This window comes from Pseudomonas sp. TE12234 (assembly GCF_054061835.1).
Map to the genome: position 1 here is coordinate 1 of NZ_JBSSEP010000009.1, position 56120 is coordinate 56120.

A 56120-nucleotide genomic window follows, 5' to 3' on the forward strand; every position below is an offset into this window, starting at 1 on the left:
CTGGATGTAGGCCATAACGAAAAATGCTCCGTATCTTTCGATACGGAGCATTTTCTTTGAGCGCTGCGCAGATTGCTAGGTTTTCACACAGTCTGTTCGGGTGGCTTTTCATTTTCTGGCCCTATATCGATAGCAGTGCTTGCCCAACCCATGGCGGCGGGTATGCTGATGGCCTGCCGAGGAGATAGAAAATGGCCTACGATTTTGACCTTTATGTGATTGGTGCCGGTTCTGGTGGTGTGCGGGCGGCTCGATTTTCAGCCGGTTTCGGCGCGAAAGTGGCCGTGGCCGAGAGTCGCTATCTGGGCGGCACGTGTGTCAACGTCGGCTGCGTGCCGAAAAAATTGCTGGTCTACGGCGCGCACTTCGCCGAAGACTTCGAGCAGGCTTCGGGCTTTGGCTGGACTCTCGACGAGGCGCAGTTCGATTGGGAGACGCTGATCGCCAACAAGGATCGCGAGATCAATCGCCTGAACGGTATTTACCGCAATTTGCTGGTCAACAGTGGCGTGACCCTGCATGAAGGTCACGCCACGATCATCGATCCGCACACGGTCGAGATCAATGGCGAGCGCCACAGTGCCAAACACATCCTGATCGCCACCGGCGGCTGGCCGCAGATTCCACAGATTCCGGGGCATGAGCACGCGATCAGCTCCAATCAGGCGTTTTTCCTCAAGGAACTGCCCAAGCGAGTGCTGGTGGTTGGCGGTGGCTACATCGCCGTCGAGTTCGCCGGGATCTTCCACGGCCTGGGTGCGAAAACCACGCTGCTGTATCGCGGTGACCTGTTCCTGCGTGGCTTCGACGGTTCGGTGCGCAAGCATTTGCAGGAAGAGCTGACCAAGCGCGGCATGGACCTGCAATTCAATGCCGACATCGAGCGCATCGACAAACAAGCCGACGGCACTCTGAAGGTGACGCTCAAGGATGGCCGGCAACTGGAAGCCGACTGTGTGTTCTACGCCACCGGTCGTCGACCGATGCTGGACAACCTGGGGCTTGAAAACACCGGGGTGAAACTCGACGGGAAAGGCTTTGTTGAGGTGGACGAGCAGTATCAGACTGCTGAACCGTCGATTCTGGCGCTCGGGGATGTGATTGGCCGGGTGCAACTGACGCCGGTGGCACTGGCCGAAGGCATGGCGGTGGCCCGTCGCCTGTTCAAGCCTGAGCAGTATCGTCCGGTGGATTACAAAATGATTCCGACGGCGGTGTTCAGCTTGCCGAACATTGGCACCGTCGGTTTGAGCGAAGAAGAAGCGCGCGACGCTGGGCACGATGTGGTGATCTTCGAAAGCCGCTTCCGGCCGATGAAGCTGACCCTGACCGAATGCCAGGAGCGCACGTTGATGAAGCTGGTGGTGGATGCCGCGACCGATAAGGTGCTGGGCTGTCACATGGTCGGTCCGGAGGCGGGTGAGATCGTCCAGGGGTTGGCAATTGCCTTGAAGGCTGGCGCCACCAAGCGCCACTTCGACGAAACCATCGGGGTGCACCCGACGGCCGCCGAAGAGTTCGTCACCATGCGCACACCGGTCGCCGGTTAATCGTCCCCGGCGGTGTCTGGCGCTGTCACAACGGCAGCCGCCAGACGCTCGCTTTCTTCCCGTTCTGCCTGCGCCTTGATCAATTCGATTTCCAGCGACTTGTTGATCTGCAGCTGTTCATCGACGTTCTGTTTCAGCGACTGACTTTCCAGCAGGGCGACGCGCAAGCGTTCCTGGAGGAGGGTGCGTTCGCCGTCAACCCGATTGGCCTGTTCCAGTAACTGATCCTGACGACTGTTGCTCTGCTTGAGCTGTTCTTGCAGCAAGCTCAGTTCACGCAGGGTTCCCCGGTTCTCGGTCAACAGGCGCTCGTTGTCGCGGTGCAACTGGGTGATTTCATCCTGGCGTACCAGAGCGCTTTGCTGGGCCTGGCGCAACTCCATCTGCAACTGCTGCACCTGGCTTTCATGGCGGCTGTGTTCCTGTTCGCGCTGCTCCTTGACGGCACTGCGGTAGTGCTCGAGTGCGTCGCGGGCATGCAGGTGTTTCTCTTCGAGCGAGCGGATCTGCTCGTCCTTGTCTTGCAAGCGCAATTCGAAATCTGCCAGCGCCTGGTTCAGTCCGGCATTGCGGGTTTGTTCGGTCTGCAGCATGGATTGGGTGCTGTGCAGGGCCTCGGATTCCTGGGCCAGCGCCAGGCTCTGCAGTTCGTAGTGCTGCTGCAATTGCGTATTGGCCTGCTCGGCCTGTTGCAAGCGTGTTTCCAGCTCCTTGCGTCGCTGTTCGAACTGCTCGTGGGCCTGGTCGATAGGTTCCTGTGCCTGTTCCTTCAGGCGCTGCGCCAGCCGCGACACCAGGGCCAGCAACTCATCGTCGATAGGCGCCGGTGCGTCTGTCTCCTCAGGTTGAGTGCCTTCACCCAATTCTTTCAGGTAGCGATGGATCGTGGTTTTCGAGCCGGTGTTGCCCATCTCGATTCGTACTGCATCGATGCTCGGGTTTTCGCCACGGGCGAGGATCGCCAGACGCGCGGCTTGGACCACTGCTTTGTTAACGCCGCCACGGGCCATGATTTCTCCTGCGATTCTGATGTGTGGTACGTAATGCCGTAATACACAGTGTACCATCGAATAGAAAAAGATAAAAACAGTTACTAACTGACACGGGATATACTGGTATTACCCCGTGTGATAGGCAGAAATCCGCTTTTGCACCTGCAAAAGCAGTACGCATTCGAGAGTTGGAGCCATGAGTGAGCTGGACCGTTACCTGCAAGCGGCGACACGCGACAACACCCGTCGCAGCTATCGCGCCGCCATCGAACACTTCGAAGTCACTTGGGGCGGGTTCCTGCCGGCGACGGCCGACAGCGTGGCGCGCTATCTGGTGGCCCATGCCGGCGTGTTGTCGATCAATACCTTGAAGTTGCGGTTGTCGGCACTGGCGCAGTGGCACAACAGTCAGGGGTTTGCCGACCCGACCAAGGCGCCTGTGGTGCGCAAGGTGTTCAAGGGGATTCGCGCACTGCATCCGGCCCAGGAGAAACAGGCCGAGCCGCTGCAACTGCAGCATCTTGAGCAAGTGATCGGCTGGCTGGAGCAAGAGGCGCAAGCGGCCAGGGCTAATGGCGATCGTCCGGGGCTGCTGCGTGCCAGGCGCGATACCGCGCTGATTCTGCTCGGCTTCTGGCGTGGCTTCCGTAGCGACGAGTTGTGTCGCCTCCAGGTCGAGCACGTGCAGGCCAGTGCCGGTTCGGGTATCAGCCTGTACCTGCCGCGCAGCAAGAGTGACCGGGAAAACCTCGGTCGGACCTACCAGACACCGGCATTGCAGCGGTTATGTCCGGTGCAGGCCTACATCGACTGGATCACTGAAGCGGCACTGGTCCGTGGTCCGGTTTTTCGCGGCATCGATCGCTGGGGGCATCTGAGCGAAGAGGGCTTGCACGCCAACAGCGTCATTCCGCTGCTGCGTCAGGCGTTGGGGCGTGCGGGCATTGCGGCCGAGCTTTATACCAGTCATTCGTTACGCCGTGGTTTTGCTTCGTGGGCGCATCAGAGTGGCTGGGATTTGAAGTCGTTGATGAGTTATGTGGGGTGGAAGGACATGAAATCCGCCATGCGCTACATCGAAGCCAGTCCGTTCCTGGGCATGGCCCGCCTCTCGGAAAAGCCGCTGGAGCCGTAAATTCGGTTTTCTTCTATTAATAACGCTGGCTAATAGCGAAAGCCAATCAGCGGCATGAGGTTTGCCAATGAGCCAACCGTCCGTCGAGTGAGTAAAGTTCTCTCCATCAACTTCTTAACCCCTGACGGAGAGTCAACGATGCCTATCATCAACAGCCAAGTTAAACCGTTCAAAGCGACCGCTTACAAAAACGGCGATTTCGTACAAGTCTCGGACGCTGACCTGAAAGGCAAGTGGTCTGTCGTTTTCTTCTACCCGGCTGACTTCACCTTCGTTTGCCCAACCGAACTGGAAGACCTGGCCGACAACTACGACGCCTTCCAGAAGCTGGGCGTCGAGATCTACAGCGTTTCCACCGACACTCATTTTGCCCACGCGGCCTGGCACAACACCTCGCCAGCCATCGGCAAAATCCAGTACACCATGATCGGCGACCCGACCCACGCCATCTCCCGCAACTTCGACGTACTGATCGAAGAAGCCGGTCTGGCTGACCGTGGCACCTTCGTGATCAACCCTGAAGGCCAGATCAAGATCGTCGAGCTGAACGACGGTGGTGTAGGCCGTGACGCTTCCGAGCTGCTGCGCAAGATCAAGGCTGCCCAGTACGTCGCAGCTCACCCAGGCCAGGTTTGCCCGGCCAAGTGGAAAGAAGGCGAGGCTACTCTGGCTCCGTCCCTGGACCTGGTCGGCAAGATCTAAGTCTGTGATGCGCTTCATCAGGGCGGACTTCCGCACCTTCTAAGCAAGCTGCACCGCCCAATAAAAACGCCCGGGCGAGATTCGCTCGGGCGTTTTTTTATGTCTGTAAATACAAAGGAAATCGCCCGTATGTTGGACGCCAATCTTAAAGCCCAGTTGAAATCGTACCTGGAACGGGTCACCCAGCCGATCGAGATCGTTGCCTCCCTCGACGACGGTGCGAAATCCCGGGAAATGCTTGAACTGCTAAAAGACGTTGCCAGTCTTTCCACCCAGATTACCTTGCTCGACAACGGTGACGATGCACGCAAGCCATCGTTCTCGATCAATCGCCCGGGCGCCGATATCAGCCTGCGTTTCGCCGGCATCCCCATGGGCCATGAATTCACTTCGCTGGTATTGGCCTTGCTGCAAGTCGGCGGTCACCCGTCGAAGGCCAGTGTCGAAGTGATCGAACAGATCCGCTCGCTCAAAGGCGAGTTCAATTTCGAGACTTACTTTTCGCTGTCCTGCCAGAACTGCCCGGACGTGGTCCAGGCGCTGAACCTGATGGCGGTGTTGAACCCGAACATCCGCCATGTCGCCATCGACGGCGCGCTGTTCCAGGCTGAAGTCGATGAGCGCCAGATCATGGCGGTGCCCAGCATTTACCTAAACGGCGTGAACTTCGGCCAGGGCCGCATGGGCCTGGAAGAAATCCTCGCGAAGATCGACACCAGTGGCATTGAGCGGCAGGCCGAAAAAATCAGCGCCAGGCAAGCCTTTGACGTGCTGGTGGTTGGCGGTGGTCCGGCCGGTGCTTCGGCGGCGATCTACGCAGCCCGCAAAGGCATTCGTACCGGCGTGGCGGCGGAGCGTTTTGGCGGGCAGGTGCTGGACACCATGGCCATCGAAAACTTCATCTCGGTGCAGGAAACCGAAGGGCCGAAACTGGCGGTGGCGCTGGAAGAACACGTCAAGCAGTACGACGTGGACATCATGAACCTGCAGCGTGCAGACAAGTTGGTAGCGGGCAAGGACGGTGAGCTGCACGAGGTGCACTTCGCCAGCGGTGCGAAGCTCAGAGCCAAGACCGTGATTCTGGCGACCGGCGCGCGCTGGCGGGAAATGAACGTGCCGGGTGAGCAGCAGTATCGCAACAAAGGCGTGGCGTACTGCCCGCATTGCGATGGCCCGCTGTTCAAAGGCAAGCGTGTGGCGGTGATTGGTGGCGGTAACTCCGGTGTCGAAGCGGCTATCGACCTGGCGGGTATCGTCTCCCACGTGACGCTGCTGGAGTTCGACGTGCAGTTGCGCGCGGACGCAGTCTTGCAGCGCAAGTTGCACAGCCTGCCCAACGTCACCGTGATTACCAGCGCGCAAACCACTGAAGTCACCGGCGACGGGCAGAAAGTCAACGGCCTGCGCTACAAGGATCGTCAGACTGATGAGCTGCGGACGGTGGACCTGGAGGGGATCTTCGTGCAGATCGGTCTGCTGCCCAACACCGATTGGCTCAAGGGCACCATCGAGTTGTCGCCGCGCGGCGAGATCATCGTCGATGCCCGTGGCGAGACCTCGGCACCGGGCATATTCGCCGCTGGCGACGTGACGACCGTGCCGTACAAGCAGATCGTGATTGCCGTGGGTGAGGGCGCCAAGGCTTCCCTGAGTGCATTCGATCACCTGATCCGCACGTCCGCCCCGGCATAAACCGCGGCGCTGAAAACACAAAACCCCATGAGTGATCATGGGGTTTTTTATGCAGTCAGTTACAGCGGTGCTGGCTGAATGATCTCGACCCAATAGGCATCCGGGTCCTTGATGAAGGCCAGGCTCTTCATCCGGCCGTCATTCAGGCGCTTCTGGAAGTCGCAGCCCAGCGCTTCGAAGCGCTCGCACGCGGCAACGATGTCCGGCACCGAGATGCAGATGTGACCAAAGCCACGTGGGTCGGTATTGCCATTGTGATAGGCGAAATCCGGGTCGTTCTCGGTGCCATGGTTGTGGGTCAGTTCGAGAATGCCGGGAATCGATTTCATCCATTCGGTGCGCGCTGCAGCATCGGCCGGGATCTGGTTTTTATCGACCAGGGCGAGGAAGTACAGGCTGAATTCGGCTTCCGGGAAGTCGCGTTTTTCCACCAGCGAGAAACCCAGGATCCGGGTGTAGAAGTCCAGGGATTTGGTGATGTCCTTGACCCGCAGCATGGTGTGGTTGAAGACAAACTTCTGGGTCGCGGTATCGGGTTGCGCGGTCACGCCGGGGAAGGTGTTCAGTTCTTGCAGGCTCATGGGCCCTCCGGAAAACAAGTGGGGCTGAAGAATGGCAACAATGATACGCAAGGGCTGTGACATCACCAAACCAAAACCGTCGGCTATTGCCTGACGGCCGGTCGAAGCTCAGACTTCAGGGTTCCCCCAGTGAGTGTGCATTGTAATGATTCGATTCTGTAAAACCCTGTTCGTCTTGATCGGCGTGCTATCAGCGGTGGTCAGTGCACACGCCGATGCGCCGGTCATGACCTGGCCCGCCGGCTGGCAAGTCGAAGAGGTTCCGCAAGGGGATTCGACTTCCGGGGTCAGCCGCCAGCGTGCCGTGAAAAACGACCAGGGAGGCGTGCCGGTCATGGTGATGGAGCTGACCACGACCCGGGTGGAAGGCGGTCATCAGGTCAATCTGCAGGGCGTGTTGCTGGAAATGCGCAAGTCAGTGCAGAAGGACTTTTTCCAGAGCGGCTATCAAAGCGTCTGTAACCGGATTCACCCGGCAACCTTGAGCCGTTTATCGGCGCTGGAAACTACCTGCACCATCACGCAAAACGGACGTCATGTGCTTTCGCAAACTTTGGTCGCGGCGGTGGATGCCGATAAAGCCTATGTTCTTTCCTATGCAGGGCAGGCTGACGCTTATAAAGCGAGTCAGGATGAAATAGCGGTGGCGCGTAACGGCTTGAAACTTTAGTTGAGCGCTTCAGTGGCTGTGTTTTTTTTCGCGGGCGTTGAAATGTTTAGATATCCAAAGGGATTAAGCACAAAGTTGGCTGGCAAGTAGCAAGTTGATCGGCCCAGATCGTTGCAATTGGATGGTGTTCATGAAAAAGCCCTGCATTGGCAGGGCTTTGATTTTCAGCAGCGAGCGTTTAGCCACGCAGCCAGGACTCAACGGTGGCAGCACCGTATTGTTCCTTCCAGGCTTTCAAGCCGCGATGGTTGCCACCCTTGGTTTCAATCAGTTCACCGGTGTGCGGGTTCTGATAAACCTTGACCACGCGCGCGCGGCGGGTTTTAGGTGCTGCGACTTGCTGCAGGCCGGATTTGCCCGGGTTCGGATCGAGAATGGCGATGATGTCGCGCAGGCTCTTGCCGTAGGTTTTCATCAGTCCCTGGAGCTTTTCTTCGAACTCGATTTCTTTCTTGAGCCCGGCATCGTTCTTCAGGGATTCAAGCTGCTTGAGCTGTTCTTGAAGCGCTTTTTCAGCGGCACGAAATTCAGCGAGTCTGGACAATATCTTTACTCCAATAGTGTGTTTGGCTGATACCAACCGCAAACAAAGCTATAAGCCAAGAGCCTTGAAGCGACTCGGTGATAATGGCTCACCTGCCAAATTTCCGCAGGCAGGAAAAATTGTAGTAGTTAATTGACCAAGAGTAAATCATGTCTTTATGGTCATGTAACAAGATTAGTTTTTTGATTCAAATTGGTGCGCAAAAAAACGCGGCCCATCGCTAAGGCGGCTAGTTAATGATCGCTTAATGCACTAATGAACTCCGCGCCAGGCATCGGTCTGCCAAATAGATAGCCTTGCAGATAGTTAACGTTATGCGCGGTCAGGTAATCACTTTGTTCCTGAGTTTCCACACCTTCTGCAACCATTGCCAGGTCTAGCTTGTCCGCCAGTTCCATGATGCTGTCCAGAAGATGGCCAGACAGTGTGTCGACGCCGATCATGGCGACGAAGCTCTGGTCGATCTTCAGAAAATCCACATTGAACTGACGCAGGTAGCCGAGACTGGAATGACCGGTCCCGAAGTCGTCGATGGCGATTTTCACGCCAAGATCACGAATTTGTTCGAACAGCCTGTGGGTGAGGGCGGTAGGTTCGATCAGTTCGCGCTCGGTCAATTCCAGTACCAGGTGAACGGAGCCGGGGGCAAAAGCCTCGAGAAATTCGCGGCAATCCTTGACCAGTTCCAGGTCCTGGCAGTGACTGGCGGTAATGTTGATGCCGATATGAAAGGGTTCGGTGAACGTTGCCGACAGGGGCGCGAGCAGTCTGGCGGTCTGTTGCATCAAGGAGCGGGTCATGGGCACGATCAGCCCGGAATGTTCGGCAAATGGAATAAACAGGTCGGGGCGCACCAGACCTTCTTTCGGGTGATTCCAGCGCATCAGCACTTCGATGCCGGTGATCTTTTTAGTTGCGCCATGCACCACCGCCTGGAAATACGGAACGAACTCCGCCGCCTCCAGCGCACGACGCATTTCATGGGTCGGTGACGATGTCCGCTTTTGTAGAAAGTATCCGATCGACCCGGAAATCACGCCGAAAAAGATCAGCAAACTGAACAGCGGCGGATACTGACTGGTCATGTAAAGCCAGGTTTCACCCTTGGGAAAACCGGCGGTCACGCTGAACCCATAACGAGAAGAGGCGAGACTGGTTGGCGCCACCGGGACGTCGGGCAGCATGTCGACGTGAAACTTGCCGTCGACGGTCAACCAATTGGGCCCGATTTGCAGTAACAACAACGTCTGGCGCCCAATCAGCCGTAGCACGTTACTCAGGTGATATCCGTCCAGAGTACTCATGGCGCCCTGTTTGCCCATGCCGAGGCGATACACCAACAGAGCCGTATCAGGAGTGACCGGATTGCCCTTCATCAATTCCAACTGGCCTTGGCTGAAATCCCCGGACGCAATCTTCTCGTGATAATCGCCAAACAGTGAACTGCAATAAATGGTGTCGTCCCATACCAGATTGGTCGAACGCACAAAGGGGCGCCGCGTGACCTGTTCACGCAGGGCCAGATTGACATCGCTGCAACTTTGCCCGGCCAGCGGCAATAACTCACGGGCCGCTTGGGCGGTATTGTCGAGCATCAGCTCGAACTGGCGGATGGCTTCTTCGGCGGTCTGTTGAGCACTTTGCCTGAGTGCTCGTTCAGCCTGCATATAAAGGATGCCAGAGCCCAATAAAACCGGCAGCAACCCGCTCAACAGAGTCACGGCAATCCTGATACTGCGTCTGCGCGATTTGGCTTTGAGCGGCATTCGTGAAACCTGTAGCGATCAAGTTAGGCTCTCAAATGCTGGCGGGGCGAGGCGCCTCCCATTAAGAGTTCGGGTCCGAGCCATGATAGTTGGCCCTTGGCACATATGCCGCTCATTAGAAACGCATTCGCACGGCGAGTTCGATAAAGGCCCGCGTCGCCGGTGAGGCCTGACGCCGATCCAGCACTGCCAGGCCGACCTCCCGTATCACCGAGGGCGACAGCGGTTTTTTTACATAGCGCCGGTCGCTGTGTTCCGGCAGCGAGCTTTCTGCAACGACGGTCACCCCATCACCGCGCGCCACCGTATCCAGCGTGCTCAGCAGTTGCGAGCAGCGATAGCGGATGTTTGGGGTCAAGCGCGCGGCGCTGAACAGCCGTGAAACCAGTTCCGATGAGCCGGCCTCGGTCAGCACAAAGGGGGCGTGGCACAGCTCGGCCAGGCTCAAGTTGTCGCGGGTCGCCAGCGGATGATCTACCGGCAGCAACGCGACCATCTGGTCCTGGATCAGGGCAACCGTGTCGAAACGCTCTTCGGGCAGCACCACGAAGCCGATATCGATGCGTCGTTGTTCGAGCCACTGAATCACCTGCCGGTCCGGGCCTTCATCAATGTGCACTTCGATACCAGGGTGCGTGGCGCGGTAGTGCTGCAGGATTGTTGGCAACAATTTGATCGAGGACGTAGGGCCGAATGAGCCGATGCGCAAAGTCCCGCGCTTCATCCCGCGAGCGTCGGCCGCTTCCTGGCGCAAGGTGTCGGCCAGGCCCAGCATGGCGCGGGCACGCATCAGCAATTGCTGGCCGATATCGCTCAACTCGATGGGGGACTGATGGCGGCGCAACAGCTCGACCCCCAGTTCCTGTTCCAGGGATTTGAGGGCATGTGAAACCGCGGATTGGGAAATCCCCAGGCGATTGGCCGCCGCCGTAAAACCCTGCAGTTCGGCGACGAGGGAGAAGATCTCCAGTTGGGTGAGTGTCATGAGTATTTACTCATTTTACGATGATCAAGTATTAGTTGAATGATACGCCCCGCAATCCATCCTCCGTTGGGGTCCGTATGACGATTTTTGAGAAAAGCCTGTCCAGCCCCTCCGATGCGCCGGTTTACCTGAAACTGGCGGCCGTCACGATGATCTGGGGCGGCACCTTTGTGGCGGGGCGGTTTGTGGCCGACAGCCTCAGTCCATTGTTTGCCGCCAGCATGCGATTCCTGCTCGCCAGCGTGGCGTTGCGGGTGTTTTTATTCGTGGCGCGCATACCACTGGCGCGACCCAGTCCCAGGCAATGGTTGCAGTTGGCGCTACTGGGCTTTTTCGGGATCTTTTTTTACAACCTGTGCTTCTTCTATGGCCTGCACTACATCAACGCCTCGCGGGCATCGCTCATCGTGGCGCTGAACCCGGCCGTGATCGGACTGGCCTCATGGCTGCTGTTGAAGGAGCGCCTCAGCCGGGCAAAGGTGCTGGGTATCGCGGTCTGCATCGCCGGGGCGAGCCTGGTGATCGTCAGCCGCCATCCGCCAATATCGGTCAGCAACGACGATGCCTGGATCGGCGATCTGTTGATTTTCGGTTGCGTGCTCGGCTGGGGTATTTATTCGCTGTGCTCCAGAGAGCTGAATCAAAGCCTGGGCCCGGTGCAAACGGTGACCTGGTCGATTTTGCTCGGCACGGCGATGCTGTGGCTGACCTGCGCCGTCGGCGGGGAACTGAGCATGGCGGCGCTGATCCATCTCGGTCCTCGACAGTGGATGAGCCTGATGTACCTGGGCGTGCTGGGCTCGGCATTGGCCTATATCGGTTATTACGACGGCATCCGCAAAATCGGCGCGACCCGCTCCGGGGTGTTCATTGCCTTGAATCCACTGACGGCGGTGATCCTCGGTGCGCTGCTGTTGGGCGAGCCGCTGACGCCTGCGATGTGCCTGGGAGGAGGGCTGATCCTGGCGGGGATTTTCCTGTGCAATAAACCCCTTGCACACCCGGGGAAAAAGGGGATTTGATACAGAAGGCGGACAAACTGATTTACGCTGTGTAGAATCAGGTTACGCATACAAGAATAAACGACTTCTGGCAGCAGAAGCCTCGCCCGCAAAAGCCTTGGGTCGACAATGAAGATATTCGGGTTCCAATTGATCTACGGTGACTTTCTCGCCCGCAGCGTGCGGGGCATCTCCTGCGCGCCACCCTCCGGTCTCAGCATCGCTAGCAACTAACGTTTGTTAATTCCAAAAGCATGATGAGGCGCCAAAATGGCAGATTTATACGAAAACCCAATGGGCCTGATGGGCTTTGAGTTCATCGAATTCGCATCGCCAACCCCGAATACCCTGGAGCCGATCTTCGAGATCATGGGCTTCACCAAGGTCGCGACCCACCGCTCCAAAGACGTGCACCTGTATCGCCAGGGCGCGATCAACCTGATCCTCAATAACGAACCGCACAGCGTGGCCTCGTACTTTGCGGCCGAACATGGCCCGTCGGTGTGCGGCATGGCGTTCCGGGTCAAGGATTCGCAGAAAGCCTACAAGCGTGCCCTGGAGCTCGGTGCCCAGCCGATCCACATCGTAACCGGTCCGATGGAGCTGAACCTGCCGGCGATCAAAGGCATTGGCGGCGCGCCGCTGTACCTGATCGACCGCTTCGGCGAAGGCAGCTCGATCTACGACATCGACTTCGTGTTCATTGAAGGTGTTGACCGTCACCCGGTTGGCGCCGGCCTGAAGATCATCGATCACTTGACCCACAACGTGTATCGCGGGCGCATGGCCTACTGGGCCAGTTTCTACGAGAAGCTGTTTAACTTCCGTGAAATCCGTTACTTCGATATCAAGGGCGAATACACCGGCCTGACCTCCAAGGCCATGACCGCGCCGGACGGCATGATCCGCATCCCGTTGAACGAAGAGTCGTCCAAGGGCGCCGGGCAGATCGAAGAGTTCCTGATGCAGTTCAACGGCGAGGGCATCCAGCACGTGGCCTTCCTCAGTGATGACCTGATCAAGACCTGGGATCACCTGAAAAGCATCGGCATGCGCTTCATGACCGCGCCGCCGGACACCTACTACGAAATGCTTGAAGGCCGTTTGCCGAACCACGGCGAGCCGGTGGGCGAATTGCAAGCGCGGGGCATTTTGCTGGACGGTTCGTCCGAGTCGGGCGACAAGCGCCTGCTGTTGCAGATCTTCTCGGAAACCCTGATGGGGCCGGTGTTCTTCGAGTTCATTCAGCGTAAAGGCGACGATGGTTTCGGCGAAGGCAACTTCAAGGCGCTGTTCGAATCCATCGAGCGCGACCAGGTACGTCGTGGCGTGCTGTCCACCGACTAAGCCCTAACGCTGATGAACGGGTGGGAGCGAGCCTGCTCGCGATAGCGGTTGTGCATTCAACACCCATGTTGACTCACATACCGCCTTCGCGAGCAGGCTCGCTCCCACATTTGTTTCTGGGGGCGGTTAAGGTCTGCGCTGTCGCATTAGATGCTTGAACCCTTCGAACACCAGCACCAGCACCGCCATCCAGATCGGGATATAGGTCAGCCATTCGCCGGCCTTGATGCTTTCCCCCAGCAGCAACGCAACGCCCAGCAATAGCACTGGCTCGACGTAACTCAACAGTCCAAACAGGCTGAACGGCAGCAAGCGACTGGCGATGATATAGACCACCAGCGCCGACGCGCTGATCACGCCGAGCAACGGGATCAGCAGCGACAGCCAGGGATGCTGGTCGAACACGTTGAAGCCCTGTTCACCACTCTGCACGAACCAGAATGCCACCGGCAGGGTCAGGGTCATGTCCAGCCACAAGCCACCGAGGTTGTCCGTTGCCAGTCGCTTGCGCACGACGAAATAGGTGGGGTAGCCGATGCACACCAGCAAGGTCGCCCAGGAAAATCCGCCGACCTGATACACCTCGTTGATCACGCCGAGGCAGGCGAAAAACACGGCGATTTTTTGCAGGTAGGAGAGGCGTTCACCATAGGCCAGCCGGCCGGTCAGGACCATGGTCAGCGGCAACAGGAAATAGCCCAGCGAGACATCCAGGCTGTAGCCATTGAGCGGTGCCCACATGAACAGCCAGAGCTGTACGGCGAGCAAGGCCGAAGAGGCGATCAGGGCGAGCGACAGAACGGGCTGGCCCGCGACTCTCCGGAGAATGTCGATGACGCGTTTCCATTCCCCGGACACCACCATGAACACGGTCATGCACGGCACCGTGAGCAACATGCGCCAGCCGAAGATTTCCACGCCACTCAAGGGCGTGAGCAGCGACGTGTAGTAATACATGACGGCAAACAGCACCGAGGCTGAAACCGATAGAGCGATACCTTTAGACAAACTGTCCTCGCGTGATTGAAGGTGAAACGGGGCGCGCAGGATACGTGGTTTTTGTGCGGAATATTGGCCGTATGATCAATATTCACTACATTTTGGGCAAGACCCGAAACCCTGTGGGAGCGGGCAAGCCAGCTCCCACAAGTGAAATGTATCGTCAGTGGGTAAGCGGTTTACGACCCGACACGAAATGGCTCACGTCGTTGAACCCCGGCGTCGACGCATGCCCCGGCGTCACCAGCGAATCGATGAACGCTTCATCTTCAGCCGTAATCCGGACCGCCTGAGCCTTAGTGTAGGCATCCCATTGTGCTTCGGTACGCGGGCCGACGATGGCCGAAGTGACGGCGCTGTTGTTCAGCACCCAGGCGATGGCGAACTCGACCATACCGACGCCGCGTTCCCGGGTGTATTGCTGGATCTGTTGGGCAATGCGCAGGGACTCGACGCGCCATTCGGTTTCCAGGATGCGTTTGTCCTGGCGCCCGGCGCGGCTGTTGGCGTCCGGCGTGACATCCGGCGCGTACTTGCCACTGAGCACGCCGCGCGCCAACGGGCTGTAAGGCACCACGCCCAAACCGTAGTTTTGTGCGGCGGTGATCTGCTCGGTCTCGGCCTGGCGGTTGACGATGTTGTACAGCGGCTGGCTGATCACCGGCCGGTCGACGCCGAGTTTGTCGGCGACGCGAATCACCTCGGCGATGCGCCAGCCACGATAATTCGACAGGCCCCAATAACGGATCTTGCCCTGGCGGATCAAATCGCCGATAGCCGATACGGTGACCTCCAGCGGCGTGTTGTGATCCTCGCGATGCAGGTAATAGAGGTCGACGTAGTCGGTGCCCAGGCGCGTCAGGCTGGCCTCGATGCCATTGAAGATGTGCTTGCGGCTCAGACCGCTGCGGTTCGGTACGCCATCCACCGGGCCGAAACCGACCTTGGTGGCCAGCACCCATTCCTGGCGGCGACTGGCGATCGCTTCACCGACGATTTCTTCGGAGTGACCCTGGGTATAGACGTCGGCGGTGTCGATGAAATTGATGCCCTGGTCCCAGGCCTTGTCGATGATTCGCAGGGAATCTTCGGTGCTGGTCTGTTCGCCGAACATCATCGTGCCCAGGGTCAGGGTGGAGACCTGCAGGCCTGAATGGCCCAGCGTGCGGTAGCTCATGACGAAATCCTTTTACCGATGGGAAAGGCTCAATCAAATACCAGAACCCTGACTCTGAGCAAACGGAATATCCAACGGCGAGTGCCTGGAGTGTTGTCGATCGCGGTCATGAAATGGTTATCACTGGCAAGCCGATTCCTACAGCGGTAACGTTGCTCGGTCTTCACGAACAACGAACAGCTTTTGCCGCATGCGCAGCCGACTGGCGTCATCGCCAAGGCCGGCTGGCAGCATGGATGCATTGAATAAGGAGAATTCGCATGAAAATCGTCATCGCCCCGGACGCGTTCAAGGACTGCATCAGCGGTCAAGGGGTGGCCGATGCCATTGCCCTCGGTCTGGCTGAAGTGTGGCCTGACGCGGAACTGATCACATGCCCGATGACCGACGGTGGGGAGGGCACGGTCAAAGCGGTGCTCGCCGCACGTGAAAGCGAATTGTGCTGGGTTGAGGCGCACGGGCCATTCGGCTGGCCCGTCGATTCGAGGTGGTGCTGGTTGTCTGAGAGCCACACCGCGATCATCGAAATGGCTGAAGCCAGCGGTTTGCAATTGATTCCGCTGGATCACCGCGATGCTTGCAAAAGCAGCACCTTCGGTACCGGCGAGGTGATCCGCGCCGCCCTGGATGAGGGGGCGAAGCGGGTGATTCTGGCGATGGGCGGCAGCGCCACCAACGACGGTGGCGCCGGAGCCCTGCAAGCCCTGGGTGTGAAGTTTCTCGACGCCCGGGGGCGGCCTTTGCCTCCAGGTGGCCTGGCGCTGGGAAAACTGGCGAGCATCGATCTGTCGGGCATCGATCCGCGACTGGCGGACGTGAGCTTTGAGATCGCCGCGGATGTGGACAATCCATTGTGCGGCGCTCAAGGGGCCTCCGCGTTGTTCGGTCCGCAAAAAGGCGCCACGCCCGAACAGGTCGAACAGCTGGACCGCGCCCTTGGGCACTTTGCCGATCACTGCGCCAAAGCCCTGGGCAAGGACGTGCGCGACGAACCCGGCAGCGGTGCGGCGGGGGGGCTGGGGTTTGCCGCCAAGGCGTTTCTGGGCGCGCAGTTCAAAGTCGGAGTAGAGGTAGTGGCGGAGCTGGTGGGCCTGGCCGAACTGGTAGAGGGTGCCGATCTGGTGATCACCGGAGAAGGGGATATAGGCGTGCAAACCCTGCATGGCAAGGCCCCGTTTGGGGTGGCGCGCATTGCCCGCGAACGTGGCGTGCCGGTGATCGTCATCGCTGGCACCCTGGGCGAGGATTACCAGCAGCTGTATGACCATGGCGTCGACGCCGCGTTCTCGCTGTCGAGCGAACCGATGACGCTGGAACAGGCCTGTAACAATGCACCGCGCCTGTTACGTGAGCTGGCGACTGACATTGCCCGGGTCTGGAAGATCGCTGCCCGCCAGCGCTGACGCAACCTGTTGCGAGGAAAATTGCCCACCCCCGAAGTACGGGGGTTTCGGGGGGTACCTGTCAACTTTGACAGTATCGCGGTTGCGCAAAAAAGTGCTTACTTCGCCCAAGCGCAGAACGACGGGATGCGTTTGGGTAGTGCCCGGTAGTATTCGGTCTGCTTTTCGAGCTCAAGCGCCATAGGATTCATGGCGCTTGGTTATGAATACGGAGAGCGCCAACATGGCTGGTTCAGACAAGAAAGAGCAGCAACTCGAATCAAAGGAATCCGCAAGTGGCGGGGTTGAGCCGCTGAAGGTTCAGGACCCCGATGTATCGCATATTGTGATGCCCGGGAATCCCTTGGGGTTGATACCCAGGAGACTGCTCGATGCGGATCAAACATTAACGATCAGCACATGGAGTGGAAGCCTCCCGGGCAGTCCTGCATTTTCCGATCAATTCAGTCTTCAGATCGCACGCAGGGATAGCAACGAATGGACAACGATCGGTCCGACGAATATCCATCCTGGCCCCCCCAGCGGCAGCGACCATTCGGCCTCCAGCACCCTGCCATTGACCACGGCCTGCAATTGAATCTGGCCTGGCGGAAGATTCGGTTTTTCGACCGGTTTTACCGTCACGCCCGGGTCTATTTGCAGCACCAATACATGGGCGGACCGGGTATCGCCCTGACTGTTCGACACCTCGATTTCGTCAAGTACGTAGGTTTTGTTGGCAACCCTTGGGCCCGCAATGTAGGTGTGATCACCGCCAGGCTCGGTGCTTTTCACCAGTTGCCCACTTTCGCCTGGAACCGGATTCTTGATCGACCAGTTCAAGGCGCTGCCGTCCAGTTGCCCCGCCGACAGCTCCACCTTCTGGCCGTGATAGCACAACTGAATCAGCGGGTTGATGGTGATCGCACTGGCCTGGACGGTGACCAGCGACACACTGCGCTCGCCGCTGGCCGGATCGCTGGCGATCACCAGCAGGCGGTTAAAAGGCCCCGTCATGGCATGGGCGGGCGGTGCGCGATACACCACCACCGCGATACCGTTCAGCATCACGTTGAACGCTTGTGAAACCGATACCGGCGGTGGCTTTACCGCGACCGCCAATATCCAGCTCGACGGCGTGAAGGGGTCCGCCCCCATCGGCCCGGTGTCCAATGGTGTTTTCAGCCTGACGTCCGACTCTACGGCCAAAGGCATCGGTATTCAGATACTCAAGGCCGACGGCACCACCCCCCTGGAACTGCAGACTGAAGTGCCCCTTATCGCCATATCGCCCGGTAACACGGTGCTGAATTTCAATGCGCGTTTTTACCAGACCGAGCCCGCCAGCGCCGTTCAGCCGGGATTGGCCAAAGGTGCCTTGAACTTCACCATGACTTACAAGTAACGCTGAGGCCGACGACCTTGGTGTTATTCAACGTCAACTTTCCCAGGACGACTTGCCAGCGACGACCCACTGCAAGACCTCTTTTTCCCGGCTCGTGAGGGTGACTTCTTCGGGTGTGTCGGTCTCCTGAGGCAGAACACTGGCCGGAGCTGGCGATGAACAAACTGAAGTGGTGGCGGAACGGTGCATGGTTGAATCTCCCATTCATCATCAATGACGGCGTGGGCGCGGCAGAATCTTCCTACTTCTAAATGGCGTGGTTCGCGCGGCCGTCCTGCAGGCACCTTTACAAGGGCTTGAGGTACGGGGTTCTTATAGCGCGATTTTCATCGCTTGGAACCTGTCACAAATTACAGGTGGCGCCCTTTAATCAGGCATCGGGGACAAGGCTGTCAGTGAAAGCGCTTGGAGTTTGCAGGCGTTGTCGTTGAGCTTTTTCGTCCTGCAGACCGAGTGCTACATTCTTGAATGGAAAGGCGTTTTTTATCCGGCGAGTCACTGTCGAGTGGCAAAAAACAGCACCGTAAGGCATCGACGGTCGGACCGATTCTCGATTCGTCGCGCAACGCCCGTCCGTCGAATGGAATGCGGTACTGGCGTGTCTCATGATTTGAGATAGGGTTGTGGCTTGGAACCCGCGCGACAGGAGAACCACATGCGCTATTCAGCCTTGACCCATCGAATCGCCGGTGACGGTGCGGCGGCCTGGCAGATTCATTACCGAGCGCTGCAATTGCGCGAACAGGGTGCCGATGTACTGCTGTTATCGGTTGGCGATCCCGATTTCGATACCCCCGGACCCGTGGTGCAGGCGGCCATCGACAGCCTGCTGGCGGGCGATACCCATTACTCGGAAGTCCGTGGCCGTCGAGGCTTGCGCGACAGCATTGCCCGACGTCATCGGCGCACCAGCGGCCAGGTGGTGGACGCCGAGCATGTGGTGGTACTGCCCGGTGCCCAGAGCGCGGTGTATTCAGTGGCGCAATGCTTGCTCGATCCGGGCGATGAAGTGATTGTCGCCGAGCCGATGTACGTCACCTATGAAGGGGTCATGGGGGCGTGTGGCGCCAAAGTGCTGCCGGTGGCGGTACGTCCGGAGAATGGCTTTCGGGTCGACCCGGCGGATGTGGCGGCGCTGATCACCACAAGGACCCGTGCCATTTTGCTCAACAGTCCGAACAATCCTTCGGGCGCCAGTTTGCCGCTGATGGTCTGGCAGGAACTGGCTTTGCTGTGCATCCGGCATGATTTATGGCTGATCAGCGATGAGGTCTACAGCGAGCTGCTCTACGAAGGCGAGCACATCAGCCCGGCGAGCCTGCCGGGCATGGCCGAGCGCACCGTGACCATCAACAGCCTGTCCAAATCCCATGCCATGAGCGGTTGGCGGGTGGGGTGGGTGATCGGGCCCAAACCCCTGAACGACCATCTGGAGCATCTGTCGCTGTGCATGCTGTTTGGCATTCCGGAGTTCGTGCAGAAGGCTGCGCAGGTGGCGCTTGATGAAGATCTGCCGGAAGTGGCGTTGATGCGCGAGGAATATCGCCAGCGCCGTGACCTGGTCTGCGCGAGCCTGAACCATTGCCCGGGCCTTCGCGCGGTCAGGCCCGATGGCGGAATGTTCGTGATGATAGATGTACGCCAGACCGGATTGAGTGCCCAGCGCTTCGCCGAGCGGCTATTGGAAGGTTATGGCGTGTCGGTGCTGGCGGGCGAAGCGTTCGGGCCCAGCGCCGCGGGGCATATTCGCCTTGGCCTGGTGGTCGACCAGCAGAAACTGGCCGATGCATGCCGGCGAATTACCCTGTGTGCGGCGGACTTGATGCAACCGCGTGCGGTTTTCGGTTAAACCATCCAGTGTGTTGGACGGGGCCCTTAACGCCAGGCCAGTGGATTGACCAGATTCGCCGGCCGCTGACCCGCCAGCGCCGCCAACAGGTTGTCCACCGCACACCGGGCCATGGCTTCCCGCGTTTCATGGGTGGCCGAGCCCATGTGCGGCGTGGCCACCACATTGTCCAGTTGCAGCAAAGGCGAGTCGTGATTGAGCGGCTCGCGCTCGAACACGTCCAGCCCGGCGGCGCGAATCTGTCGTTCGCTCAGGGCCTGGATCAGCGCCGCTTCATCCACGACTTTGCCCCGTGAAATATTGATGAAGATGGTCTCTGGACGCATCAGCGCGAACTGCCGCGCACCGATCAGCCCTTCGGTTTCGGCGGTCAGCGGCAGGGTCAGGCAGACAAAGTCAGCCTGCTGCAAGAGCTCGTCGAGGCTGCCGTACCGGGCATTGAACCGCTGTTCGACCGCCGGTTTCGGTGAGTGGCTGTGGTAGATCACCGGCATGCCGAAACCGAAATGCCCGCGCTGGGCCAGGGCTTCGCCTATGCGCCCCATGCCGATGATGCCCAGGGTCTTGCCGTGCACATCACTGCCGAAATGCGCGGGGCCGATGTTGCGGGTCCACTGGCCGTCGCGAACCATGTTCGCCAGTTCCACCACACGCCGCGCGGTGGCCAGGATCAGGGCGAACCCGGTGTCGGCGGTGGTTTCGGTCAGCACATCCGGCGTGTTGCTGAGCAGGATGCGCCGTTCGGTCAGGTAGTCGATGTCGTAGTTGTCGACGCCCACCGAGACGCTGGCGATGGCTTTAAGTTTCGGCGCCAGGTCAAGCAGTTCGGCATCCAGCTTCAGGCTGGCGCCGAGGAGGCCCTGGGCACGGGGCAGGGCGTCGCGCAGCTTGGCCAGCCCCTGGGCATCGAGGCTTTCGATCAGTGTCACTTCAGCCTGCTCGTGCAAGCGAGCCATCAGCGATGGCGACAGTTTTTTGTATAGAACGACCTGCTTTTTCATCCGGGTTCTCTCGACATCAATTCATGGGTGGGCGGCGGTGCGACGGGTCAGCGCGACCGTGGGACGCTCCCGGTCGCTGGCGCCGGGCTTGAGGCACATCGTCAGCACCACCGAAAGCATCAGCGCGCCGCTCATCAGTAAATAAGATGCGCCGGGCGAGCCGGTGGAACTGTTCAGGTAGCCGACCAGGTAGGAGCCGCCGAACGATCCCAAGGCGCCCATGCTGTTGATCAGCGCCATGGCGCCGCCCGCGACGTTGGACGGGAGGATTTCCGGAATGATCGCGAAGAAAGGGCCGTAAGGCGCGTACATGCAGGCACCGGCAATCACCAGCAGGGTGTAGGACCACCAGAAATGTTCGGCGCCCAGGGCGTAGGAACCGTAGAAAGCGATGGAAGCAATCAGCAGCGGCGGCCAGACGAAGCGTTTGCGTTTTTGCAGCTTGTCCGAACCCCAGGACACCAGCAGCATGCCGATCACCGCCGCCAGGTAAGGCAGGGCCGAGAGCCAGCCGGCTTCGATCATGTCCATTTGCGCGCCGGCCTTGAGGATCGACGGCAACCACAGCACAAAGCCGTATACGCCGATGCTCCAACAGAAAAACTGCAGGGCCAGGAGGATGACTTTGCCGGAGCGGAACGCTTCAGCGTAGTTTTTCACCGCTTTGATGCCGACCTGCTCGGCCGCCAGGGCGCTTTCCAGATCAAGCTTTTCCTGGTCGTTGAGCCACTTGGCCTGGGAGGGACGATCATCGGCCAGACGCCACCAGATAAAGGCCCAGAGCACCGCCGGCAAACCTTCGATGATAAACATCCAGCGCCAGCTGAAATGCTGTACCAGATAGCCCGACACCACCGACATCCACAGCATGGTCACCGGGTTGCCGAGGATCAGGAAGGTGTTGGCCCGCGAGCGTTCGGCACGGGTGAACCAATGGCATAGATAGATCAGCATCGCCGGCATCACCGCGGCTTCGACCACGCCGAGCATGAAGCGGATGACCACCAGCCACCAGGCGTTGGAGACAATCCCGGTCAAGGTCGCCAGGCCTCCCCAGAGGATCAGGCTGACGAAAATCAGTTTCTTCACGCTGTGTTTCTGCGCGTAGATCGCCCCTGGCACCTGGAAGAAAAAGTAACCGAGGAAAAACAGCGCGCCGAGCATCGACGACAGGCCCGGGGTGATCATCAGGTCCGCGGCCATGCCAGAGGCGGCGGCGAACCCGTAGTTGGCGCGATCGAGGTACGCCAGGCTATAGGTGATGAACACGATGGGCATGATGTACCACCAGCGGCGGGTGGCGAGCGTTGCGGTTTTCATGGTGGTGCTCCTGAGCTTGTTGTTTTTGTCGCAGCAGGTAACGGTTTCAAATCTTCAGTGACTGGGCGGGCCTCATCGCGGGCAAGCCCGCTCCCACAGGATCGGTGGTGTTCCTTTTTATTTATGTTCGACACAAATCCCCTGTGGGAGCGAGCTCGCTCGCGATGGCGGCCTCAAATTCAACGGACATTTCAGCTCGGGTTGGCAACCCCTCCATGTCCCCGCGGCTCTGCACCGCGCGGCTGCCAATCCAGTTGGCACGCTTCACCGCCTCGGCAAAGCTGTGGTTTTCCAGGAGCGCGCTGATCATGCCCACGGCAAAGCCATCACCGGCACCCACGGTGTCGACCACGGTTTGCACCGGCACTCCGGCGACAAATCCGGCATCCAGTTGCGTGCGGTAATAAGCGCCGTGGGGGCCAAGCTTGATGGCGACCGCTTCGGCGCCCTGGTCGAGGTAGAACGCGGCGATGTCGGCCGGGTCTTCGAAGCCGGTGAGCAGGCGTCCTTCGCTCAACCCTGGCAGCACCCAGTGGGCGAGGGCGGCGAGGCGGTTGATCTCGCTGATCATCAGTTGCTCGCTGGCCCACAGGCCGGGGCGCAGGTTCGGGTCGAACGACACGCTACGGCCGGCATCGCGCATGCGGGTCATCAATTCGAAGGACATCTGCCGCGCCGTTTCCGACAGCGCCGGTGGAATGCCGGTGGCGTGCAGGTGCCGGGCGTTGAGCAATTCAGGCACGATCGAATGCGCCGACAAGTGACTGGCCGCCGAGCCACGGCGGAAGTATTCGACCACCGGGTCGCTGCCATCGTCAGTGCGCGACTTGAGCTGAAAACCGGTGGGGTGCGCGGGGTCGATGTCGACGTGGCGGCAATCCAGGCCTTCTTTCTCCAGGGTATCGATCACGAATCGGCCCAGCGAGTCGGCACCGACCCGGCTCAGCCAGGCCACCTTGAAGCCCAGTCGCGACAAACCGATGGCGACGTTGCTGTCGGCGCCGGCAATGCGTTTGTCGAAAGCGCTGACGCAGGCCAGGTCGCCGGCCTGCTCGGCGACGAACATCGCCATGGTTTCGCCGAACGACAGAATATCGATCTCAGACATGAGCGTTCTCCAGTTGCGCTTGGCCGAGTCGGGCGAGGGCGCTGACGTGTTCGTGGGTCAGTTGCACCAGGTCGTCGCCTTGCAGCGGGTATTCAACCGCTCGCATAACCCCTTGGGCCATGTGCCGCAGCAGGTGTTCCCACTGTTGCAAGTCAACGGCGGTGGGGGGGATGGCCACCTGCTTGCCGTCGGCACGACGCGTCACCGCTTTGCAGTGCACGTAACCGACGTGGCGACCGAGCAGCCGTGCGGCGCTGGCGGCCGACTGGTCTTGCCAGTGCCAGTTGCCGATGTCGAAGGTCATCTTGATCGGCAGGTGGTGTTGCTCGACTTGGGCGAAAAAGCGCTGGAACGGTTCGATTCGACCACCGTGCAAGGTCTGGTCGTTTTCCACCAGTAACTGCACGGTGCTGTCGCCGAGCACCCGGGTCAGGGCTTGCAGGTCACCGTTATCGGTGAAATAGCCGAGCGAGACTTTCAGCCATTTGGCGCCGAACGCGTGGGCGCGCTGCAGGGCGATGATCAGTTGCGGATTGGGTTTGGACTGCCCGGCCAACCACAGCTCCATGGGCGAGGAATACACGCTTTCGAGGCCTTGGGTCCGCGTCGCTTCGGCCAGTTGTACCGGGTCCTCGACCGTCAGCAATTCTTCGCGCCATTCAATGTGCGTGGCGCCAGCGGCGGCCAGGACGTCGATGAAACTGCCCTGGCCGCGCTGACGGACCAGATCGGCACCGTAGCTGGACAGGCTGATGGAAACGGCGGGTTTGTTCATTGTTTTTCTACCTCTGAAACCGGTTTCATTTTTGTTCAAAAAAATAGTGATCTTTAGGGCCCCATCGCGGGCGAGCCCGCTCCCACAGCGTTTTGTGTCGTCCACAAATGGTGTGTACCCCAGAGACTCCTGTGGGAGCGGGCTTGCCCGCGATGGGGCCAGAACATTCACCGCAAATTCCCAAGGGTGGACCCTCTAACAATCAGCCGCGCCGGAAAATCCAGCGTGCGCACCGCCCCATCATCCCCGCGCAACCGCTTGAGCAAACACTCGAACGCACTGGCGCCAATCGCCGTGGTCGGCTGGGCGAGGGCGGTGATGCCGCTGCCCACCAGCGGGTACCACTCCAGATCATCCAGGGCGATCAGGCCCACGTCTTCAAACAGGTTGCACTTGAGCTCACGCAGCGCATGGGTGCTGGCCAGTGCCGCAATCCCGTTGGCGCAGAACAGCGCTTTGGGACCCGGTCCGGGTGAGTCGAGAAAGGCTTTGAGTTGTGCGCTCAGATCGCTGCCGGTTTCGACCAGCGTGCCGCGCAGGGCCGGGCGTTGTTCGATGTGCGCCTTGAAGCTGGCGACCCGCTCGATGCGTGAACTGGTGCCGTCAAAGGGTTCGGTCACCAGCAACACATCGCGGTAGCCGCGTTCTTCAAGGTGGGCGAGGGCCATCTCGACCGCTGCGGGGTTGTCCAGGCCCACCATATCGCTCTCCAGGTGCTCGACCTTGCGGTCCACCAGCACCAGGGGCATTTCACGGTGCAGTTCGAGCAACTCGTCACGGTGATGGCCGAGGGTGTTCACGATCAGGCCTTCGATGTTGTAGGAGCGCAGCAGGGCCAGGTGCTGGCGTTCCTGCTCGTCGTCGCGGTCGGTGTTGCACACCACCAGGCTGTAGCCGTGCTGACGGCAGGCGGTTTCCACCCCGTGCATCACGGCAATTGAATAAGGGTTGCGGATATCGGCCACCAGCATGCCGATCAGGCGGGTGCGTCCGCGTTTGAGGCCACGGGCCATCTGGTTCGGGCGATAACCCAATTCGGCAATGGCTTGCTCGATGCGCTGGGCGATGGCATCGGAGAGCAGGGCGCGGTCGTCGCCGATGAACCGCGAAACGCTGGCCTTGGAGACCTTGGCGTGTTCGGCCACGTCGAGCATGGTCACGCGGCTGCGCTGGGCGGCGGAGAAATCGTTCACGGTCTGAAACCTTCTTATTGGATTTATCAGGTCGGGTGCGTGTGCTGCACCTCTGAAACCGGTTTCAGAAGACACCAAAAGCCAATTCGCCGTCAAGCCCCGGATGAACAATTGTCCGACAACCGGCGACGAGTGGCGCTTACCCCAGCACGCTCCACCACGCCGAACCCAGCAGCAACAGGGCCATGCCACGGTTGAAGCGTTGCACGGCCGTTGCCGAACGCAACCAGCGCGAGGACACGGCACCGAGCAGCGCCCACGCGCTCAGGCATGGCACCGCAATCACGAAGAACGCCAGGGAAAGGTAGAGCACATGGACCAGTCGATTTTCGTCTACTCCGGCAAACACACTGACCACCGCCAGCGCCATCAACCAGGTCTTCGGGTTGATCCATTGCAGGCCGGCAGCGCCCCACAGTCCAAGGCGTGCATCGGTTGCTTGAGCGCTGATGGCTTGGGCCGGAGCGCTAAAAATCTGCCAGGCCAGATAGGTCAGCCACCCTGCACCGACCCATTGCATGACGGTTTGCAACAACGGCCAGGCCGTCAACGCAGACCCGGCCCCGGTACCCACCAGCAGCACAAGGACTGCAGCGCTGGCGCAGGCACCGAGGATGATCGGAATGGCCGCCGCCACGCCGAACCGGGCAGTGTTGCTCAGCAGCAGAATATTGGTCGGGCCGGGCGTGATCGCAGCGACAAAGGCAAACAGCAGGAAGGGCAGTAACGTCGGAAAAGAGGCGAACATCGCGGGCAAACTCCGGTGAAGATCAGTGAAGCCGATCTTCACAATCCCGGCGTTACCTGTCTGGAAGATTTGAGCAGCGCTTGCGGTACAGCGCCGGTGTCAGGCCGTAGGCACGGACGAACCAGCGGCCGAGATGACTCTGGTCGGCGAAGCCCAGCGCCATGGCCACCGCCGCTGGTTGTTCGCCTTGGGCCAGCATTCGCCGAGCCTTGGCCAGACGCAATTGCACGAGATAGGCGTGGGGCGCGATGCCATAGGCGGCCTTGAACGCACGGGTCAGGCGGAAACGGTCGACGCCGGTAGCCGCAGCCAGTTGATCGAGGCCGATGTCGTACTGGGCGTTGGCGTGCAGGTATTCCCGGGCTTTCTGCGCCACACGGGGCAGGCGTGGGTCTTCGCCATAGCGGGTGCGCCAGTGCAAATGGCAGGTCAGGCGTTCGAGCAAACCATCCAGGGCGGTTTGCCGGACGATTTTCAGTTCGCCGCGATGCAGGGTTTCGAAGGCCAGGCTGGTGGCCTGAGCCAGGCGTGCGTCGGTTGCCAGGGTGTTGGCGAAGCTCAATTGGCCGTGGTCGGGGGCCTTGTCGAACACGGCGGCGAGTTCGCGCTGCAACCACTGTGGGTCGAGGTACAGCATGCGGTAGGTGAAACCGTCATCGGTCGGGGCTTCGCCGTCGTGAATGTCTCCCGGCTCGATCAAGAACACCTTACCCGGTGTGCTTTGGTGCCTGGCTCGCCGGCAGTTGAATTGCTGCACACCTTGCTCGGTCACGCCGACCAGATAGCTGTCATGCCAGTGCGGGTCGTAGGCGTGGCCTTCGAAATGCGCACGCAGGGTCTCGATGCCGGTGTCGGCATCCTGGGCCAGGTCGATCCAGTTGTGAGACGTCATGCTGCACCTGTGAGATGGATTTTTTTCGGCTCATTTAACGCTCGTATCGCGGGTGACGGCTAGAACGTTTGTGCACTGGATATCGATTGTCACCCCCCACAAGCCGACCCGCTTTAGCACAAACACACTGCATTGCCACTCACAGTTCTGATAGTGGTGCAGTTGACTCGGGTGTTTTTTACTAATGGGAATTTACTTGTGCAGAGGCTCCAAGACATGAACCAGTTTGACTCCGCTTCATCCGCCGTCGGCACTGCAACGGATGAGGTTCAAATTTGTGCTCCGGGTAATTTGAAAGGCGCACGAAATGCCCCGACAAGTGCCTTGTTGAGTTGGGACGAGCCCTATTCAACCTGCAAGCTGTGTCCGGATGCCATTGGTTATGAAGTGTTCGGAGAAGGTATTCAAACAAGAAGCGTGACCCGACCGCCTGTTGAGTTGACGGGGTTAAACCCAGATTCCGAGTACCTGCTTTACGTCAAGGCAATAGCTGCCAACAATAATATTTCGCAGCCTGGTCCGTTGCGCTTGTTCAAGTTCAAGTTGCTCGCGCCCACCAGACCGGGCCCTCTGGAACTGAGCGATTTAACCAGTACCTCTGTAAAAGTGAGCTGGACCCCTTCCACTGACAATGGCGGGGATATTCGCTATAGAGTTTTTCTGAACGACTTTCTCATCAAGCAGACCGCCCAGCCATATGTCCTGATTGCGCACCTGCAAAATCATAGCGACTATCGGGTCAAGGTACTGGCGATCAATGCAGCAGGCAGTTCGGAACCTGTTGCGATTGCTTTTAAAACCCGCCTGCGACCCCCAACCAATCTGAGGTTCAGCCACTTCAACGGGATCTGTAGGCTGGCGTGGGACCCACTATTCAAAAAACGCCCGACCCATGAAATATCCATCAACGGCAAAAATTTTACGGCTGCCCCTGGTCGCTGGGGCTACAACTTCAAGTTGTCGGATCTATCCTCGGGACCAGCTCCGCATCACTTCAAGTTTGCGGTACACGCCCGACTTGACGGAGACAGCTCTGAAGTGATGACTCTGGAGGCGACACTGGCCGACACAATCCCTCCAAGCCAGCCTGGAGCCCCCGTCGTCACTGATGTAACAGACACTTCCGCAAAAATATCCTGGGAGCCCTCGAGCGATAACGCGGCTGTCACCGGCTATCGGATTACCTTGAACGGATTTCTGGTGTTCAGTAGTCCGGACACTGAAATGACCTTCAATAGTTTGACCCCGGGTGCCTATCACTACGTTTTCGTGCGCGCCCGTGACAAGGAGGGAAACCTCTCCCAGCGCAGCCCGATAAGCGTCTTCAAAACAACAGGGCAGGCGCCTGCGCCTGGACCCAATGCACCGACTGTCAGTATCAGTGCACTGGGCTCCAGCTCAGCCAGCTTGGAGTGGGAATTCTCGGAGGGTGATTCGGCAACGGGCGTAAGAATCTTGAAGGATGACGAACACCTGAAAGACGTGTTGTTCATTCAAAGTATTCACCTCAATAACTTGATTCCGGACACGGAGTACAAGATCAGCGTCAGTGCTTTTGACATATACGGGCAGTTATCCGAACCCACTGTCATTGTTTATGAACCCCGGGACCTCATCCCACCCAGCACTCCGGGAAACCTGCGCAAGATGAGTTCGACCCTTGATTCCGTCACGCTCGCCTGGGATGAATCCACCGATGACGTCGGTATTTGTGATTACGTTATCTACAACAATCAGCAGTATTTCGATCGCACACCATTGACCCATTACACTGCCGTTGACCTGACTCCCGGTACATACTCATTTGAGGTGTGTGCGCTGGATCTCAGCGGTAATCACTCCGCGCCTGCGTCGGCAAGGGTTGAAATCGAGGGCGCACCTTAGTTCAACGCGCCCCGGAGATAACCACTGACCAATGACGAGTTACCCAAATAGCCCTGCGGCGATGTTGATCGAAAACCCGAGAATGGCCGTGTTGAACAAAAACCCGATCAGCGACTGCGCCAGCACGATCTTGCGCATCTCACGGGTCGCCACGCCCACATCGGACGTCTGCACCGCCACGCCGATGGTGAAGGAGAAGTACAGGAAGTCCCAGTAATTGGGGGTGGTCAAGCCCTCGGCAAAGCGCAGCGCCGGCTCCTTGCCTTGCCAGGTGTAATACAGCCGCGCGTAATGCACGCTGAAAATCACCCCGATCAACAGCCACGAACCGATGACCGTCAACGCGGTGAAACCGTAATGCAGAAGTTTGCGGGTGATTTCCAGGTCCTTGCTGCCGGCCAGTTCGAAGGTGATGGTCGCCAGGCTGGCAATCGCCGCAATGCACACCACGAACAGCACCAGCCCGGCGTTTTCGTCTTCGATGTCGGCAATGCGTTTCACATCCGCCGCTTTGGAGCGCACGACGAGCCAGGACATCAGGATCAGGTAAGTCCAGACCCCGGCATTCCAGCCGATGAGTATCTTGCTGATGACCGAATCGGCCGGAACCAGAATGCCCGCCGCGATGCCCAGTGCCAGGGCGGTGGACAGGCGAGGGTGGGTGTGGGTGAGGAAGGGCATGAGCGCTCGATGGGTCGGGGTAGTGCCAACACCTTAGCCCAGGGCGGTCGGTTGTGACCACAATCCTCACACCATGAAGCCCTTGTGGGACCGAGCAGGCTCCCACAAGTCATCGGTGGTATTGATCAGATGTTTTTGTGGCGTTTACGCACCAGCTTCATCACCACCACAAAAAACACCGGCACGAACACCACCGCCAGGGTCGCGGTGATCATTCCGCCAATCACCCCGGTGCCGATGGCTTGCTGGCTTGCCGAACTTGCGCCGGTGGCAATCGCCAACGGCACTACGCCAAGGATGAACGCCAACGAAGTCATGACAATCGGCCGCAACCGCAGGCGCGCGGCCTGCAACGTGGCATCGATCAAGTCATGGCCTTCGTCGTACAGGCTCTTGGCGAATTCGATGATCAGGATCGCGTTCTTCGCCGACAGACCGATGATGGTGATCAGCCCGACCTTGAAGAACACATCGTTGGGCATGCCGCGCAAGGTCACCGCCAGCACCGCGCCGAGCACGCCCAATGGCACCACCAGCAGCACCGAGGTCGGGATCGACCAACTCTCGTACAACGCCGCCAGGCACAGGAACACGATCAGCAGCGACAAGCCGAGCAGGATAGGTGCCTGGCTGCCGGACAAGCGTTCCTGCAACGACAACCCGGTCCATTCCTGACCCAATCCCGCCGGGCCCAACGCGACCAGTCGCTCGATCTCCGCCATGGCTTCGCCCGTGCTGTGACCGGGTTTCGGTTCGCCGGAAATGGCGATCGCCGGGTAGCCGTTGTAGCGGGTCAATTGCGCCGGGCCCTGGGTCCATCTGGCCTGGACGAACGCCGACAGTGGCACCATGTCGCCCGCGTTGTTGCGCACGTGAATCTTCAGCACATCCTCGACCTGACTGCGTTGATCGCCTTCGGCCTGCACCACCACCCGCTGCATCCGCCCCTGATTGGGGAAGTCGTTGATGTAGGTCGAGCCAACGGCGGTGGACAGCACGCCACCAATGCCGGCAAAGGACACCCCCAGCGCATTCGCCTGTTTGCGGTCGACGATCAGTTGCACTTGTGGCGCTTCGGCCAGGGCGCTTTCGCGCACGTTCATCAGGATCGGGCTTTTCTCGGCGGCGGCCAGCAACTCGGTGCGGGCGCGCATCAGCGTGGCGTGACCGAGGCCACCGCGATCCTGCAGGCGGAACTCGAAACCGCTGGAGGTGCCGAGGCCGTCGACCGGTGGCGGCAGCACCGCAAAGGCCATGGCGTCCTTGATCTGGCTGAGGGCGATGTTGGCGCGGTCGGCAATCGACCCCGCCGAGTCGTCGCTGCCTCGCTGCGACCAGTCCGTGAGCGTGGAGAACGCCAGCGCGGCATTCTGTCCACTGCCGGAAAAGCTGAAACCGAGAATCACCACACTGTCACCGATACCGGGTTCGCCGGCATTGTGCGCCTCGATCAGCTCAGCCACTTGCACCGTCCGATTCTTGGTCGCGCCCGGCGGTAATTGAATGTCGGTGATGGTATAGCCCTGGTCTTCCACCGGCAAAAACGAGGAGGGCAGGCGCACAAAGCACAGAGCCAAACCCACCAGCAGCACACCGTAGATCAACAGATAGCGGCCGGTACGCTTGAGTGCATAGGCGACCCAACCCTGATAACGCTCGGTGAGTCGTTCGAAACGACGGTTGAACCAGCCGAAGAATCCACCTTTCTCGTGATGCTCGCCCTTGGCAATTGGCTGCAACAGCGTCGCGCACAGTGCCGGGGTCAAGGTCAGGGCAAGGAACGCCGAGAACAGGATCGAGATCGCCATCGACAGCGAGAACTGGCGGTAAATCACCCCGACCGAGCCCTGCATGAACGCCATCGGAATGAACACCGCCACCAGCACCAGCGTGATGCCGATGATCGCGCCGGTGATCTGCTTCATCGCCTTGCGTGTCGCTTCCCTGGGCGACAGGCCTTCAGTGGCCATGATTCGCTCGACGTTCTCGACCACCACAATCGCGTCGTCCACCAGAATGCCGATGGCCAGCACCATGCCAAACATGGTCAGTACGTTGATCGAGAAACCCAGCGCGAGCATGGTCGCAAAGGTGCCCATCAGCGCCACCGGCACCACCAGGGTCGGGATCAGCGTGTAGCGGATGTTCTGCAGGAACAGGAACATCACCGCGAACACCAGCAGCATTGCTTCGCCGAGGGTGTAGACCACTTTAGTGATCGAGACTTTCACAAACGGCGACGTGTCGTACGGGATCTTGTATTGCACCCCGGCCGGGAAGTAGCGCGACAGTTCATCCATCTTCGCCCGCACCCGCGTCGCGGTGCTCAGGGCGTTGGCGCCGGGCGACAGTTGTACGCCGACGGCGGTCGAGGGCTTGCCGTTCAGGCGCGTGGAAAACTGATAGTCCTGGCTGCCGATCTCGACCCTGGCGACATCGCCGATGCGCACGGTGGAGCCATCGGGGTTGGCCTTGAGCACCACGTCGGCGAATTCCTCCGGCGTCGACAGCTGGCCCTTGACCAGGATGGTCGCGGTGATTTCCTGGGTGGTGCGGCTCGGCAAGTCGCCGATGCTGCCCGCCGAGACCTGGGCGTTTTGCGCCACGATGGCGGCATTGACATCGGCGGGCGTCAGGTTGAATCCGAGCAGTTTCTGCGGGTCGATCCAGATGCGCATCGCCCGTTCGGCGCCGTACAGCTGTGCCTTGCCGACGCCGTCCAGACGCTTGATCTCGTTCATCACGTTGCGCGCCAGGTAATCGCTGAGCGCCACATCGTCGAGCTTGCCGTCGCTGGAGGTCAGGGTGATCAACAGCAGGAACCCGGCGGAGACTTTCTCGACCTGCAAGCCTTGTTGGGTCACCGCTTGCGGCAGGCGCGATTCCACGACCTTCAAGCGGTTCTGCACATCGACCTGGGCCATTTCCGGATCGGTGCCGGGCTGGAAGGTCGCCTTGATCGTGGCACTGCCCAGACTGCTTTGAGATTCGAAATACAGCAGGTGATCGGCGCCATTGAGTTCTTCCTCGATCAGGCTGACCACGCTCTCGTCCACGGTCTGCGCCGAGGCGCCGGGGTACAGGGCATAGATTTCGATCTGCGGCGGCGCGACGTCGGGGTACTGCGCCACCGGCAACTGCGGTATGGCCAGGGCACCGGCCAGCAGGATGAACAACGCCACCACCCAGGCAAACACCGGGCGGTCGATAAAGAACTGCGGCATAAACAAGCGTCCTGCTTACTGGTCAGAAACCTGGGCGAGTGGAAGAGGGGAGTCGTCGATCTGCACTTTTTCACCGGGTCGGGCGTGTTGCAGGCCTTCGACGACAATGCGGTCGCCGGGCTTGAGACCGCCGGTGACGACCCAGCGATCGTTTTGCACCGGGCCCAGTTCGACCGGTTGCTGGCCGACCCGCTGCTGGTCATCGAGCAGCAGCACCTGCGCCACCCCGGCGCTGTCACGCTGGATGGCCCGTTGCGGCACGCTGATGCCTTGCTGATTGACCGCCTGCTCCAGGCGCACGCGCACGAAACTGCCCGGCAGCAGGTCGAGGTCCGGATTCGGGAATTCGCTGCGCAGGATGATCTGCCCGGTGCCTGGATCGACCGTGATGTCGGTGAACAGCAACTTGCCCGGCAACGGGTACAGGCTGCCATCGTCCTGGATCAGCGTGGCCCTGGCCTGTCCTTGACCGACTGCTTTCAACTGACCGGAGCGGAATGCCCGGCGCAGGTCGTTGAGTTCGCGGGTCGACTGGGTGAGGTCGGCGTGGATCGGGTTCAGTTGTTGTATCAGCGCCAGCGGCGTGGTTTCGTTCTGCCCCACCAGCGCGCCTTCGGTGACCAGCGCGCGACCGATGCGCCCGGAGATCGGCGCGGTAACGGTGGCGTACCCCAGGTTGAGGGTTGCCCGGTCCACCGCGGCCTTGTTGGCGGCGACGTCGGCCGCCGTTTGTCGCTCGGCAGCGCGCGCGTTGTCGTAGTCCTGGCCGCTGATGGCCTTGTCGTTGATCAACTGGGCGTAGCGTTGCGCTTGCAGTCTGGCTTGGTACGCATTGGCCTCGGCCTTGCGCAATGCCGCTTCGGCGCTTTCCAGGTCGGCCTTGAACGGGGCCGGGTCGATGCGAAACAGCACATCGCCTTTCTTCACGTCGCTGCCTTCGCGGAAGGTGCGCTGCAACACCACGCCGGCCACGCGGGCCCGCACTTCAGCGATGCGTGGCGCCACGATCCGCCCGCTCAGTTCACTGCTGATCGACAGCGGTCGGGCTTCGATGGTTTCGATGCGAACGGTGGCCAACGGTGCCTGTTCTTCGGCGTTGGAGGACTTGTCGCAGGCGCTCAGCGTCAACGCCAGCGCTACAAGACTGAGCCTGGCAAGCAGATTTTTAGACATGAATGACCCCAATAATGACCCCAGCATCCTACTGGGCGCCGGCGAGGGTAGCGGTGAAGCTTTGTAGGCGCTGTGTGAAATTGTGTAAGGGTTTTACTCAGGTGTGCGTGTGGGCGTATATCCTGCAGGCCTTGATTTCATTTGCGCTTGGTCGACTGCTATCGCGAGCAGGCTCGCTCCCACAGTGGTTCGGTGGTGTTCACAGAACTTGTGCCCACTTGAGGTCTCTTGTGGGAGCGAGCCTGCTCGCGATTGCGGTCTATCAGGCGCCACAGCACTTTCTGGAACACCCACATGCCCAACATCCTCCTGGTCGAAGACGACACCGCACTCGCCGAGCTGATTGCCAGCTACCTGGAACGCAATGGCTACTCCGTCAGCGTGATCAGCCGTGGTGATCATGTGCGCGAGCGGGCGCGGCTCAATCCGCCGGACCTGGTGATCCTCGACCTGATGCTGCCGGGGCTGGACGGCCTGCAAGTGTGTCGCCTGTTGCGCGCCGATTCGGCGAGCTTGCCGATCCTGATGCTCACCGCCCGCGACGACAGCCACGATCAGGTGCTGGGCCTGGAAATGGGTGCTGACGATTACGTCACCAAACCCTGCGAACCGCGCGTATTGCTGGCCCGGGTCCGCACCTTGCTGCGACGCAGCAGCCTCAGTGAACCGCAGACCGCCAACGACCGCATCCTCATGGGCAACCTGTGCATCGACCTGTCCGAACGGACCGTGACCTGGCGCGGACACTTGGTCGAACTGTCCAGCGGCGAATACAACCTGCTCGTGGTGCTGGCCCGGCATGCCGGCGAAGTGCTGAGCCGCGACCAGATTCTGCAACGCCTGCGCGGCATCGAGTTCAACGGCACCGACCGTTCGGTGGACGTGGCGATCTCCAAGCTGCGACGCAAGTTCGACGATCACGCCGGCGAAGCGCGCAAGATCAAGACCGTGTGGGGCAAGGGCTACCTCTTCAGCCGTTCCGAGTGGGAATGCTGAGCCGATGTTCAGAATCCTCTTTCGCCTGTACCTGGTGACCATCGTCTCGTTCAGCGCCGCCATTTACCTGGTGCCGGACCTGGTGATCAAGGTCTTCCACGAGCGTTTTGTCACCTACAACCTCGATTATTCCCGAGGGCTGCAAACCCTCATGGTCAAGCAGTTCAAGGCGGTTCCGGTCGAGCAGTGGCCAGCCCTGGCAGCCGAAATGGACGAGGATTTCCGGCCGCTGCACATTGTGCTCAGCAGTAATGACGACGCCAGTTTTTCCGTTGATGAACAACAACGTTTGCAACGCGGTGAAAACGTGGTGCGCATCGGCGACTGGGGTTGGCGCACCCTGGCGGTGGCGCCGCTGAATGAGCGCACCGTGGTGCAAATGGTCGTACCGCCGGACCCGCTGGACGTCAACCTGCTGTACTGGAGCATCAACGTGCTGATCGGCGCGACCATGCTCGCGTGCCTGTTACTGTGGCTGCGTCCGCACTGGCGCGATCTGGAGCGGCTCAAACGTGCCGCTGAGCGCTTCGGCAAGGGCCACTTGAGTGAGCGCACGCAGATTGCCCCCAGTTCCAACATCGGCAGCCTGGCGAACGTCTTCGACACCATGGCCGGCGATATCGAAAACCTGCTGAATCAGCAGCGTGATTTGCTCAACGCGGTTTCTCATGAACTGCGCACGCCGTTGACGCGCCTGGACTTCGGCCTGGCCCTGGCCCTGTCCGACGACTTGCCGGCCACCAGCCGCGAGCGCCTGCAAGGGCTGGTCGACCACATCCGTGAACTCGATGAGTTGGTGCTGGAACTGCTGTCCTACAGCCGCCTGCAGATCCCGGCGCGGGTGCCGGAGCAGATCGAGGTGTCGCTGGACGAATTCATCGACAGCATTCTGGGCAGTGTGGATGAAGAACAATCACCGGAGATTGTCATCGACGTGCTGCTCCATGGTCAGCTCGAACGCTTCAGCCTGGACCCGCGCCTGACCGCTCGCGCCTTGCAGAACCTGCTGCGCAACGCTATGCGTTACTGCGAAATGCGCATTCAGATTGGCGTGCAGGTGTGCCCCAAAGGTTGCGAAATCTGGGTGGACGATGACGGCATCGGCATTCCGGATGATCAGCGTGAGCGGATTTTCGAGCCGTTCTATCGGCTGGATCGCAGTCGTGATCGGGCCACGGGCGGGTTTGGCCTGGGGCTGGCGATCAGTCGTCGTGCACTGGAGGCGCAGGGCGGTACCTTGACCGTCGAAGCATCGCCGCTGGGTGGAGCGCGATTCCGGTTGTGGTTGCCGACGCCGGCCTGACACTGCATACCTGGCAAACGATCTGAAGGCCGCCGCCCTGTGGCGAGCGAGTTGGCCCCGGGCATTCTTTCAGATAGACCGCGTAAGCAGGATTTACGACGGCTGCGCCGCCGAGCGGGAGCAAGCTCCCTCGCCACAGAGATTCGTGCATAGCGGAAGATCAGGCGCTGAATCGACTGCGCAGCGTCGTGGCCATCGCCTCCAGTTCTGCCGGCGGGTTATGCCCGATCAGCATCCAGGCGTGGTGCATGTCCGACCAATAGATAATGTTCATGCCGTGCCGACGCTCCCGGGCGACATGTCGGCTGCCGCTGCTGGAAAGGGTGATGCACAGCGCCAGGGGGCCATGGACCGGGTCCAGGTAGGTGATCTGGGCGATCGGCACGTCATCGTATTCAAGAATTTGTGCACGCTTGAATTCGACCCGGGGCAAACTCAACTGCGCGGGTGCGAGTTTCAGGCCCAGATGCTCGTCGAGCGTCTGCAACTGCGCACGCTGAGTGGTTTCATCGCTGGGCAGGTGCTCCAGAGTCTGCGGTACGTAGAGCGCCATGTAGTCAGCCACCAGCCCGCGCCAGTTGCTGGTTTGCTGACTTTCCTGCCAGCCCAGGAACAGCCGGTCCGCCAGCACGCCACCGGCCACCAGCCCGGCGGCTGCCGCCAGGAACCAGCGACGGCTCAGCGGTGGGCGTGCCGGTGAGGGCAGGGTGTCGAGCATGGCTTGCAGGCGATCCACGGGGGCCTGTCGACTCAGTTGACTGAACGCATCCTTGAACGGCAGGCTGCTGCGATCCAGCCATTGCAGGCGCAGGCCGATCATCGGGTCTTCGGCAATGGCCGCGTCGATGCGTGCCCGCTGTTCGGTATCGAGCTGGTCATCCAGATAGGCCACCAGTTGCTCATCCGAGAGTTTCGCGTTCATCGACGTTCTCCGCTGGAAGGGTTCGGCACCGATTGCAATGGCGGGTACTCGGCCAGTTTTACCCGCGCCGCGGCGAGGCGACTCATGACGGTGCCAATCGGTACTTGCAGGACCTCGGCGACTTCGCGATAGGACAAACCCTCGACATACGCCAGAAATACCGTTTCCCGTTGGGCCTCGGGCAGCGCATCGACACGGCGAATGACCTGCGACGCCAGTACATGGGTCTGCGCCACGTGCTCGCCGTCAAACGACAAGGCATTGTCGGTATCGACTGTCCCTTGTCCCTGACGAACCCGCCGCGCGCGCACTTCGTTGATCCAGATCGAATGCAGGATGCTCATCAGCCAGCGGTCCATCCGTGTTCCCGGTTCATATTGCCCGGCCCGTTCCAGTGCGCGCACGCAAGTGGCTTGCACCAGGTCTTCGGCGACATGCCTTTGTCGGGACAACAGCAGGCCGTAGCGCCATAAACGCGCCAGGTGCTGGCTCAGTTCTGCCCGTATTGCCTGATCGCTGGCGATGGCGACCTCCGTCCGTTCGGGGTGTCAGGTTTTCGATGAGTCGTTGATGGCTTCTGCCAGGTCCTGGTATTCCTCGCAGGAGGTGTTGCCGCAAATCGATTTGATCCGCTGCAACTGTTCCTGGGCCAGGTCCAGGCGGCCTTTGACCACATAGGCTTCGCCGAGGTATTCGCGGACCTTCGCGTACTGCGGGTCGAGTTTGACCGATTGCAGGTAGTAACCGATGCCTTCGTCGGTGCGCCCCAGTTTACGCGTGGCGTAGCCGCGATAGTTTAACGCCTTGGCGGTGTTGGGGTCTTGGAGCGTATCCAGCAGCGCCAGGGCTTCTTCGTAACGACCGTCCTTGGCCAATTGATAAGCGTAATCGGTACGGTCGGCGTCAGACACCGCTTTACTGGTTTGCAGGACGCATTTTTGCGTTTTTTTATCCAGGACCTGGCCTCGAGGGCATTCGGGCTTGGCGGGGGCGTTGTCATCGCCGTGGGCCAGCGCCAGGGAACTGGCGAGCACGGTGGCAATCAACAACGGAACGGTGAAAACTGAAAAACGGCTATTCATGGACAATGCTCCACAGGGATCAGGGCCGGGACATCGAGCAAGCCGAAAACCTCGACATGTTCTGCAGGTACCCGTCTGGAGGTAAACACTGCAGCGTGAACAATTATTCATTCCGTTGTGGAGTTCTTGGCAAGGAAAGCACAAATCGAGGAGGGGCATGCTTGATCGCCGAGAAGTCCCGCTTTTGGCCGAACCGCTGCCTTACTGCCTGCCGCCGTGCCTTGTTATAGTTCGGGCCTAATTTTTTGCCCGCTAAAGGATCACTGGCATGTCCCAATACACAGCATTCAACGTCGAACTGGTCGATAAAATCGCCCATGTGCAGATCAATCGCCCGGAAAAGATCAATTCGATGAATGCTGCGTTCTGGAGCGAGATCGTCGAGATCTTCCAATGGATCGACGACACCGACGAAGTGCGGGTGGTGGTTCTCAGTGGCGCCGGCAAGCATTTTTCCTCTGGCATCGACCTGATGATGCTGGCCGCCGTGGCCAATGAAATGGGCAAGGATGTCGGGCGCAACGCGCGCCTGCTGCGACGCAAGATTCTCAATCTGCAAGCGTCGTTCAATGCCGTCGACAACTGCCGTAAACCGGTACTGGCCGCCATCCACGGCTACTGCCTGGGCGGTGCCATTGATCTGATCGCCGCTTGCGACATGCGTTACGCCGCCGAAGATGCCCAGTTCTCGATCAAGGAAATCGACATCGGCATGGCTGCCGACGTCGGCACGCTGCAACGCTTGCCGCGGATCATCGGTGACGGCATGCTGCGCGAACTGGCTTACACTGGTCGCACCTTTGGTGCCGAAGAGGCGCGGGGCATGGGCCTGGTCAATCGCGTTTACAGCGACAGCGCCAGCCTGCTTGATGGCGTCATGGGCATTGCCCGCGAGATCGCCAGCAAGTCGCCGATTGCCGTCATGGGTACCAAGGAGATGATCAGCTACATGCGCGATCATCGCATCGATGATGGCCTGGAATACGTCGCCACCTGGAACGCCGCCATGTTGCAATCCACCGACTTGCGCGTGGCCATGGCCGCCCATATGAGCAAACAGAAACCCGAATTTCTGGATTGATTGAAAAATGACTTCACGCTGGACCACTGCAGTACTGGACACCGATCAACCCGGCGGCTGGGCCGTGGCGCGTAGCCCCGAAGGCTTTTTGTTCGATGACAATGGCGCGCTGTTCCCCCGTGAATGGCTCAAGCGCCAGGACCTGGCGATTCTTGCCGAGCATGGCATCGGTCATCTCGATGGCGAGCCGGTGTATCTGCTGGAGTTGCGCAGTCACAGCGAAGTCCCGGGCTGTCAGTGGAAAGGCTTGCGGGCGTTCATGCTCGAAGGCGATCACACGATTTACAAGGTGCTCGCGTACGCCGCGCAGATCGGCACCTGGGCCCGTGAGCATCGCTTTTGCGGTAATTGCGGGCAAGCCATGAGCCAGGTGCCGCGCGAGCGGGCGATGTATTGCCAGCCATGCGATCTGCGCAGCTATCCACGGATTTCGCCAAGCATGATCGTACTGGTGACCCGTGGCGACGAAATCCTCCTGGCGCGTTCGCCACGGTTTGTCAGCGGGGTCTACAGCACGCTGGCAGGCTTCGCCGAGCCGGGTGAGTCAGCCGAGGATTGCCTGATTCGCGAGGTTCGCGAAGAGGTGCGGATCGAGGTCAAGAACATTCAGTACATGGGCAGCCAGTGCTGGCCGTTCCCGCACTCGATGATGCTCGGTTTCCATGCCGAATACGCCGGTGGCGAGATCGTCTGTCAGGAAGACGAGATCGAAGACGCCCAGTGGTTCAACGTGCACGAGCTGCCGCCGTTGCCGGCGTCACGCTCGATTGCCCGTTACCTGATCGACGTCTACGTGGCGCGGCGCTTAGGCCATGCTGAACCAGTGTTGCCAGGCTAGCCGCACGGTCAGGCCCAGCACCACGGTGATGAACACCGGACGAATGAACTTCGCGCCGCCGCTGATGGCGGTGCGAGCGCCGAAGAAGGCGCCGACCATCAAGGACGAGCCCATGCTCAAGCCGATCACCCAGTCCACCTGACCGGAAAAAATGAAAATCGACAGCGCCGCCGCGTTGCTGACGAAGTTCATGCTGCGCGCTACGCCGCTGGCCTTCACCAGGTCGATGGGGTAGAGCAGCAGGCTGCTGACGGTCCAGAACGCCCCGGTCCCCGGACCGGCGACGCCATCATAGAAGCCGAGGCTGAAGCCTTGGGTCGATTGCCAGGTTTTCTTGATCGGTGCGTCGCTGTCCAGCGGCGCTTTCGGCGTTCCGCCAAACAACAGATAGACACCGCAAGCAAAGACGATCACCGGGAGCATCTTGTTCAGCCACTCGGCCGGCAGGTAGTGGGCGACCACGGCACCGCTCAGCGCGCCGACCAGGGTGCCGACGATGGCGTGAGTCCACTGCCTGGGATGGAACAGCTTGCGGCGGTAGAAGGTGAAACTGGCGGTGGCCGAACCGAAGGTCGAGCTGAGCTTGTTGGTGCCCAGGACCAGGTGCGGGGGCAGGCCGGCAGTCAGCAACGCAGGGGTGGTCAACAGGCCGCCACCGCCGGCAATGGCGTCGATGAATCCGGCTACAAAGGCAACAAGGGCCAGAATGGCCAGGGTGGTGAGATCAACACTGAGTTCGAAAGGCATGGAATCGGCTTATTCGGCGGTGGCAGCAAGGGGCTGCGCAGAAGGGCGGTTATCTTACCTAGATCCTGATTCTGCGGCGACTGGTCTGGCCTTTCATCTGGCGCTGGCTTGCCAGCAAAGGCGGCTTGATAACCGACCAGTCACCTGCAGATGCCCCCCATCTCCTGTGTGCGAGCCGGCTCGCGATGGTCGTCAATGATGACGTGGGTTGTCTGAATGAACGCGTCGTCCGGGCGTTTTTCGCGAGCAGGCTCGCTCCTGCAGGTTCAGCGCCAATCCATGTGGGAGCGAGCCAATCTCCCGCAGCCGGCCCTTGCGAAACACATCAGGCCTTTGGGGCCGGCCCATTGCCGATCTGCCACACAAACGGTGGCTCGGTTCCGTTGATCGACCAATCCCCGACAATCCGCGCCTTGTAGATCACCGGGTTATGCGACGAAACGGTCCGCGCATTGCGCCAATGCCGATCCAGCGATTTGCCCCGGCGAATATCCGAAGCCCCCAGCGCGTTGAAGAGTTCGGTGGTCGCTCGTTGAATCAACTCCGTGACCACCACTTGCGCCTTCGCCGACTCGATCTCTGCCGCCACGTTGGCCGCTCGCTCCCGGGCCGGATCGCCAGCGAAACGCGCGACGTAGGCCTGCTGCGCCGGTTGTGCGGCTTTCAATGCGCTGGCCTCGGCCGCATAAACCCACGCGGCAATGTTGCCGACCACTTGCTGGACCTGTGGGTCTTCGCTGACGCGCTGCGCGTTGCCATGGCTGTAGATGCGCTGGCGTTCGCGCACATGACGGGAGACATCGCGCAATGCCGCACGGCCAATACCCGCCAGTGTGGCCAACAATACGAGTTGATAAAACGCCGTCTGGTATTTGAAGCGGGTCGCGAAGTCGATGACGTTCCCGGCGTCCACTTCGGCATCGACAAAGCGCGACGTACCGCTGCCGGTGGTGCGTTGGCCGAAGCCGTCCCAATCGTCGCTTTGCTCGATACCCGGCTGGCGTGTGCGCACGGCGGCGATCACATCGCCACCGGTGTCGCTGCGTTGGGCATAGACGTCGATCCAGTCGGAAAACAGACTGCCGGTGCTGTAGAACTTCTCGCCATTTAGTCGCCATTGATCGCCATGGGGCGTGACCTTGGTGACAACATCGCCCATCGCCACCGTGCCGATTTCTGTCCAGGCGCAACCGACGATGTCCCCCTCGACGAAGCGTTTGAACCAGACGTCCCGCGCCGGGCTGGATGGGGCGTTGAGGCGATCCTCGACAAAGGCAAAGTGGCCGCGCAATGCCTGGGGAAGGTTCGAGTCGGCTTCGGCCAGTTCGATCAGCAGCTCGAACAGCTGCGGAACCGAGGCGCCACCGCCGCCGTATTCAATCGGCACCCGCACCGCACCAAAGCCGGCTTCCTTGAGCCATTGAATCGGCTCATGGGGTAACGTACGCGACTGTTCGCGCTCGAGGGCGCCGTCGGCAATGCGCTGGAAAGTCGGCCGATAGGTCGCCGCGAGGGCTTCATAGTCGGTGCCGGTGGACAGTGGGTTGATTACCTGGTGTTCGGTCATGGAGTGGCTCCTTGGCTGGCAGAAAAAACATTGCGTCTGCCAAGGGGGATTGCAGGGTCCATGCCGGACCTGTTCGGTGCGGATTTACTGGACTTCATTGGGGGCGCGGCAGTTTCAACTGTTGCCGGGCCAACAGTGCATCAGCAAATTGTCCGGGGACGGCGGCTTTTGTGGCGAGGGAGCTTGCTCCCGCTTGAGTGCGCAGCGCTCACCAAAACTTGGGGCCGCTGCGCAGCCCAGCGGGAGCAAGCTCCCTCGCCACCGTTTCCGAGCGCTCCAGATTCAGGACTGGCACACTTGCTGCTCATGCCCCAGGACATTCCCTAATATCCCGAGGACACGCCAATGAGTCAGCAAGCCGTCAAATTTGCCTACTGGGTGCCGAACGTCAGCGGTGGGCTGGTGGTCAGCAAGATCGAACAACGTACCCACTGGGGCATCGACTACAACCGCAAGCTGGCACAGCTGGCCGAGGAGGCGGGGTTCGAATATGCCCTGACGCAGATCCGTTTCACCGCCGGTTACGGTGCCGAGTATCAGCATGAATCAGTGGCCTTCAGCCATGCACTGCTGGCGGCAACGACCAGACTCAAAGTCATCGCCGCGATCCTGCCAGGCCCCTGGCAACCGGCGCTGGCGGCCAAGCAACTGGCAACCATCGATCAGCTCACCAACGGCCGGGTGGCGGTCAATATCGTCAGCGGCTGGTTCAAGGGCGAGTTCCAGGCCATCGGCGAACACTGGCTGGAACACGATGAGCGCTATCGCCGCTCCGAAGAGTTCATTCGCTCACTTAAAGGCATCTGGACCCAGGACAACTTCACCTTTCGCGGCGACTTCTATCGCTTCGACAACTACAGCCTCAAACCCAAACCCCAGGGCCGGCCGGAAATCTTCCAGGGTGGCAGTTCCCGTGCGGCGCGGGACATGGCCGCGCGGGTGTCGGACTGGTATTTCACCAACGGCAACACCCCCGAAGGCATCAAGGCCCAGGTCGATGACATTCGCGCCAAGGCGGCCGCGAACAATCATTCAGTCAAGATCGGTGTGAACGCATTCGTGATCGCCCGGGACACCGAAGAGGAGGCGCGGGCAGTGCTGGCACAGATCATCGATCAGGCTGATCCCGAAGCGGTGACCGCCTTCGGTGACGCGGCGAAGCAGGCGGGGCGGGCATCGCCGGAAGGCGAGGGCAACTGGGCAAAATCGACGTTCGAGGACCTGGTGCAATACAACGATGGCTTCAAGACCAATCTGATCGGCACGCCACGACAGATCGCCGAGCGGATTGTGGCGCTTAAAGCAGTGGGCGTGGATCTGGTTTTGGCGGGGTTCCTGCACTTTCAGGAAGAAGTGGAGTATTTCGGCCAGCGGGTATTGCCGTTGGTGCGGGAGCTTGAGGCTGAAGCCCTGTCCCGGCAGACCGCAGCGGTCGCCTGAACACCAAAACCTCCTGTAAGAGCCGGCTTGCCGGCGAAAGCAACCTGACAGATAACAGATTGGTCGACTGTCAGGACGCCATCGCTGGCAAGCCAGCTTCAACAAGGGACGCGTTTACAAACCGAGGTCGGACAAGCCCGGATGATCATCCGGGCGGCGGCCCAGCGGCCAGCGGAACTTGCGCTCGCTTTCCTTGATCGGCATGTCGTTGATGCAGGCGAAGCGCCGGGCCATCAGGCCGTGTTCGTTGAACTCCCAGTTTTCGTTGCCGTAGGAGCGGAACCAGTTGCCCGAATCGTCGTGCCATTCATAGGCATAACGCACGGCGATGCGGTTGTCGGTGAAGGCCCAGAGTTCCTTGATCAGGCGATAGTCCAGTTCCTTGGCCCATTTACGGGTCAGGAAGGCTTTGGCCTCTTCGCGGTTGTGGGCGAACTCAGCGCGGTTTCGCCATTGGGTGTCCAGGGTGTAGGCCAGCGACACACGCTCCGGATCGCGGGAGTTCCAGCCGTCTTCGGCCAGGCGGACTTTTTCGATGGCGGATTCACGGGTAAAGGGCGGCAATGGCGGGCGAACTTCGGCATTAGACATTTCATGTCTCCGTATTAAATTAAAGTTCAACAAAGTTGTCGGTCTTGATCAAGCAGTTACAGGTCCAATAACTTTCGCGCCATGCATTGCGCATTATCGGCGGCACTGTAGTCACCCATGACAAGTGCGACGGTAATGGCCCCGTCAATCAGGATCAGCAGTTGCTTGGCCAGCGTCTGCGGATCTTCGGCGCCATGTTCGGTACACAGCTCGCACACGTAGTCGAGCAGCTTTTGTTTGTGGTCTTTGGCGACCAGGCGAACCGGGTCTTGCGGATCACCCGTCTCACCGCTGGTATTGATGAAAGCGCAACCGCGAAAGCCTTCGGAACAGAACCAGGACTTGAGCACGGTAAACAGATTGAGCAACCGGTCCGCCGGGGTTTCGGCCTGGTCGACCGCGCTCCTGTACCAGTGCATCCAGCGTTGATCCCGGCGTTGCAGGGCCGCGACGGTGAGCTCCTCCTTGTTGGCGAAGTAACGGTAGACGCTCTTTCTGGAGACACCGGCGGTTTTCACCAGAAGATCCATGCCCGTGGCGGCGATGCCACTTTTGTAGATCAGCTTTTCGGTGACATCCAGAATGATGTCGCGTGTGTCGTTGCTAGTATTTTCGTTCATGGCGCTTAAAGTAGAACGATCGTTCTCCTTGGTCAAATGTTATTTTTCCGTTCGCCAAGCGGCCTAAGCTGCGATGCGGCGACCTGTAGGGGCTGGCTTGCCTGCGAAGGGCTATTACAGACAGTAACAAGACCCAGACCCATCCATGGTGTAAGCTCTCCACCTCTTTGGATTCGACCCTCTGCGAGCCCTATGCCGTCGCTTTTCAAACGCTCCCTGCTGCCCAAACTGCGCAGTTTTCCGCTGACCGCCGATGCCGTCACCTTCCTCTCTGGCGCTGCCGAGTTCCGTCGCTGCCTGCTGGAAAAAATCGCCAGTGCCACGCGGCGCATTTACATCGTTGCGCTGTACCTGCAACAGGATGAGGCCGGTCAGGAAGTTCTCGATGCTTTGCACGCCGCCAAACTGGCGCGTCCGGAGCTGGACGTGGTGGTGGTCGTCGACTGGCTGCGCGCCCAGCGCGGCCTGATCGGCGCCGGCAAGCAGCCGGGCAACTCGGCCTGGTATCAGGAAATGACCCGCACCCACGCCAGTGAAGTGCCGGTGTATGGCGTGCCGGTGCAGACCCGCGAACTGTTCGGCGTCCTGCATCTGAAGGGTTTCGTGATCGATGACTGTGTGATCTACAGCGGCGCGAGCCTGAACAACGTCTACCTGCACAAGTTCGACAAGTACCGCTACGACCGTTATCACCTGCTGCAGAACCCTCAGCTTGCCGATTCGATGCAGCATCTGGTGCAGCATGGTCTGGTGGCTTCCAAGGCCGTGCATCGCCTGGATCTGCCAAACTTGCCGACCACCCGCAGCCTGCGCAGCGACATCGGTGACCTGCGCAGCCGACTCAAGCACGCGGCGTACGACACCAGCCAGGGCACCACGGACAGGACCGGGTTGTCGGTCAGCCCGTTGCTTGGCGTTGGCAAGAACAACCCGCTGAACCGGGTGATTTGTGAACTGATCGCCAGCACCCAGCAACAACTGACGATCTGCACGCCGTATTTCAACCTGCCCTTGGCGGTGATTCGGGAAATCAACCGGGCGTTGGCGCGGGGCGTGAAGATCGACATCGTGGTCGGCGACAAGACTGCCAACGACTTCTACATCCCGCCGAGCGAGCCGTTCAAGGTGATTTCAGCGCTGCCGTACCTCTATGAAATCAGCCTGCGCCGGTTCGCCAAGCGCCACCAGCGCAACATCGACAGTGGTCAGTTGAACCTGCACCTGTGGCTGGACGGCGATAACACCTATCACCTCAAGGGCATGTGGATCGATCAGCGCTACACCTTGCTGACCGGCAACAACCTCAACCCCCGGGCGTTTCGTCTCGATCTGGAAAATGCCTTGCTGATCGATGATCCGAAGGGCGAGCTACAGGTACCGCGACGCACGGAACTGGCACAGATTTTCCAGCATACCCGACGCATCGAGCGTTTCCAGGACCTGCAAACCTTGCCGGATTACCCGTCGGGAGTGGCGAAGTTTCTCAAGCGGGTGAGTCGTGTGCGTATTGAGCGGTTGTTGTACCGCATCCTGTAAAACCTATAGCGCGGCGGCTGACGCCATCGCGGGCAAGCCCGCTCCCACAGGGTTGAATGTCGATCACGCAAGTGTGGTTCGACTCAAAAACCTGTGGGAGCTGGCTTGCCAGCGATGAGGCCCTTCCAGTCGCCACTCCATTCAGTTAAGCCCCAGTTTCCCGCGCAACGTCGACAAATCCTCAGCCAGGGTATTCACCGGGCCGACCAGCGCCTTGCGGTCGCTGTCCTTCACTTTGTCGTAGGTCTCGAAGCCGCCGTCTGCGGTTTTGTACTTGGCCAGGACCCGGTTCACCGTGGCGAAGTTCTTGTCGACTTTGGCGATGAATGCCGCGTCCTGTTTTTCGATTTGCGGGCGGAACAGGTCGACGATTTTTTTCGCGCCGTCGATGTTGCCCTGGAAGTCATAAAGGTCGGTGTGGCTGTAGCGATCTTCTTCGCCGGAGATCTTGGTGGCGGCCACTTCTTCAAGCAGCGCAGCGGCACCGCCAACGACTTTTTCCGGCGGGAACGTCAGGCCGGCGGCGCGGGTTTGCAGGTCCTTGACGTCTTTGTTCAGGCCGTCGGCCAGTTCGCCCAGGCCCTGGGTGCTGTTTTGCGAAAACAGCGCGTATTCGATGCGGTGGAAGCCGGTGAAGTCTTCTGCTTCCACGCCTTTCTCATGGTCATTGACGCGGGAATCGATGGACGCGTCGAGATCACTGAACAGCTCGGCAATCGGCTCGATGGATTCGTAGTAAACACGGGTCGGCGCGTAGAGTTTTTTCGCGGTGGCCAGGTCGCCTTTTTTCACGGCGTCGGTGAATTGCCGGGTGTGGCTGGCCAGTTCATCCAGTTGCTCGGTGACGTAGATCTTGTAGTCGGAAATCGGCTGAACCAGCTCTAGCGGCGCCGTTGCCGCGAAAGCCGCAAGCGGGGTGGTGAGCAAGCCGAGGGTCAGCAGTAATGCGAGTGGCGACTGTTTCATGGGACGGTTCCGTGTTGGGTGGGTTACGCGTTTGTTGTGGGTTGTGTGGCGTCGAGCAGTGAGCGACCGATGAAATCCTTATCGCCGGTGGCGCCGGGCAAGGTGAAGAAATAGCCGCCACCGACCGGTTTCAGGTATTCCTCCAGTGGCTCGCCGTTGAGTCGGTTTTGCACGGTGATAAAGCCTTTCTCCAGATCGGCCTGATAGCAGATGAACAGCAAACCCATGTCCAGTTGGCCGTTCTTGTTCACGCCGTTGGAGTAGTTGAACGGACGGCGCAGGATCAGGTTGGCCTGGGTCGCGGCGGTGCGCGGGTTGGCCAGGCGGATATGCGCGTCGAGTCTGGTCAACTTGCCGTGCGGGTCCTGGCTGTAGTCCGGCACCTGGGATTCATGGGTGCCGCCCATGGGCGCGCCGGTGCTTTTGACCCGACCGAGGATGCTTTCCTGTTCCTGCAGCGGTGTGCGGTCCCAACGCTCGACGAAGTTGCGGATGATCCGCACCGCCTGATAGCTGCCATTCGCCGCCCAGGCCGGTTCGTCGCTGCCGGGCTGAACCCAGACGACGCTGTCCATGGTTTGTGCATTGTTGGAGTCGGGGTTGGCCGAGCCGTCGCGAAAGCCCAGGAAGTTGCGCGCGCTCTGCGCTGGCACACCCGGTTTTGCCGGGGCCTGGGGCGGCACGCTGCCTTCCTGCTTCCAGCGCACCAGGAGCAGGTCCGGGAGATTTTTCACGATGTCGCGCAAGGCGTGGATGTTGGTGTCGGTGGTGTTGGAGCAGAACTGCAGGCTCAGGTCGCCGTGGCAGCAATCGGCCTCCAGCGCGTCATTGGGAAAGCCGACCATGCGAGTCAGGCGCTTGGGCCTGGCATTGACCAGACCGAAGCGCTCATCGAACAACGAGGCACCAACCGACACCGTGATGGTCAGGTTATCCGGGGTCACGATCGGGCCGAGAATGCCCGAATCCACCGGTGGCAACTTCGGATCGACCTGGGTGACCGGGCCGCCTTTCATCAAAAACGCGATGCGATCGTTGAGGGTGCGAAACAGTCGCTCCAGGTCTTGGCGGTCGCTGGCCAGTACATCAAAGGACACCAACATGCCGGACGCCGGGCGCGGGGTGACGATGCCCGTCTGGTGCTTGCCGTGGAATGCGTGGCGGTCTTGCGTGCGGTCGCTGCTCGGCGCTTCAGTGACCTGCGCGGGACTGGCGGCCATGGCCGGGCAGCTCAGCGCGGAGCCGGCCAGGGCGACACCGGCTGCGCCCATGCCCATCAATACCCGGCGCCGCTGGAGGTTGAGTTGTTCTGAATCGTTCATTGATAAGTCGTCTTCTGCTTAGAGGCCGGAAAGGCCAAGGGCGGGGTCGATTCCATCGAGTGCAACGACCAGTGCCTTGGCCTTGTCGGCGATCTGCTGGCGTTGCTCGCTGTCAACACGGTCGTAGCTGGCGTAGTCGTCCTTGGCCTTCAAACCGTTGAGTTCGGTGTCGAACGCGCCGAGCGCACTGTCGATCTGTGGCAGCAGGTCGGCGGCGGATTTGGCCAGCAACGGACGCAGCAGTTCGACGACCTTGTGCGCGGCGTCGAGATTGGCGGCGAAGCCATTCAGATCGGTGTGGCTGTAACGTTCTTCTTCACCACTGCGGGCGCGCACCTCGGCGATGCCGTTGAGATTGCGCACGACCAGGCTCACCAATTGCTCCGGTGGCAGGGACTGGGCCAGCAGCTGTTGTTTTAGGGTGGTCACGTCCGCCAACAGGCGCTGGGCGACCGGTGCCAGGCCGTCGAGGTTGCGTTGCTGGAACAGCGCGTACTCGATGCGATGGAAACCGACGAACCCGGGGTCTTGCTCGCGTTGTTCGAAGTAGTCGGCACGGGCGTTGATCCCATTGTCCAGCTCGGCCAGGCGCTGGGCTGCCGGAGCCAGGCGTTGATAAGCGGTGCGGGCCGGTACGTATAAGGTTTGGGCCTGGCTGAGATCGCCGGTGGCGATCGCTTGCTCAAGGGCGGTGACGGCTTTGATCAGCGCCGAGCCCTGGCTGCTCAGGTACACGCGGAACTCCGACAACGGCCCGACGAACGCCACCATTGACGGCCTGGCCTTGGCCGCCGCTTCCGAAGCCGCCGTCGGCGTGACGTGCAAGGTGCCGCGCGGGTTGCTCAGCAGACCGCAGGTGATGGCGTAGTCGCCGGCCAACAGGTTAGCGTTGATCACCTGGCTCAGGCCGGACGCGATGTTCTCTCGCTCTTCGACCACCAGCACGCCATCGAGGATTTCCCATTCGACGGCGCGATCGGATTGATTGACGATGCGGAAGCTGGCATGGCCGGCCGGAACCGTCAGGGCATTGGGCTCGCAGCTGTGCGGATGAATGGTCACCCGCACTTCGTCATGGTTGGCCTGGCGCTTGTCAGCGGCCATTTTCGCGGCGTAATAGAACAGGCCGCCGGCGGCGATCATCACGATCAACGAACCGGCCACCGCCCAGCGCAAGGCGCGGGGCGGGGAAGCCTGGGGTGGGGCTGGATTTGGCATGGTTGCCCTTACTGGCTGGAAATGGAGGAGGACTGTCTGGCCGGTTATTCGAACGAATCCTTTGGGCGCTAGCTTGCTTGCGATGAATATGCAGGCGATGAGTTTTTCCAGGCAGCCTGCGTCATCGTTGACGCCCCTCGCGAGCAGGCTCGCTCCTGCGGGAGTTTGCAATCGGCGCAGGGGTTGGCCTGAAGAACATCACCAACGCCACGATCAGATAAATCAGATAGGCACCCAGGGTGCTGGCGGTCGGGGCGTCCTGGTAACCGAACATGCCGGCCAGCACCGAACCCAGCGGACCGTCCACGGGCAGTGTGGTGCTGATGTCGAAGAGCACGGCTTGCAGGTGATTCCACACACCGGCCTCGTGCAGCGCCTGCACCGAGCTGGCGAGAATGCCCGCCGCCACCACGAGGATGAACAGGCCAGTCCAGCGGAAAAACGCGCCGAGGTTCAGACGCATGCTGCCGGTGTAGATCAGCCAACCCACGATAATCGCCAGGACCAGGCCAAGCAGGGCACCGATCGGGGCCGCCGGACCTTCGCTTTGCTGGAACACCGCGAGCAGGAAGAACACCGTTTCCAGGCCTTCGCGCGCCACGGCGAAAAACACCATGGCGATCAGAGCAGTGACCTGATGCCGGGAGCCGGTCAGTGCTTGATCAAGGGACGTGTGCAGCGAATGCTTGATGGAGCGCGCCACTTTGCGCATCCAGAACACCATGGAGCTGAGAATGCCGACCGCCACCAGGCCGACCACGCCTTCAAACAGTTCCTGCTGTTTTTGCGGAAACTCGGCGCTGGCCAGTTCCAGGCCTCCGCCTACCAGCAGGGCGAGGGCGGCGGCGAGGAACACGCCGATCCAGACGGCGGGCATCCACTGGCCTCGGCCCGTCTGTTTGAGGTAGCTGGCGATGATGCCAACGATCAACGCGGCTTCAACGCCTTCGCGCAGCATGATCAGAAAAGGAACGAGCATTCAGCACCGTGGGGCAATCAGATAAGGTGCGAATTTGTAACATAATGACACTTATTCGCATATGTCATTGATTGGCATTTACCTGAACATGAGCTGAACGACCCTGAAGATCACCCCCGTCCCCCTGTAGGAGCGAGCCTGCTAGCGATGGACGTCAGGGCACCGCGTTCATCCAGGCAACCCACGTCATCGTTAACCTCCACCGCGAGCAGGCTCGCTCCTACAGGGGTCTGCGTTGGGTCGATGGCTGAGCTAATATGCGCACCACTCCTACAAGAACAGGGTTTGCCTCGCTCCATGGCGGAAAAAGACACCATCTCCATTCAACTGGTGCGAGAAGCGCTGTTGCAAAGTTGCGCCCCGGGCGTTGCCACCGAAGAGGTGTTGATCAAGGTCGGCATCGATCCGCTCCTGCTGCACAGCAGCGATGCACGGGTACCGGCCACCGCGTACGCCCGGCTGTGGCGTCTGTTGGCGCGGCGCGGCGATGATGAGTTTTTCGGCATGGACCCGCGCAAGCTCAAGTCCGGCAGCCTGGAGTTTCTTTGTCGTTGCGCCATGGTCCAGCCGAGTCTGGCGGCGGGCCTCACCAGTGGCTTGGGCTTCCTGTCACTGATGCTCGAACACCTGCCCGCGGAGTTGGTCCGCCAACAAAGCCTGGCGGAAATCGTGCTGCTGGAAGATGAACAGGAACCGCGCCGGGCGTTCACCTATTTCACCTACTGGATGATCGTGCATGGCGTGGCCTGCTGGCTGGCGGGGCGGCGGATTCCGATCCTGGCCATCGAGTTGCGCTGCTCGCAGCCGGACTTCTGCGACGACTACCAGGTGATGTTTTCCGAAAACCTGCGATTCGACCGCCCGCGCACGCGGATGATTTTCTCCGCTGATTGCCTGGATGCGCCGATCAAGCGCAGCGCCGAAGAACTCAAGCGTTTCCTGGCCCATGCGCCGGCAAACATTCTGGTCAAGTACCGCGATCCGCAGAGCCTGGCCAGCCGTATCAAGCACGATCTGCGGCAACTGCCGGCCGAACGCTGGCCCGAAACCGAAGCCCTGGCGCAACGCCTGTGCATGTCGGCCTCGACCCTGCGCCGCCGGCTGGCCGAGGAAGGGCAAACCTATCAAGGGCTCAAGGACAGCGTGCGCAAGGAACTGGCCATCGTCTGGCTGGCGGAACCGGCCATCAGCTTCGCGGAAATCGCCACGCGCCTGGGGTTTGCCGACGCGAGTTCGTTCTACAAGGCGTTTCGCAAGTGGTCGGGGTCCAATCCGGGGCATTACCGCAGTTTGATTCTCAACGAAGCGTCCTGACTGATCCGGTTCTTTGGGTGCCATGACGAGGCGCCACCTCCCGGATCTTGGCCAAACCAGTCACGCAACTTGATAACTTTGACCATTGCCCCTCCACCCGCGCAGAGCGAGTATTTCCCTGTTAGTTACGGTTCCCCCAACCTAATAAAAATACAGAGGGATTCTGGCAATGCGCGATTACTTGTCTGCTACATCACAGTTCAATTATCAGCACACCGTCGACGCCGCACTCGCTGGCGATCTGACTGCCCTCAACGCCTGCATCGAGTGCTGTGACCGGCATGCCTTGCCGGGTCGCATCGCGCTGTTCTGGGAAGGCCGCGATGGCACCAGCGCGACTTACACCTTCAGCGACTTGCAGGACAAGGCCGCGCGTTTCGCCAACTTCCTCCTGGCCCAGGGCGTACAGAAGGGCGACAAGGTCGCCGGTCTGCTGCCACGTAACATCGAACTATTGATTACCGTGTTCGCCACCTGGCGTATTGGTGCGGTTTATCAGCCGCTGTTCACTGCCTTCGGCCCGAAAGCCATCGAGCATCGACTGGGCAGCTCCGGTGCCAAGGTCGTGGTCACCGACGCGGTCAACCGCTCGAAACTCGCTGAAGTCGCCGATTGCCCGACTATCGTCACCGTCAGCGGGCCCAAGGGGCAGGGCATCGTTCAGGGCGATTTCAGTTTCTGGGCCGAACTGGCCAACTTCTCCAATGCCTGCGAACCGGTACTGTTGACCGGCGAAGACCCGTTCCTGCTGATGTTCACCTCGGGCACCACTGGCCCGTCGAAAGCGCTGTCAGTGCCACTCAAGGCTATCGTTGCGTTCCAGAGCTACACCCGTGACGCGGTGGATTTGCGTCCCGAAGACGCGTTCTGGAACGTTGCCGATCCGGGTTGGGCCTACGGCATCTACTTCGGTGTCACCGGGCCGATGTCGATGGGCCACCCGATCACCTTCTACGATGGCCCGTTCACCCTGGAAAGCACCTGCCGGGTGATCAACAAGTACGGGATCACCAACCTCACCGGATCGCCGACGGCCTATCGCTTGCTGATCGCCGGGGGCGACGCCTTCGCCAAGTCGATCAAAGGCAAGCTGCGTATCGTCAGCAGCGCCGGCGAGCCGCTGAACCCGGAAGTCATCCGCTGGTTCGCCGACCACCTTGGCGTGGTCATTCATGACCACTATGGGCAGACCGAACTGGGGATGGTGTTGTGCAATCACCATGGCCTGGAGCATCCGATTCATATGGGCGCCGCTGGCTTCGCCTCGCCGGGCCATCGCATTGTGGTGCTGGACGAGCAGTACAAGGAGCTAGGCGTCGGCCAGCCAGGCATCCTGGCCATCGACCGCAGCCAATCGCCGATGTGCTGGTTCGCCGGTTACGAAGGCGCGCCGACCAAGGCGTTCGTCGGCGACTATTACTTGAGCGGCGACACCGTGGAGTGGAACCCGGATGGCAGCATCAGTTTCGTCGGTCGCAGTGACGATGTGATCACCACCTCCGGCTACCGTGTCGGGCCGTTCGACGTGGAAAGCGCGTTGATTGAACACCCGGCGGTGATCGAAGCGGCGGTCGTCGGCAAACCCGATCCGGAACGCACCGAACTGGTCAAGGCGTTCGTCGTGATCGGCGAGCAATACCGCGCCACGCCGGAACTGGCCGAAGAGCTGCGCCAGCATGTGCGCAAGCGTCTGGCCGCGCACTCGTACCCCCGTGAAATCGAATTTGTCAGCGAGTTGCCGAAAACCCCAAGCGGCAAATTGCAGCGCTTTATCTTGCGCAACCAGGAAATCGCAAAGGCTCAAGAGGCCGCCGCGAAGAACGTTTCAGCTTGAATCCAAGGAAACAATGATGCAGATCGAAAACAAGGTTTTTCTCGTCACCGGCGGTGCTTCCGGCCTGGGCGCGGCCACCGCTGAAATGCTGGTCGCCGCCGGCGCCAAGGTGATGCTGGTGGACATGAATGCCGAAGCCGTCGCGGCCCAGGCCCAGCGCCTCGGCGCGCAAAGCGTGGTGGCGGACATCAGCAACGAAGCGGCGGCTGAGGCGGCGGTGCAGGCCACGGTCAAGGCTTTTGGCGGCCTCAATGGCCTGGTGAACTGCGCCGGCATCGTGCGTGGCGAGAAGATCCTCGGCAAAAACGGTCCGCATGCGCTGTCCAGCTTCAGTCAGGTAATCAACGTCAACCTGATCGGCAGCTTCAACATGCTGCGCCTGGCCTCGGCGGCGATCGCCGAAACCGACGCGGACGCCGATGGCGAGCGCGGCGTGATCATCAATACCGCATCCGCCGCGGCCTACGATGGTCAGATCGGCCAGGCGGCCTACGCCGCGTCCAAAGGCGCCATCGTCAGCCTGACCTTGCCCGCCGCCCGAGAACTGGCGCGTTTCGGCATCCGCGTGATGACCATTGCCCCGGGGATTTTCGAAACCCCGATGATGGCCGGCATGACCCCGGAAGTTCGCGATTCCCTGGCGAGCGGCGTGCCGTTCCCGCCGCGCCTGGGCAAACCGGCCGAGTACGCTGCGCTGGTCAGGCATATCATTGAAAACAGCATGCTCAATGGCGAGGTGATCCGTCTCGACGGTGCCTTGCGCATGGCCGCCAAATAAGGAGCAATTGTCATGAGCCTTTCCAACGATCCAATCGTCATCGTCAGCGCCGTCCGCACCCCGATGGGTGGTTTTCAGGGCGAGCTGAAAAGCCTGACCGCTCCGCAACTCGGTGCGGCCGCGATCAAGGCCGCCGTGGAGCGCGCCGGTATCGCTGTGGATGCTGTCGAAGAAGTGTTGTTCGGCTGCGTCCTGTCCGCTGGTCTCGGCCAGGCCCCGGCACGCCAGGCTGCGCTGGGCGCCGGGCTGGATAAATCGACCCGCTGCACCACCCTGAACAAGATGTGCGGTTCGGGGATGGAAGCGGCGATTCTGGCCCACGACATGCTGGTCGCCGGCAGCGCCGAGGTGGTCGTCGCCGGGGGCATGGAAAGCATGTCCAACGCACCGTACCTGCTGGACCGCGCCCGCAGCGGTTACCGCATGGGCCACGGTCGGGTGCTTGACCACATGTTCCTCGACGGCCTCGAAGACGCTTACGACAAGGGCCGCCTGATGGGCACCTTTGCCGAAGATTGCGCCGAAACCAACGGTTTCAGCCGCGAAGCCCAGGATGCCTTCGCCATCGCCTCGACCACCCGTGCACAGCAGGCAATCAAGGATGGCCGCTTCAAGGACGAGATCGTGCCGCTGACCGTGACCGTCGGCAAAGAGCAGGTGACGATCAGCAACGACGAACAGCCGCCAAAGGCCAAGCTGGACAAAATCGCCTCGCTGAAACCGGCGTTCCGCGACGGCGGCACGGTCACGGCGGCGAACTCCAGCTCGATTTCCGACGGCGCGGCGGCGCTGGTGCTGATGCGCCGTTCCGAGGCCGACAAGCGCGGCCTCAAGCCGCTGGCGGTGATTCACGGTCACGCTGCATTTGCCGATACGCCGGGCCTGTTCCCGGTGGCACCGGTCGGCGCGATCAAGAAGCTGATGCAGAAAACCGGCTGGTCGCTTGATCAGGTCGATCTGGTCGAAGTCAACGAAGCCTTTGCCGTGGTCAGCCTGGTGACCATGACCCAACTGGAAATTCCCCATGAGAAGGTCAATGTGCACGGCGGTGCCTGCGCCCTGGGCCACCCGATCGGCGCGTCCGGCGCGCGAATTCTCGTGACCTTGCTGTCGGCGTTGCGCCAGAAAGGCTTGAATCGCGGTGTTGCGGCCATTTGCATCGGCGGCGGTGAAGCGACGGCCATGGCCGTGGAATGCCTGTATTGAAGTT

The 56120-nt window shown here is 60.4% G+C and carries 50 protein-coding genes and 1 pseudogene; 21 read left to right on the plus strand and 30 right to left on the minus strand.

All coding sequences use genetic code 11. The annotated features are described in order from the left end of the window. The first annotated feature begins 191 nt into the window (after positions 1 to 191). Positions 192 to 1550, plus strand: coding sequence for a glutathione-disulfide reductase (gene gorA, locus ACVWYU_RS15400; RefSeq protein ID WP_247255723.1), 1359 nt, complete (start codon positions 192 to 194; stop codon positions 1548 to 1550). On the opposite strand, the gene ACVWYU_RS15405 is transcribed toward gorA, so the two are convergent. Continuing rightward, positions 1547 to 2560 carry a DNA-binding protein gene (locus ACVWYU_RS15405; RefSeq protein ID WP_457373042.1) on the minus strand — a complete coding sequence of 338 codons (1014 nt, stop codon included), beginning with the start codon at positions 2558 to 2560 and terminating at the stop codon, positions 1547 to 1549. The two genes, gorA and ACVWYU_RS15405, sit on opposite strands and share 4 nt — an antisense overlap. Before the next feature lie 178 nt (positions 2561 to 2738). Between ACVWYU_RS15405 and ACVWYU_RS15410 the strand changes: the two genes are divergently transcribed. From ACVWYU_RS15410 to ahpF, 3 genes are all read left to right on the plus strand, one after another. Next, positions 2739 to 3677 (plus strand): site-specific integrase, encoded by a 939-nt coding sequence (locus ACVWYU_RS15410; RefSeq protein ID WP_390955942.1) that lies wholly within the window; start codon positions 2739 to 2741, stop codon positions 3675 to 3677. Positions 3678 to 3815: 138 nt separating this feature from the next. After that, a complete protein-coding gene (ahpC, locus tag ACVWYU_RS15415; protein WP_008155117.1) occupies positions 3816 to 4379 on the plus strand; it encodes an alkyl hydroperoxide reductase subunit C in 564 nt (187 codons plus the stop codon). Positions 4380 to 4508: 129 nt separating this feature from the next. After that, a complete protein-coding gene (gene ahpF / locus ACVWYU_RS15420) occupies positions 4509 to 6071 on the plus strand; it encodes an alkyl hydroperoxide reductase subunit F (protein ID WP_457373043.1) in 1563 nt (520 codons plus the stop codon). Between the two features lie 59 nt (positions 6072 to 6130). Here the strand turns inward: ahpF and gloA are convergent, their stop codons facing one another. After that, positions 6131 to 6652 (minus strand): lactoylglutathione lyase, encoded by a 522-nt coding sequence (gene gloA, locus ACVWYU_RS15425; protein ID WP_090322260.1) that lies wholly within the window; start codon positions 6650 to 6652, stop codon positions 6131 to 6133. 145 nt (positions 6653 to 6797) lie between these two features. Between gloA and ACVWYU_RS15430 the strand changes: the two genes are divergently transcribed. Then, a complete protein-coding gene (locus ACVWYU_RS15430; protein ID WP_248916286.1) occupies positions 6798 to 7322 on the plus strand; it encodes a DUF4946 domain-containing protein in 525 nt (174 codons plus the stop codon). A gap of 178 nt (positions 7323 to 7500) precedes the next feature. Here ACVWYU_RS15430 and ACVWYU_RS15435 read toward each other — a convergent pair whose 3' ends face one another. From ACVWYU_RS15435 to ACVWYU_RS15445, 3 genes are all read right to left on the minus strand, one after another. After that, positions 7501 to 7866, minus strand: a complete 366-nt coding sequence (locus ACVWYU_RS15435; RefSeq protein WP_090322251.1) for a histone-like nucleoid-structuring protein, MvaT/MvaU family — start codon at positions 7864 to 7866, stop codon at positions 7501 to 7503. A gap of 233 nt (positions 7867 to 8099) precedes the next feature. Continuing rightward, positions 8100 to 9632 (minus strand): EAL domain-containing protein, encoded by a 1533-nt coding sequence (locus ACVWYU_RS15440; protein WP_457373044.1) that lies wholly within the window; start codon positions 9630 to 9632, stop codon positions 8100 to 8102. A 115-nt stretch (positions 9633 to 9747) separates the two neighbouring features. Beyond that, positions 9748 to 10617 (minus strand): LysR family transcriptional regulator, encoded by an 870-nt coding sequence (locus ACVWYU_RS15445; RefSeq protein WP_247255718.1) that lies wholly within the window; start codon positions 10615 to 10617, stop codon positions 9748 to 9750. A gap of 77 nt (positions 10618 to 10694) precedes the next feature. Between ACVWYU_RS15445 and ACVWYU_RS15450 the strand changes: the two genes are divergently transcribed. Then, positions 10695 to 11639 carry a DMT family transporter gene (locus ACVWYU_RS15450; RefSeq protein WP_457373045.1) on the plus strand — a complete coding sequence of 315 codons (945 nt, stop codon included), beginning with the start codon at positions 10695 to 10697 and terminating at the stop codon, positions 11637 to 11639. 249 nt (positions 11640 to 11888) lie between these two features. Beyond that, positions 11889 to 12965, plus strand: a complete 1077-nt coding sequence (gene hppD, locus ACVWYU_RS15455) for a 4-hydroxyphenylpyruvate dioxygenase (RefSeq protein ID WP_457373046.1) — start codon at positions 11889 to 11891, stop codon at positions 12963 to 12965. A 126-nt stretch (positions 12966 to 13091) separates the two neighbouring features. Here the strand turns inward: hppD and rarD are convergent, their stop codons facing one another. Both rarD and ACVWYU_RS15465 read right to left on the minus strand, forming a co-directional pair. Then, the gene (rarD, locus tag ACVWYU_RS15460) at positions 13092 to 13973 is read right to left on the minus strand and encodes an EamA family transporter RarD (protein ID WP_247255716.1); all 882 of its coding nucleotides are present in this window, start codon (positions 13971 to 13973) and stop codon (positions 13092 to 13094) included. Positions 13974 to 14127: 154 nt separating this feature from the next. After that, positions 14128 to 15141 carry an aldo/keto reductase gene (locus ACVWYU_RS15465; protein WP_457373047.1) on the minus strand — a complete coding sequence of 338 codons (1014 nt, stop codon included), beginning with the start codon at positions 15139 to 15141 and terminating at the stop codon, positions 14128 to 14130. A gap of 260 nt (positions 15142 to 15401) precedes the next feature. On the opposite strand from ACVWYU_RS15465, the gene ACVWYU_RS15470 reads away from it, so the two are divergent. Further along, positions 15402 to 16544 carry a glycerate kinase gene (locus ACVWYU_RS15470; RefSeq protein WP_457373048.1) on the plus strand — a complete coding sequence of 381 codons (1143 nt, stop codon included), beginning with the start codon at positions 15402 to 15404 and terminating at the stop codon, positions 16542 to 16544. 450 nt (positions 16545 to 16994) lie between these two features. Here ACVWYU_RS15470 and ACVWYU_RS15475 read toward each other — a convergent pair whose 3' ends face one another. Next, positions 16995 to 17591 carry a hypothetical protein gene (locus ACVWYU_RS15475; protein WP_457373193.1) on the minus strand — a complete coding sequence of 199 codons (597 nt, stop codon included), beginning with the start codon at positions 17589 to 17591 and terminating at the stop codon, positions 16995 to 16997. Here ACVWYU_RS15475 and ACVWYU_RS15480 point away from each other — a divergent pair. After that, positions 17554 to 17928 (plus strand): annotated as a pseudogene (locus ACVWYU_RS15480) (fimbrial protein); the annotation flags it as partial. The gene ACVWYU_RS15475 and the pseudogene ACVWYU_RS15480 overlap by 38 nt on opposite strands. Positions 17929 to 17961: 33 nt before the next feature. Here ACVWYU_RS15480 and ACVWYU_RS15485 read toward each other — a convergent pair. Further along, positions 17962 to 18117, minus strand: a complete 156-nt coding sequence (locus ACVWYU_RS15485; RefSeq protein ID WP_457373049.1) for a helix-turn-helix transcriptional regulator — start codon at positions 18115 to 18117, stop codon at positions 17962 to 17964. 466 nt (positions 18118 to 18583) lie between these two features. Here ACVWYU_RS15485 and ACVWYU_RS15490 point away from each other — a divergent pair, with 466 nt between their 5' ends. Then, complete coding sequence (locus ACVWYU_RS15490) at positions 18584 to 19777, plus strand: pyridoxal phosphate-dependent aminotransferase (RefSeq protein WP_457373050.1); 1194 nt, start codon at positions 18584 to 18586, stop codon at positions 19775 to 19777. Positions 19778 to 19803: 26 nt separating this feature from the next. On the opposite strand, the gene ACVWYU_RS15495 is transcribed toward ACVWYU_RS15490, so the two are convergent. The 7 genes from ACVWYU_RS15495 to ACVWYU_RS15525 form a co-directional block, all read right to left on the minus strand. Further along, positions 19804 to 20778 (minus strand): 2-hydroxyacid dehydrogenase, encoded by a 975-nt coding sequence (locus tag ACVWYU_RS15495; RefSeq protein WP_457373051.1) that lies wholly within the window; start codon positions 20776 to 20778, stop codon positions 19804 to 19806. A gap of 21 nt (positions 20779 to 20799) precedes the next feature. After that, a complete protein-coding gene (locus ACVWYU_RS15500) occupies positions 20800 to 22098 on the minus strand; it encodes an MFS transporter (RefSeq protein ID WP_247255703.1) in 1299 nt (432 codons plus the stop codon). A gap of 121 nt (positions 22099 to 22219) precedes the next feature. Then, complete coding sequence (locus ACVWYU_RS15505) at positions 22220 to 23206, minus strand: sugar kinase (protein ID WP_457373052.1); 987 nt, start codon at positions 23204 to 23206, stop codon at positions 22220 to 22222. Continuing rightward, positions 23199 to 23981, minus strand: coding sequence for a sugar phosphate isomerase/epimerase family protein (locus tag ACVWYU_RS15510; RefSeq protein ID WP_457373053.1), 783 nt, complete (start codon positions 23979 to 23981; stop codon positions 23199 to 23201). The genes ACVWYU_RS15505 and ACVWYU_RS15510 overlap by 8 nt, the downstream gene beginning before the upstream one ends. A gap of 167 nt (positions 23982 to 24148) precedes the next feature. Then, on the minus strand, positions 24149 to 25174 hold the full coding sequence (locus ACVWYU_RS15515; RefSeq protein WP_457373054.1) for a LacI family DNA-binding transcriptional regulator: 1026 nt from the start codon (positions 25172 to 25174) through the stop codon (positions 24149 to 24151). 139 nt (positions 25175 to 25313) lie between these two features. Then, complete coding sequence (locus tag ACVWYU_RS15520; protein WP_457373055.1) at positions 25314 to 25922, minus strand: LysE family translocator; 609 nt, start codon at positions 25920 to 25922, stop codon at positions 25314 to 25316. Positions 25923 to 25974: 52 nt separating this feature from the next. After that, a complete protein-coding gene (locus ACVWYU_RS15525; protein ID WP_457373056.1) occupies positions 25975 to 26814 on the minus strand; it encodes an AraC family ligand binding domain-containing protein in 840 nt (279 codons plus the stop codon). A gap of 216 nt (positions 26815 to 27030) precedes the next feature. Between ACVWYU_RS15525 and ACVWYU_RS15530 the strand changes: the two genes are divergently transcribed. Next, positions 27031 to 28698 (plus strand): fibronectin type III domain-containing protein, encoded by a 1668-nt coding sequence (locus ACVWYU_RS15530; RefSeq protein ID WP_457373057.1) that lies wholly within the window; start codon positions 27031 to 27033, stop codon positions 28696 to 28698. A gap of 39 nt (positions 28699 to 28737) precedes the next feature. On the opposite strand, the gene ACVWYU_RS15535 is transcribed toward ACVWYU_RS15530, so the two are convergent. The 3 genes from ACVWYU_RS15535 to ACVWYU_RS15545 form a co-directional block, all read right to left on the minus strand. Beyond that, positions 28738 to 29379, minus strand: coding sequence for a DUF1345 domain-containing protein (locus ACVWYU_RS15535; protein ID WP_457373058.1), 642 nt, complete (start codon positions 29377 to 29379; stop codon positions 28738 to 28740). Between the two features lie 125 nt (positions 29380 to 29504). Further along, positions 29505 to 32603, minus strand: coding sequence for a multidrug efflux RND transporter permease subunit (locus tag ACVWYU_RS15540; RefSeq protein ID WP_457373059.1), 3099 nt, complete (start codon positions 32601 to 32603; stop codon positions 29505 to 29507). Positions 32604 to 32618: 15 nt separating this feature from the next. Further along, complete coding sequence (locus tag ACVWYU_RS15545) at positions 32619 to 33776, minus strand: efflux RND transporter periplasmic adaptor subunit (protein WP_457373060.1); 1158 nt, start codon at positions 33774 to 33776, stop codon at positions 32619 to 32621. A gap of 294 nt (positions 33777 to 34070) precedes the next feature. Here ACVWYU_RS15545 and ACVWYU_RS15550 point away from each other — a divergent pair, with 294 nt between their 5' ends. After that, complete coding sequence (locus tag ACVWYU_RS15550) at positions 34071 to 34772, plus strand: response regulator transcription factor (RefSeq protein WP_090322183.1); 702 nt, start codon at positions 34071 to 34073, stop codon at positions 34770 to 34772. Positions 34773 to 34776: 4 nt separating this feature from the next. Next, positions 34777 to 36075 (plus strand): ATP-binding protein, encoded by a 1299-nt coding sequence (locus ACVWYU_RS15555; RefSeq protein ID WP_247255694.1) that lies wholly within the window; start codon positions 34777 to 34779, stop codon positions 36073 to 36075. A 160-nt stretch (positions 36076 to 36235) separates the two neighbouring features. On the opposite strand, the gene ACVWYU_RS15560 is transcribed toward ACVWYU_RS15555, so the two are convergent. The 3 genes from ACVWYU_RS15560 to ACVWYU_RS15570 form a co-directional block, all read right to left on the minus strand. Then, the gene (locus tag ACVWYU_RS15560; RefSeq protein ID WP_457373061.1) at positions 36236 to 36997 is read right to left on the minus strand and encodes an anti-sigma factor family protein; all 762 of its coding nucleotides are present in this window, start codon (positions 36995 to 36997) and stop codon (positions 36236 to 36238) included. Then, positions 36994 to 37479 carry an RNA polymerase sigma factor gene (locus ACVWYU_RS15565; RefSeq protein WP_390959943.1) on the minus strand — a complete coding sequence of 162 codons (486 nt, stop codon included), beginning with the start codon at positions 37477 to 37479 and terminating at the stop codon, positions 36994 to 36996. The genes ACVWYU_RS15560 and ACVWYU_RS15565 overlap by 4 nt, the downstream gene beginning before the upstream one ends. 66 nt (positions 37480 to 37545) lie before the next feature. Beyond that, positions 37546 to 38079: a tetratricopeptide repeat protein gene (locus ACVWYU_RS15570; RefSeq protein WP_457373062.1), complete on the minus strand. Its 534-nt coding sequence runs from the start codon at positions 38077 to 38079 to the stop codon at positions 37546 to 37548. Between the two features lie 268 nt (positions 38080 to 38347). On the opposite strand from ACVWYU_RS15570, the gene ACVWYU_RS15575 reads away from it, so the two are divergent. Beyond that, positions 38348 to 39160 (plus strand): crotonase/enoyl-CoA hydratase family protein, encoded by an 813-nt coding sequence (locus ACVWYU_RS15575; protein WP_457373063.1) that lies wholly within the window; start codon positions 38348 to 38350, stop codon positions 39158 to 39160. Between the two features lie 7 nt (positions 39161 to 39167). After that, complete coding sequence (gene nudC, locus ACVWYU_RS15580) at positions 39168 to 39998, plus strand: NAD(+) diphosphatase (RefSeq protein WP_090322171.1); 831 nt, start codon at positions 39168 to 39170, stop codon at positions 39996 to 39998. Here the strand turns inward: nudC and ACVWYU_RS15585 are convergent. Continuing rightward, entirely contained in the window at positions 39966 to 40745 is a 780-nt protein-coding gene (locus ACVWYU_RS15585; RefSeq protein WP_090322170.1) for a TSUP family transporter, read from the minus strand. The two genes, nudC and ACVWYU_RS15585, sit on opposite strands and share 33 nt — an antisense overlap. Positions 40746 to 41070: 325 nt before the next feature. After that, positions 41071 to 42312, minus strand: coding sequence for an acyl-CoA dehydrogenase family protein (locus ACVWYU_RS15590; RefSeq protein ID WP_457373064.1), 1242 nt, complete (start codon positions 42310 to 42312; stop codon positions 41071 to 41073). A gap of 345 nt (positions 42313 to 42657) precedes the next feature. On the opposite strand from ACVWYU_RS15590, the gene sfnG reads away from it, so the two are divergent. Continuing rightward, positions 42658 to 43752 carry a dimethylsulfone monooxygenase SfnG gene (gene sfnG / locus ACVWYU_RS15595; protein WP_090322168.1) on the plus strand — a complete coding sequence of 365 codons (1095 nt, stop codon included), beginning with the start codon at positions 42658 to 42660 and terminating at the stop codon, positions 43750 to 43752. Positions 43753 to 43866: 114 nt separating this feature from the next. On the opposite strand, the gene ACVWYU_RS15600 is transcribed toward sfnG, so the two are convergent. Together ACVWYU_RS15600 and ACVWYU_RS15605 are read right to left on the minus strand one after the other, a co-directional pair. Beyond that, on the minus strand, positions 43867 to 44343 hold the full coding sequence (locus ACVWYU_RS15600) for a nuclear transport factor 2 family protein (protein WP_090322167.1): 477 nt from the start codon (positions 44341 to 44343) through the stop codon (positions 43867 to 43869). Between the two features lie 56 nt (positions 44344 to 44399). Next, on the minus strand, positions 44400 to 44963 hold the full coding sequence (locus ACVWYU_RS15605) for a TetR/AcrR family transcriptional regulator (protein ID WP_090322162.1): 564 nt from the start codon (positions 44961 to 44963) through the stop codon (positions 44400 to 44402). A gap of 192 nt (positions 44964 to 45155) precedes the next feature. On the opposite strand from ACVWYU_RS15605, the gene pssA reads away from it, so the two are divergent. Continuing rightward, positions 45156 to 46499, plus strand: coding sequence for a CDP-diacylglycerol--serine O-phosphatidyltransferase (gene pssA, locus ACVWYU_RS15610; RefSeq protein WP_457373065.1), 1344 nt, complete (start codon positions 45156 to 45158; stop codon positions 46497 to 46499). A gap of 141 nt (positions 46500 to 46640) precedes the next feature. Here the strand turns inward: pssA and efeO (ACVWYU_RS15615) are convergent, their stop codons facing one another. From efeO (ACVWYU_RS15615) to efeU, 4 genes are all read right to left on the minus strand, one after another. Further along, on the minus strand, positions 46641 to 47465 hold the full coding sequence (gene efeO / locus ACVWYU_RS15615) for an iron uptake system protein EfeO (protein WP_247255686.1): 825 nt from the start codon (positions 47463 to 47465) through the stop codon (positions 46641 to 46643). A 23-nt stretch (positions 47466 to 47488) separates the two neighbouring features. Then, on the minus strand, positions 47489 to 48787 hold the full coding sequence (efeB, locus tag ACVWYU_RS15620) for an iron uptake transporter deferrochelatase/peroxidase subunit (protein WP_457373066.1): 1299 nt from the start codon (positions 48785 to 48787) through the stop codon (positions 47489 to 47491). An 18-nt stretch (positions 48788 to 48805) separates the two neighbouring features. Beyond that, a complete protein-coding gene (efeO, locus tag ACVWYU_RS15625) occupies positions 48806 to 50005 on the minus strand; it encodes an iron uptake system protein EfeO (protein ID WP_457373067.1) in 1200 nt (399 codons plus the stop codon). Between the two features lie 121 nt (positions 50006 to 50126). Then, complete coding sequence (efeU, locus tag ACVWYU_RS15630) at positions 50127 to 50984, minus strand: iron uptake transporter permease EfeU (protein ID WP_457373068.1); 858 nt, start codon at positions 50982 to 50984, stop codon at positions 50127 to 50129. A gap of 297 nt (positions 50985 to 51281) precedes the next feature. On the opposite strand from efeU, the gene ACVWYU_RS15635 reads away from it, so the two are divergent. The 4 genes from ACVWYU_RS15635 (at position 51282) to ACVWYU_RS15650 (ending at position 56116) form a co-directional block, all read left to right on the plus strand. Continuing rightward, positions 51282 to 52298, plus strand: a complete 1017-nt coding sequence (locus ACVWYU_RS15635; protein ID WP_248915027.1) for an AraC family transcriptional regulator — start codon at positions 51282 to 51284, stop codon at positions 52296 to 52298. Between the two features lie 169 nt (positions 52299 to 52467). Continuing rightward, complete coding sequence (locus tag ACVWYU_RS15640; RefSeq protein WP_247255682.1) at positions 52468 to 54132, plus strand: AMP-binding protein; 1665 nt, start codon at positions 52468 to 52470, stop codon at positions 54130 to 54132. 16 nt (positions 54133 to 54148) lie between these two features. Next, positions 54149 to 54910 (plus strand): SDR family NAD(P)-dependent oxidoreductase, encoded by a 762-nt coding sequence (locus tag ACVWYU_RS15645; RefSeq protein WP_457373069.1) that lies wholly within the window; start codon positions 54149 to 54151, stop codon positions 54908 to 54910. 12 nt (positions 54911 to 54922) lie between these two features. Next, positions 54923 to 56116, plus strand: coding sequence for an acetyl-CoA C-acyltransferase (locus tag ACVWYU_RS15650; protein ID WP_457373070.1), 1194 nt, complete (start codon positions 54923 to 54925; stop codon positions 56114 to 56116). Positions 56117 to 56120 lie beyond the last annotated feature (4 nt).

Excerpts from the sequence above, each read along its gene's own strand:
- ACVWYU_RS15635 (WP_248915027.1), top strand. The coding sequence starts at position 51,282 with ATGGCGGAAAAAGACACCATCTCCATTCAACTGGTGCGAGAAGCGCTG.
- ACVWYU_RS15405 (WP_457373042.1), bottom strand. The coding sequence starts at position 2,560 with ATGGCCCGTGGCGGCGTTAACAAAGCAGTGGTCCAAGCCGCGCGTCTG.
- ACVWYU_RS15470 (WP_457373048.1), top strand. The coding sequence starts at position 15,402 with ATGAAAATCGTCATCGCCCCGGACGCGTTCAAGGACTGCATCAGCGGT.
- efeB (WP_457373066.1), bottom strand. The coding sequence starts at position 48,787 with ATGAACGATTCAGAACAACTCAACCTCCAGCGGCGCCGGGTATTGATG.
- ACVWYU_RS15520 (WP_457373055.1), bottom strand. The coding sequence starts at position 25,922 with ATGTTCGCCTCTTTTCCGACGTTACTGCCCTTCCTGCTGTTTGCCTTT.
- ACVWYU_RS15465 (WP_457373047.1), bottom strand. The coding sequence starts at position 15,141 with ATGAGCTACCGCACGCTGGGCCATTCAGGCCTGCAGGTCTCCACCCTG.
- ACVWYU_RS15640 (WP_247255682.1), top strand. The coding sequence starts at position 52,468 with ATGCGCGATTACTTGTCTGCTACATCACAGTTCAATTATCAGCACACC.
- ahpC (WP_008155117.1), top strand. The coding sequence starts at position 3,816 with ATGCCTATCATCAACAGCCAAGTTAAACCGTTCAAAGCGACCGCTTAC.
- ACVWYU_RS15605 (WP_090322162.1), bottom strand. The coding sequence starts at position 44,963 with ATGAACGAAAATACTAGCAACGACACACGCGACATCATTCTGGATGTC.
- ACVWYU_RS15570 (WP_457373062.1), bottom strand. The coding sequence starts at position 38,079 with ATGAATAGCCGTTTTTCAGTTTTCACCGTTCCGTTGTTGATTGCCACC.
- ACVWYU_RS15555 (WP_247255694.1), top strand. The coding sequence starts at position 34,777 with ATGTTCAGAATCCTCTTTCGCCTGTACCTGGTGACCATCGTCTCGTTC.
- ACVWYU_RS15560 (WP_457373061.1), bottom strand. The coding sequence starts at position 36,997 with ATGAACGCGAAACTCTCGGATGAGCAACTGGTGGCCTATCTGGATGAC.
- ACVWYU_RS15535 (WP_457373058.1), bottom strand. The coding sequence starts at position 29,379 with ATGCCCTTCCTCACCCACACCCACCCTCGCCTGTCCACCGCCCTGGCA.
- ACVWYU_RS15600 (WP_090322167.1), bottom strand. The coding sequence starts at position 44,343 with ATGTCTAATGCCGAAGTTCGCCCGCCATTGCCGCCCTTTACCCGTGAA.
- ACVWYU_RS15540 (WP_457373059.1), bottom strand. The coding sequence starts at position 32,603 with ATGCCGCAGTTCTTTATCGACCGCCCGGTGTTTGCCTGGGTGGTGGCG.
- efeU (WP_457373068.1), bottom strand. The coding sequence starts at position 50,984 with ATGCTCGTTCCTTTTCTGATCATGCTGCGCGAAGGCGTTGAAGCCGCG.
- ACVWYU_RS15530 (WP_457373057.1), top strand. The coding sequence starts at position 27,031 with ATGAACCAGTTTGACTCCGCTTCATCCGCCGTCGGCACTGCAACGGAT.
- ACVWYU_RS15545 (WP_457373060.1), bottom strand. The coding sequence starts at position 33,776 with ATGTCTAAAAATCTGCTTGCCAGGCTCAGTCTTGTAGCGCTGGCGTTG.
- ahpF (WP_457373043.1), top strand. The coding sequence starts at position 4,509 with ATGTTGGACGCCAATCTTAAAGCCCAGTTGAAATCGTACCTGGAACGG.
- pssA (WP_457373065.1), top strand. The coding sequence starts at position 45,156 with ATGCCGTCGCTTTTCAAACGCTCCCTGCTGCCCAAACTGCGCAGTTTT.
- ACVWYU_RS15490 (WP_457373050.1), top strand. The coding sequence starts at position 18,584 with ATGCGCTATTCAGCCTTGACCCATCGAATCGCCGGTGACGGTGCGGCG.
- ACVWYU_RS15590 (WP_457373064.1), bottom strand. The coding sequence starts at position 42,312 with ATGACCGAACACCAGGTAATCAACCCACTGTCCACCGGCACCGACTAT.
- ACVWYU_RS15525 (WP_457373056.1), bottom strand. The coding sequence starts at position 26,814 with ATGACGTCTCACAACTGGATCGACCTGGCCCAGGATGCCGACACCGGC.
- ACVWYU_RS15450 (WP_457373045.1), top strand. The coding sequence starts at position 10,695 with ATGACGATTTTTGAGAAAAGCCTGTCCAGCCCCTCCGATGCGCCGGTT.
- gloA (WP_090322260.1), bottom strand. The coding sequence starts at position 6,652 with ATGAGCCTGCAAGAACTGAACACCTTCCCCGGCGTGACCGCGCAACCC.
- ACVWYU_RS15495 (WP_457373051.1), bottom strand. The coding sequence starts at position 20,778 with ATGAAAAAGCAGGTCGTTCTATACAAAAAACTGTCGCCATCGCTGATG.
- ACVWYU_RS15585 (WP_090322170.1), bottom strand. The coding sequence starts at position 40,745 with ATGCCTTTCGAACTCAGTGTTGATCTCACCACCCTGGCCATTCTGGCC.
- ACVWYU_RS15445 (WP_247255718.1), bottom strand. The coding sequence starts at position 10,617 with ATGACACTCACCCAACTGGAGATCTTCTCCCTCGTCGCCGAACTGCAG.
- sfnG (WP_090322168.1), top strand. The coding sequence starts at position 42,658 with ATGAGTCAGCAAGCCGTCAAATTTGCCTACTGGGTGCCGAACGTCAGC.
- ACVWYU_RS15500 (WP_247255703.1), bottom strand. The coding sequence starts at position 22,098 with ATGAAAACCGCAACGCTCGCCACCCGCCGCTGGTGGTACATCATGCCC.
- ACVWYU_RS15440 (WP_457373044.1), bottom strand. The coding sequence starts at position 9,632 with ATGCCGCTCAAAGCCAAATCGCGCAGACGCAGTATCAGGATTGCCGTG.
- ACVWYU_RS15410 (WP_390955942.1), top strand. The coding sequence starts at position 2,739 with ATGAGTGAGCTGGACCGTTACCTGCAAGCGGCGACACGCGACAACACC.
- ACVWYU_RS15575 (WP_457373063.1), top strand. The coding sequence starts at position 38,348 with ATGTCCCAATACACAGCATTCAACGTCGAACTGGTCGATAAAATCGCC.
- ACVWYU_RS15485 (WP_457373049.1), bottom strand. The coding sequence starts at position 18,117 with ATGCACCGTTCCGCCACCACTTCAGTTTGTTCATCGCCAGCTCCGGCC.
- efeO (WP_457373067.1), bottom strand. The coding sequence starts at position 50,005 with ATGCCAAATCCAGCCCCACCCCAGGCTTCCCCGCCCCGCGCCTTGCGC.
- gorA (WP_247255723.1), top strand. The coding sequence starts at position 192 with ATGGCCTACGATTTTGACCTTTATGTGATTGGTGCCGGTTCTGGTGGT.
- ACVWYU_RS15550 (WP_090322183.1), top strand. The coding sequence starts at position 34,071 with ATGCCCAACATCCTCCTGGTCGAAGACGACACCGCACTCGCCGAGCTG.
- ACVWYU_RS15430 (WP_248916286.1), top strand. The coding sequence starts at position 6,798 with ATGATTCGATTCTGTAAAACCCTGTTCGTCTTGATCGGCGTGCTATCA.
- ACVWYU_RS15475 (WP_457373193.1), bottom strand. The coding sequence starts at position 17,591 with ATGCTGAACGGTATCGCGGTGGTGGTGTATCGCGCACCGCCCGCCCAT.
- ACVWYU_RS15505 (WP_457373052.1), bottom strand. The coding sequence starts at position 23,206 with ATGTCTGAGATCGATATTCTGTCGTTCGGCGAAACCATGGCGATGTTC.
- hppD (WP_457373046.1), top strand. The coding sequence starts at position 11,889 with ATGGCAGATTTATACGAAAACCCAATGGGCCTGATGGGCTTTGAGTTC.
- nudC (WP_090322171.1), top strand. The coding sequence starts at position 39,168 with ATGACTTCACGCTGGACCACTGCAGTACTGGACACCGATCAACCCGGC.
- ACVWYU_RS15510 (WP_457373053.1), bottom strand. The coding sequence starts at position 23,981 with ATGAACAAACCCGCCGTTTCCATCAGCCTGTCCAGCTACGGTGCCGAT.
- efeO (WP_247255686.1), bottom strand. The coding sequence starts at position 47,465 with ATGAAACAGTCGCCACTCGCATTACTGCTGACCCTCGGCTTGCTCACC.
- ACVWYU_RS15645 (WP_457373069.1), top strand. The coding sequence starts at position 54,149 with ATGCAGATCGAAAACAAGGTTTTTCTCGTCACCGGCGGTGCTTCCGGC.
- ACVWYU_RS15650 (WP_457373070.1), top strand. The coding sequence starts at position 54,923 with ATGAGCCTTTCCAACGATCCAATCGTCATCGTCAGCGCCGTCCGCACC.